This is a genomic window from Nocardiopsis sp. NPDC006139 (assembly GCF_040614155.1).
GTDB lineage: Bacteria > Actinomycetota > Actinomycetes > Streptosporangiales > Streptosporangiaceae > Nocardiopsis > Nocardiopsis changdeensis.
Window position 1 is genome coordinate 360,560 of record NZ_JBEXTT010000001.1, and the last position, 55,206, is coordinate 415,765.

Sequence of the window (55,206 nt, forward strand, 5' to 3'; positions counted from 1 at the left end):
TTTTTCAACGTCGTGCCCTTGCCACCATCCAGGGGTGCGGGCGACCTCGCGCAGTTGCATGAGACGGGCTGCTTCCTCGTCTCCGACCTCGTAGACCCTGAGGAGACCTTCCAGGCGGGCCACACCCGGCACCTGCCCTCCGGGGCCGCCGTCCTCCCAACGGGCAAGGCTGGTCTGCTGGGCACGGAGAGGACGAACTACGTCGGCGGGCTTCCTGTCACCGCGAAGCCTTCGCAGCTCGCGGGCGAGCACCCATCGCGCCACCGTGGGTGCCTGCGGCTTGCTGGTCATGGCCCCATCGTGCCATAGAGCGGACACCACGGGACGTACGGACAGAATCATTAAGCAGACCTAGAAAGCATATTGCTTTTTAAGGCCGCTGGGCGCACACTGAGGTCTGTAACCGCTCCATGACGTTGGGAGACCTTCATCGTGATGCCCTCCGGAACGCCTACTTCTGATCCCGAAGGCGCGGTACTGGCTCTGCACTCGGCGCTGCGGCGCCGAGGAATCGCCGTAATGGACGGAGACCTACCCGGAGCGGTGCAGGCGGAGTACGCGGGACGCCGCGTGACTGTCCGTTACATAGCCGGTCAGTGGTGGCGGCCGATGCGCGGGGAACCGCACGTCACCGTCCCGATCGCTCCGTCCGGCCATGAGGACGTACTGGCGCGCGACCTGGTCGCCGAACTCCTGGGACGACTGTGAACCCTCTGAGCTTCGACGAGTTCGTCCGCCTCACTGCGCCCCGCAGTCGCCCGGCACCGGCACCGCGCCCGACCGGACACCGTCCGCTTCCACGCCGTTCCAGCACACATCGACCACTCGCAACCCCAGGAAAGGAAGACGGTATGACCCGGACCGAACCCGACACCGTCCGCCGTGAACAGCCAACCCCCGCCCAACAGGAATACGCCGACCAACTGTTCGATAACCTCTCGTCCGCCCTGCGTGACATCAAGGAGCCCGGCGCAGACCCGGTCGTTGCCCTAAGTGGCGCGGACCGTGCATTCGACATCCTCCACCGCCACCTGTGCAGGGGCGGTACGCTGCCCACCCCTTGGCGTAATACCGACCGTCACTAATAGAGCGGGTCCCGGCGATGACAATCGGGGCCGCAGCGCTGGACCCGTCCCCGCGTGCGTGGGGAGCACCCAGGGCCTGAGGGAGGCCGGCGGATGATGCCGGGACCATCCCCGCGTGCGCGGGGAGCACGACCCGGACGAAACCGCGTGGGAGTTCCACGCGGGACCATCCCCGCGGGTGCGGGGAGCACGGACGACCGGGTCGGGCGGGCGCAGCCGGGTGGGGACCATCCCCGCGTGCGCAGGGAACACCACCACAAGCGCAACCGGGTCAAGGGCGCCGAGGGACCATCCCCGCGTGCGCGGGGAGCACTAGTTGGCCTCCCACCGCTCCGCGGAGGCGAAGGGACCATCCCCGCGTGCGCGGGGAGCACTTCGAGTCCCTCGGCGCATCTGGGCAGGCCCAGGGACCATCCCCGCGTGCGCGGGGAGCACATCAGCGCCCTCAAGGCGAACACCACCTACAAGGGACCATCCCCGCGTGCGCGGGGAGCACTCCCTGGCCATCACCGCCCTCGAGGAGACGATGGGACCATCCCCGCGTGCGCGGGGAGCACGAGTGCACCTGTTCGGTTCACAGCCGCTGGGCGGGACCATCCCCGCGTGCGCGGGGAGCACCTCCGCGGCGTCCGGACGCCCGGCGCTCTCCAGGGACCATCCCCGCGTGCGCGGGGAGCACAGCATCGAGCAGGACGCCGACATCGTGCTGCTGGGACCATCCCCGCGTGCGCGGGGAGCACTTGCGGGCCAGGCGCAGACCTTCGGCGGTGCCGGGACCATCCCCGCGTGCGCGGGGAGCACAAGATGGTCCAGGTCGCCGCGAGGAAGGACACGGGACCATCCCCGCGTGCGCGGGGAGCACCCCACGGCCTGGGCCAGGTCGGTGGCGTCCATGGGACCATCCCCGCGTGCGCGGGGAGCACCTCGGGGTCGTCCTCGTCCAGGACGAAGCGCAGGGACCATCCCCGCGTGCGCGGGGAGCACGACCGCGCCCACCTGGCCACCGGGGAGGAGATGGGACCATCCCCGCGTGCGCGGGGAGCACATCTCGTGAGCCATGGTGTTTCCCTCTCTACGGGGACCATCCCCGCGTGCGCGGGGAGCACGCCCGGGAGCGGTTCATCAACTCCTGGAAGCGGGACCATCCCCGCGTGCGCGGGGAGCACACGGAGGGGGCGACGTGGCTGGTGCCGTCGGTGGGACCATCCCCGCGTGCGCGGGGAGCACCCGGGACACCATCGACACCTGGAAGCGCCGCGGGGACCATCCCCGCGTGCGCGGGGAGCACTCGGCGAACACCAACTGGGCCTGGGTGGTGGGGGGACCATCCCCGCGTGCGCGGGGAGCACTCCCGGCCGTCGCGGTCGCGCACCACCAGCTCGGGACCATCCCCGCGTGCGCGGGGAGCACCGCCGTGACGCTGACCCCTGGGTGGTTGCGGTGGGACCATCCCCGCGTGCGCGGGGAGCACAGTAAATGACCTGGGAAGATGCCACCGGATGCTAAGCGATTTTCAAACTTCTGGAGATCCGGACACTGATCTCGAAGCGTCACTTTATACGCGCGGTGGAGAGAGAACCCGGGAACGCAGAACCCCGGGGGTGCGAGCACCCCCGGGGTCTGTCGGTGCGTGAAAGTTCCAGGAAGGGAACACCGACAGATTCATTGTGCACCACACCGGGACTCTCCGTACACGAACGATTGCACTCCCGTCGCTTTCCGGTCGACCCGAGGGCGGCGGTACGGCCGGGGGTGGGTGGAATGTCCGCACTCGGGGCCGGGTCTCCCGGGCGATCGGCAATGAAAACGTGACCATAGGTCCCGTCTGCAACCCGGGGCTAGCACGCCTCGTAAAGGTGCCCCTCGGCGCCCTCGGGCACCAGGTCGAGGTCGCGCAGGATGGTGCGCGGCGGGGTGTCCGGGTCGGCGCACACCTCGGCGAAGGTCGTCCCCCGCTCTTCGAGCGTGTCCGGGTACTCGATGTCGAGCACACCCTCGGCGCCGTAGGCGGCGGCGTAGACGTCGCACTCGTCCCAGGCGCCGCACGACTCGGTGACGGCGAAGTCGAACCCCGCCTCCAGGCCCCGGTCGGTCTCCTCCGCCGTGTTCTTCTGGGCGGCGAGCATCCCGTGCTCGTGGACGACCGCGACGAGCGCCTCGGCCAGGGCGAAGTTGTCCTCGGCGGTGAGCGCCCCGTCCGAGCGCGTGAAGGAGTCCAGGTTGTCGAACTCCACGGCGGCGAACCCCGCGTCGGCGCACCCCCCGATCGTCCCGGCGAGCAGCTCCGTGATGCGCTCGCGCCCGGCCGGGTCGGAGGTGTCCAGCAGGAGCTCGTCCGGCCAGCCCGGGTCGGCCACCGGCTCCCCCACGCCGTCGAGGAGGACCAGCCCCTCGTCGAGCCACCGGTCCGCCTCGCCGGGCTGGGTCTGGAACCCGTTGACGTAGCAGACCGAGTACAGGCCCGGCTCCGGCTCGTCCGTGGAGTCCCGGATCACGACCCCCACCCCGTCGGGCGGCCCGTACCCCCCGCCCAGCTGGTAGTCGAACCCGCCCTGCGGCAGGCCCACCGGTTCCGCGTGGGAGGACGGGTCCGCGGCCGGCGCGCACGCCGTCGCGAGGACGGCCAGCGCGGCGACGGCGGCGAGCGGTGTCGGCCGGGAGCTCATGGTCGGAGCCTAGCGGCGGGCCGGGCGGTGCCCCCACCCGGCCCGCCCCGGGTCACGGCGCCAGGGCCGCGAACCAGCGGTCGGCGATCTTGCGGTCGCCGCTCTCCGACGGGTGGACCCCGTCATAGGTGTCGGCGTCGGTGTCGAACCCCGTCCACTGGTCGACGACGGTGACCGGCGACTCGGCGGTCGTGTTGGCCGCCGCCCAGGCCGGGATGGCCGCGTTCAGGTCCCGCACCCCCTGTCCGCAGGTCGCGCAGCTGCGGTCGGGGTCCATCGGGATGATCTGGGCGACCAGCACCCGCATGTGCGGGTCGTGCGCCCGCATCTGCGCCAGCAGCGTGTCGTAGGCCGCCAGGATGTCGGCCGTGGGGATCCCGCTCCAGACGTCGTTGGTGCCGAAGTGCATGAGCACCGTGTCCGGGTCGCTCCGCTCCAGCCACCCGGCGAGCAGCCCCTGCCGGGCCACGTTGGTGACCAGGTAGCCCCCGTGCCCCTCGTGTTCGCCGTCGTAGGCGAACCCGCAGCCGTCGCCCGGCAGGGTGCCGACGAAGTCCACCTCCTGCCCCGCGTCCACGAGGTCCCGCCACAGCAGCGCCCGCCAGCACCCCGGCGAGCCCGTGATGGAGTCCCCCAACGGCATGATCCGCACCGCGTCCCCCTCTTCTCCTCCGTTGTCCCCGTCCCCGAACGCACAGCTCAGCCCGGTGAACTCGGCCTGCCCGCCGGTGGTGGTGCCCTGTACCCCGAACTCGGCGGAGGCGCCCGGAACGAGGTCGGAGTTCCATGCGGCGCCGCGGGCGGTGACCGTGCCCCCGTCGTGCTCGAACCCGGCGTTCCACCCCGCGGTGGTGGCCTGCCCCGCCGGGTGCGTCCAGGTGGCGGACCAGCCCGAGACCGGCTCGTCCCCGGTGTTGGTCACCGTGATCGAGGCGGTGAAGCCGCTCCCCCACGAGGAGGTGACGACGGCTCGGGCCGCGCATGTCTCGGCGGCCGCCGCCGGAACCGGGGCGAGGGCGGCCGCGGCGAGCACGGCCGCGAGGGCCGTGTTCAGGAGGGTGCGTAACACGGTCACATCCTTTCGGTCGGGTCTGGGAGCGCTCCCAGACGACCGAACGGTATCCCGCCGGCGCCGCCGCGCAAACCCCCCTTTGTCCCCGGGCGCCGGGCGATCCGGCCGCCGCCGGGGGGCAGCGGGGCGCCGGCGGGCGGGCCGCGGCGGGCCGCGGGTCCCGGCAACGCGGCCTAGCGGTCCGCGAGCGCGAGGGTGGCGCGGGCGCGGTCGAGCATCGCCCGGTCCAGGAAGGTGCCGTCCGGGAGCGCGATCGCGCCCACGCCCGCGTCGGCCGCCTCGCCGACCCGGGCGAGCACGGTGCGGGCCCGGTCGACCTCGTCCGGGGTGGGCAGGAACGCGGCGCGGATGACCGGCAGCTGCGCCGGGTGGATCGCCGCCCGCCCGCAGAACCCCAGGGCCCGCCCCGCCGCGCAGGACGCCGCCAGCCCCTCCGGGTCCCCGACCCGCGGGTACACCGACATGGCCGGCGGCGGCAGCCCCGCCGCGCGTGCGGCGACCACCGTGCGCCCCCGGGCCCAGGCCAGCGCGGCGTCGCCGTCGGCCCGCAGGTCCGAGGACAGGTCGGCCTCGCCCAGGCCCAGGGACGCCACGGCCGGGGAGGCCGCCGCGATCTCGAAGGCCCGCTCCACGCCCAGCGCCGACTCCAGCAGCGGGTGCAGGGGGCGGCCCGGCAGGCGGGCGGCCAGGTCCCGTACCTGGTCCGGGGACTCCACCTTGGGCAGGCGGGCCCCGACGGCGGCGGGCAGGCCGGCGAGGGCCGCGAGGTCCCCGGCGTGCCAGGGGGTGTCCGGGTGGTTGATCCGCAGCTGCGCCGGCCGGTCGGCGCCGGCCAGCAGCCGCGCGGCCGCGGCCCGCGCCTCGTCCTTGCGGGCCGGGGCGACCGCGTCCTCCAGGTCGACGATCACCACGTCCGCGTCCGAGTCCAGCGCCCGCGCCACCCGGTCGGGCCGGTCGGCGGGCACGTACAGCCAGGTCAGCGGCGGTCTCATACCTGTCCCTTCGCCCGCAGTCCGGCGATCCGCTCCGGCGTGAAGCCGAGCTCGGCCAGCACCTCGTCGGTGTCGGCCCCGTGCGCCCGCCCGGTGAACCGGATGACGCCGTCGTTGCCCGACAGCCGGAACAGCGGCCCCTGCATGAGCATCGGCCCGAGTTCGGGGTCCTCGATCCGGTGGATCGTCCCCAGTTCCCGGAACTGGGGGTCGTCCACGATGTCGGACGCGTCGTACACCGGGGCGACCGCCGCCTGCGCCTCCTCGAAGGCCGCGACCACCTCGTCCCGGGTGCGGGCGGCGATCCAGCCGCCCACCGCCGCGTCGAGCACGTCGGCGTGCCGGGCCCGCTCGGCGCCGCTGCCGAACCAGGGCTCGTCGGCCAGCTCGGGCCGCCCCACCAGGCGGACCACGCGTTCGGCGATGGACTGCGCGGAGGTGGACACGGCCACCCACTTGCCGTCGCCGGTGCGGTAGGTGTTGCGCGGCGCGTTGTTGACCGACCGGTTCCCGGTGCGCGGCTGCACGGTGCCGAGCCGGTCCCAGCGGGTGATCTGCGGTCCCAGCATGGCGAGGATCGGCTCGATGATGGCCGTGTCCACGACCTGCCCGCGCCCGGTGCCCGCGCGGGCGGACAGCGCCACCATGACCGCGAACGCCGTGGCCAGGGACGCGATGCCGTCGGCCAGCCCGAAGGGCGGCAGGGTGGGCGGCCCGTCGGGCTCGCCGGTCATCGCCGCGAACCCGCTCATGGCCTCGGCGAGGGTGCCGAAGCCCGGCCTGGTCCGGTAGGGCCCGACCTGCCCGAACCCGCTGACCCGGGCGAGCACCAGCCCGGGGTTGCGGGCGGACAGCTCCTCGTACCCCAGCCCCCAGCGTTCGAGGGTGCCCGGGCGGAAGTTCTCGATGACGACGTCGGAGCGCTCGGCCAGGGCCAGCAGCACCTCCCGGCCGCCCTCGGTGGACAGGTCGGCGGTGGCGGTCCGCTTGTTGCGCCCCAGGGTCTTCCACCACAGGTTCACCCCGTTCTCGGAGGCCCCGTGGGTGCGCGCCGGGTCCGGCCGCTCCGGGTGTTCGAGTTTGACCACGTCGGCGCCCATGTCCCCCAGGTGCAGCGCCGCCATCGGTCCGGCGAACAGGGTGGCGGCGTCGACGACGCGCAGCCCGGCGAGGGCCCCGCGTGCCGGGTCGCGTGAGACGGTCACCGCGCACCTCCCGGCAGGTCCCAGGCACAGCGGAAGCCGACGGTGGCCGAGCGCGCCTGCCCCAGGCCCGGCAGCAGCAGCTTGACGCTGTACTCCGGCCCGCGGCGCCCGCCCTCCACGTACCACTCCGACCCCTCGGCGGTGTGGTCGCTGCCGCCCTTGAGCATCACGAACCGGGTGCGCCCGTCGCTGTGCTCGCTCTCGGTCCAGTTCCACACGGCGGGCTCGCCGCGCAGCAGCGCCCCGGTCTCCCCGGCGAGCTGCCACTCGTCCTCGGTGGGCAGGCGGCCGCCCCGCCAGGCGCAGTAGGCCCGGGCGTCGTCGAGGTCGACGAAGGTCACCGGCCGGTCCAGCGTGCCGGGGGCGGGCCGGCCGTCCCGCCAGTGCGCGAGGAACCGGTGCGGCAGGGCCGGGGTGTAGCCGGTGGCGTCCAGGAACTCGGCGAACTGCGCCTGGGTCACCTCCGTGGCGGCCACCGCTACGGGGGCGTCCAGCACCCCGTCGCGCTGGAGGACGCGGGCGTCGTGCAGGCGCGGGGGCAGCGGCTTCCACTCGTCGACGTAGGGCGCGCCCTGGTACATGCCGGTCTCGCGGGCCCGGTAGCGGACGGTCAGCGCGTAGGGGCCGGCCGGGACGACGGCGACGGCGCCGTCGGGGCCGCTCCCTCCGGCGGGGACCGCGGGCGCCGCCGGGGCGAGCCGGCGGGCGAGGCGGTGCCGGAACCGGGCGTCGGGGTCGTGCGGCCGCCGCCCCAGCTCGGCCAGCAGGCCGGGGAGCCATTCGGGGACGGGGGTGCCCTCGGCCACGTGCAGCAGGGCCGCGATCCCCCGGGCGGGCACGGCGGCGCGCCCGTCGGCCGACCGGCCGCCGCCGGTGAGGTCGAACAGCCTTCCGTCCGCGGGCGCCCCGGGGAGCACGGGCCCCTCGTGGTCGCGGTCGGAGGCGTTGGCCAGGGTCCACAGGGTGAGCCCGTCCCGCTCCCAGCGGGAGGCGTACACCCCGGCCCGCTCGGCCGCGGGGTCCAGTTCCGCCAGCGGGGTCCACTCCCCCTCCAGCAGCAGGTCGCCGGCGGCGCGCTGGACGGCCGTCATGCGGGCGACGGTGGCCGCGTCGCGGCGGGACCAGCCGACCCACACCCCGAAGACCACCTCCCAGACCATGACGCCGACCCCGTTGAGCCAGGCCGACCGCAGCTCCTCGGTGTGATCGCGGTGCCAGCGGCGCACGTGGTGCTGCATGTGGCGGCGCTCGTACCAGTGGGCCCGCAGCACACCGGGCACCTGGGAGTCCGCGAAGAACTGCGCCCAGGAGGCGGAGTGGTCCTCGATCCGCTCCACCGCGAGCTTGGACTCGCCCTCCAGGACCACCCCGGGGCGGGCGGCCTCCAGCCGCTCCACCAGTTCGGGCTCGGCCTTCTTGAGCGTGTCCAGGAAGACGCCGTCGGCGTCCAGGTCGGCCACCAGCGTGGCCAGTTCGGTGACGTCGTCCGCGCCGCGTCGGGTGCCCACGTCCCAGGGGTTGTAGTCGACGAACACCCGCACCCCGGCGGCGTGCAGGTCGTCCACCAGGTCCCGCAGCCCGGGCACCTGCCGGTAGTGGTCCCACTGGTTGCGGTCGTCCAGGCCGATGACGGGGTAGGCGTGCCACAGGACGACGGCGTCCAGCCCGCCGAACCGCTCGCGCGCGTCGGCCAGGAACCGCCGGGGGGTGAACCGGCCCTCCTCGAAGGAGTACAGCAGCTCGTCCCACAGCCACACCTGCGCCACCGTGTGGCAGCGGGCCGCCCAGGCCGCCTCCGGGCGCGCGTACGCCGAGCCGTCGTAGGCGTGGCGGGCGCGCGCGTCCTCGCGCCAGGCGTGCAGGCGGGCCCGCCAGGCGGGGCGGTCGGCGGCCCGTTCGGGGGCGGCGAAGATCTTGGCGTCGTCCAGCGCGACGAGCCGTTCGGGGGTGAGCTCGGCCGGGACCTCGGTGGGGCGGTCGATGGGGCGCGGGACGAGCGGGTCGAAGGTGTAGGTCATGCGGTCCTCGTGTCGTTCGTCGGACCCGGCGCGGGCCGGGCCGCGGCCAGGGCCGCCGTGCGTGCGGCCAGTTCGTCGATGCGCCGCTCCCCGCCGGGCAGCGAGGTGGCGATGCGGCCGTCCAGGGGGCGGGTCCACTGTCCGCCGATGCCGTCGACCCCGGCCAGGGCGCCGACCACCCCGCCGACCGTGGCGGCGGCGGAGTCGGTGTCCCAGCCGGCGGTGACGGCGATCGACACGCTGGGGCCGAACTCCCCGCCCCCGCGGGCCAGGGCGTAGGAGATGACGGCGGCGTTGTTGAGCACGTGGACCCAGTGCAGGTCGCCGTAGGCGGCGTGCAGCCGGTCCAGGCCCGAGCGCACGTCGCCCTCGGCGGCGGCCTCCCGGCCCAGGCCCACCGCGGCGGCGATCCGGCTGCGCGGCGGCAGCACGGTCTGTGCGGCGTCCAGGACCTCCTCGACCGAGCCGGCGGTCATCGCCGCCGCGCCCAGCGCCGCCGCCCACATCGCCCCGTACACGCCGTTGCGGGTGTGGCTCAGCCGGGCGTCGGTCCAGGCCAGGCGGGCGGCCGTGCGCACGTCGCCGGGGTGCGTCCAGCCGTACAGGTCGGTGCGGATGAGGGCGCCGATCCACTCGCGGAACGGGTTGTGGTGCGTGGCGGTCTCGGGGACGGGCCGGGCGTCGAGGATGTTGCGGTAGGCGGCCCGCTCGGCGGTGAACACCCGGCCCGCGGGCATGAGGTCGAGCCAGAGCGCGGCGACGTCGTCGGTGGTGAACCCGGGGCCGTGCCGCTCCAGGAGCTCCAGCGCGAGCATCGGGTAGTTGAGGTCGTCGTCCTCGGGCGTCCCGTCGATGTTCTCCTCCAGGGAGGTGCCCGCGCTGCGCCGGTTCCACGGCCACCGGGCGGCCACGTCGGCGGGCAGGCCGACGGCGGTGAACCAGCGGTCCAGGGGCCAGCGGCCGGTGGCGCGCAGGATCTCCTCGATGCCCTCGCGTGGGATCTTCTCCACCGGTTTGCCCAGCAGGCAGCCCGCGGCGCGCCCGGTCCAGGCGCCGCGCACCCGTTCGGCGAGGCCGTCCCCGGGCGCGGGGAGCGCCGGGGGCGGGGGCAGCAGTTCCTCGATCCGCTCCCACGGGTCGGGCTCGTGGTCGGCGGCGGGGGCCGGCAGCGCGTCCAGCTCGTCGAGCAGGGTGCGGGCCAGGGCCCGCAGCGGGGCGGGGGCCGGGGTCGGCCCGGCCCCGCTGACGACGGGGACGGGGTCGCCGCCCGCCGCGGTCCAGCGGGCGAGGACCTCGCCGGTGTCGCGCCCCTCGGCCCGGGACTGGACGAGTTCGTGGGCGACCAGGTCCTCGGGCTGCGCCCAGGTGAGCCTCATGCCGCACCGTCCCCGGAGCCGTCGGCCGCGGCGGCCCCCGCCGCCGCGGCCGGGCCGGCGGGGTCCCCGCCGATCAGGGCGTCCATCCCGCGCAGCCGCGCCAGGGCGCGCTCGCGGTCGGCGCGCAGGATGTCGGCGGCGGCCGAGGCCATGAGGCGGCCGGTCGCACGGATGTCCATGCGGCTGGCCGCCTCGACCGCGTCGATCCACTCCGCGGGGACGGCGGCGGACCCGCCCAGCCCCGCGCAGACCGCACCGGCCATGACGGCGATCGAGTCGGCGTCCCTGCCGTAGTTGACCGCGGCGAGGACGGCGCCGCGGTAGTCGCCCCCGTGCCCGAGAAGCAGGCCCAGGGCGGCGGGGAGCTCTTCGATCGCCTTGGTCCGGGAGGGCCGCCGGGCGTCCCGGGACATCTGCCGGTAGTGCGGGCCCACCGAGTCGAAGGGCTCGACCGCGGCGCGCACCAGCCGGGCCAGTTCGCGCTCGCCCTCGTCGTCGGCGGGCGGACCGGCCCAGCCGTCCAGGGCCCGGACCACCGATTCCAGGGCGTCCCGGGTCCCGTCGTGGGCGACCTCCAGGGCGGCGGCGACCACGTCGTCCGCCGTCGCCCCGGGCGCCACCGCGGCGGCGACCATCGCGGCGAACACCCCGGCCGCCTCCCGCCCGTAGCTGGACTGGTGGGCGCCGGTGAGGTCGATCGCCTCGGCGTAGGCGCCGTGCGGGTCCCCGGCGTTGGCCAGCCCCACCGGGGGCATGTACATGGCCGCGCCGCAGTTGACCACGTTGCCGACGCCCGCCTCCCGGGGGTCGACGTGCCCGTAGTGCAGCCGCGCCACGATCCACTTCTCGGCCAGGAACACCCGCTGGAGCAGCAGCGCCGTCGACTCCAGCTCGGGGATCCAGCGCGGTTCCCCGATCATCAGCGGGACGAGGTCCTCGGCCATCGCGTACGCGTCCAGGTGCGCGCGCCGCTCGGCGTAGACCTCCACGAGCGCCCGGGTCATCAGGGTGTCGTCGGTGATGTGCCCGTCGCCCTTGTGGTACGGCGCGATCGGGCGCGCCTCGCGCCAGTTCGGGTACCAGGGGCCGACGATGCCGGTGACCCGGCCGCCGTGGCGCTCCTCGATCTGCTCGGGGGTCCACCCCTCGGTGGCACCGCCCAGCGCGTCACCCACCGCGGCTCCGGTGATCACGGCCACCGCCCGGTCCTGCAGCCAGTCCACGACTTCTCGCCCTTCGTCCTCGGCTCTCGACTCTCCGTCCCCGCCCGACCGCTATCCGGTGATCTCCTCCCACCCCTCCTGGAGTTCGGCGCGCATCTGGTCGGAGTCCGTCTCCTGGGCGAGGAAGCGCTGGTAGGCGGGGGTGGCCACGGTGTCCTTCCACTGTGCGTAGGAGTCCACGAACAGGAACGGGGAGGACTCCAGGTAGTCGGCCGAGGCGAGGATCTGCTCCCAGCCGGGCTGGTCGTCCAGGGAGGAGGCCATGGCCTCGCGCGCGGACACGGTGGCCGGGATGAGGGAGTCTGCCTCGTTCAGCACCGCGAGGTTCTCGGTCGAGGTGAAGAACTCCAGGAACCGCGCGGCCTCCTCGACGTGCTCGGAGTCGACGTTGACCGACAGCGTCTGCGGGTTGGCCGTCTGCCAGGGGCCCGCGGGGCCCTCCAGCGGGGGCAGCACCACCCAGTCGAGGTCCTCGGGGGCGTCGGCGGCGATGTTGGTCGCCTGGAAGGAGCCCTGGACCGTCATGGCCACCTCGCCGGCGTAGAAGGAGGCGAGCACCTCGGAGCCGGACTGGGAGAGGCCGACCGGGAGCATGGTCCTGTCCTCGTGCGCCATGGTCCCGACCAGTTCGGGCAGGGCCATCTCGCCCTCCCCCAGCACCAGTTCGGCGTCGGCGCCGGTGCCGTCGAAGAACGTGCCGCCGAACGACGGGGCCATGGACATGAACACGGCGGTGGGGCTGCCCAGCCCCCAGCCCAGGCCGTACCGGTCGCCGGAGGTCGTCTTCTGCGCGATCTCGCGCAGCTCGTCCCAGGTCATGGTCTCCCCCTCGGGGACCTCCACCCCGGCCTCCTCCAGGATGCCGCGGTTGGCGAAGACCACGTAGGACTGCATCTCGGTCGGGTAGGCGACGACCTGCCCGTCGACCGTCACCGCGTCCAGGACGCCGGCGGGGATGTCCACGCGGGTCGCGTCGGACATGTGGTCCGACAGGTCGGCGAGGTAGCCGTCCACCGCGAAGGGGACGATCCCGGCGGCCTCGTAGTGGATGATGTCCGGCGCGGCGCCGCCGTTGAACTGGGTGATCAGCTTGTCGTAGATCCCGTCCCAGCCCGCGGGGACGATCTCGACCTGGACGTCGGGGTTCGCCTCGTTCCATTCCCGGACGATGTTCTCGGTGGCCTCGATGGCGGCGGGCTGGTCGGAGAGCGACTGGAACTGGAGCGTCACCGGCCCGCCGTCGCCCCCGTCCCCTCCTCCGCAGGCGGTGAGGAGCAGCATCGCGGCCGGGACGGCGGCGATGGACGCGGCTCGGGTGTTCATTCGGGGGTTCCTTTCCTCGGGGGTGGGTGCGGCGGAATCCGCGCGGGGTCAGCCCTTGACGGCGCCGGCCATCAGCCCGCCGGTGAGTTTCCGCTGCATGAGGGAGAAGAAGACGATGCTCGGGACGGCGGCCAGCACCGATCCCGCGGCCAGCGGCCCCAGCGCCACCTTGCCCTCGCCGCCGATGAACATCTTCAGCGTGATGGGCAGGGTGTAGTTCTCCGGCGACTGGAGCAGCACGAGGGCGAAGAAGAACTCGTTCCAGGAGGACACGAACGCGAACATGGCCGTGGCGGCGACCCCCGGGACCAGCAGGGGCAGGACGACCAGCCGCAGCACGTCCAGGCGTCCGGCCCCGTCCACGGAGCCCGCCTCCTCCAGGTCGACGGGGATCGCGGACACGTACCCCTGGAGCATCCACAGCGCGAACGGCAGCGTGTAGGTCGTGTGGACCAGGATCAGGCCGCCCAGGCTGTCGGTGAGGCCCAGGGTCCGCAGGATCAGGAACAGCGGCAGGATGATGAGGATGACCGGGAAGACCTGGCTGACCAGGATCCAGCCCACCCCCGCGCCGCGGACCGCGCCCTTGAGCCGGGCCAGGACGTAGGACGCGGGCAGGGCGATGAGGACGACCAGGCCCGTGGAGGCCAGGGCGACCAGCAGGCTGTTGCCCGCGGAGCGGACCAGCCCCTGGCGTTCCAGGGCCCGGGCGTAGTTGTCCCAGCGCCATTCGCCGGGCAGCAGGGACACGGTGAGCGAGTTGAGCTCGGCGGACGACTTCAGCGACGCGGAGATCAGCCACAGCAGCGGGAAGCCCAGGAAGACGATGTACGCGGCCAGGGCGAGGTACTGGGCGGGACGGACGAGGGGTCGCACGGGTCAGCCCACCTTGCCTTCGCGGTCTTCGCGGAACTGCGACCACAGGTAGAGGGCCAGCAGCAGGACCACCACGACGACGAGCACCACGCCCATGGCCGCGGCGTAGCCGATGTTGCGGTTCTTGAACGCCTCCAGGTACGTGAACAGCATCGGCAGCATGGTCCGGCCGCCGGGCCCGCCCTCGGTGAGCACGTACACCAGCGAGAACGAGTTGAAGTTCCAGATGAAGTTCAGCGAGGTGATGGAGGCGATGATGGGGCGCAGGCTCGGCAGGGTCACCCCGGTGAAGCGGCGCCAGGGGCCGGCGCCGTCCATGGCGGCGGCCTCGTACAGCTCGCCCGGGATCTGCTGGAGCCCGGCGAGCAGGGTGACGGTGGTCTGCGGCATGCCGACCCAGACCCCGACGACGATGACGGCGGGCAGCGCCGTGGAGAAGTCCGCCAGCCAGTTGATGTCGTCGGGCAGTCCGATCGCGCCCAGGGCCGCGTTGAGGGGGCCGGCGTTGGGCGAGTAGATCATCTGCCACATGATCGCCACGACGACCGGCGGCATCGCCCAGGGGATGAGCGCCAGGACCCGGGTGAGCCCCTGGAGGCGCAGCCCGGAGTCGAGCAGCAGGGCCAGGCCCATCCCGGCGGCGAGCTGGAGCAGGGTCACCGACACGGCCCACACCATGCCGATGCGGAACGACTCCCAGAAGAAGCCGTTGTCCAGCAGGCGCACGAAGTTGTCGAAGCCGACCGGGTCGTAGTCGGGCCTGCGCACGAGGCGGGCGTCGGTGAAGGCCAGGCCGAGGCCGACGACCAGCGGGGCGACGCTGAGCACGAGGATCGGCAGCAGCGAGGGCATGACCAGGGCGGCCGCCTCGCGGCGGCGGGCGCGGGCCATGCCGCCGGGGCGCGGCGCCGGGCGGCGCCCGGCCGGGCCGGGCCGGGTGCGGGTGCCGCCGGAGGCGGTCGGTGCGGGGGTCCTCACGAGTCCCCCTCGGTGTCGGCGGTCCCGCGGTTCCCGGCGGTCCCGGGGGCTTCGGCGGCACCGGTGCCGGTGACGGAGGTCGACTCGCGGACGATGAGCCGGGGGCCCACCCGGATCTGCCGGGTGCCCTCCTCGCGGCCCTCGGCCAGGTCGAGCATGATCCGGGCGGCGGAGCGGCCGCGTTCGGCCGAGCCCAGGGAGACGCTGGTCAGGGTCGGCTGGAAGACCCGTCCGAACTCCGTGTCGTCCATGCCGGTCACGGCGAGGTCCTCGGGGACCGACAGGCCCCGCTCCCGGGCGGCGCGGATGGCGGCGATCGCCAGCAGGTCGTTGGCGGCGACCACCGCGTCGAGGGGGTCCCCGGCCTCGGCGGCGCCGTCCAGCAGGCGCCGGGCCGCGACCACGCCCGCGGCGACGGTGAAGTCCCCGGCCACCTCGACGGCGGGGCGCGGGGCGTCCTCGTCGTCGGCGGTGGCCATGTCGAAGCCGCGCTGGCGGGCCTCGCCGGGGGTGGTGTCCAGGGGGCCGTTGAGGAAGCCGATGCGGCGGCGGCCGATCCTGCGCAGGTGCAGGACCGCCTGGCCGATACCGGCGGCGGAGTCTGTGGAGACCGAGTCGATGCCGTGGGCGTCGAGCTGGCGGCCGACGACGACCACGGGCACGTCGCGCTGCTGGAGGGCGTCGATGAGCCGGTCGTCGGTGCGCAGGGGCACGAGGATCATCCCGTCGACGAACCCGCCGCTGAGGCTGCGGACCAGCTCGGTGGTGGACTCCGTGGTGCCGCCGGTGGACATGACGACCACGCGGTACCCGTGCGGGGCGAGCACCTCGTGGATCGCGGTCATCATCTCGACGTAGACCGGGTTGCCGATGTCGGCGACGGCGAAGGCGATCTGGAAGGTCTTCTTCATGCGCAGCGAGCGCCCGATCGCGTCGGGGCTGTAGCCGAGCTCCTCGGCCGCCGCGCGCACCCGTTCGACCATGGCGGCGCTGGCGCCGCTCCCGTGCAGCGCACGGGAGGTGGAGGCCAGGGAGACCCCCGCCCGTTCCGCCACCTGGATCAGGGTGGCCCGTGAAGAGGTCATCGAAGCTCCAGTCACGATCCGCCGAGGAGAGTGAAAACGTTTCCAGGCGGGCCGCAGGGAGACGCAGGCCACACTGGAAACGTTTCCAGGAAGCTACATCCGCCGCCTTCGCCACGTCAAGTCCGATATGCGCACAGAACGGTCCCGGATCCGGGGCGGCCGGGAGGCCCCGGGCTCAGAGGTGTTCGGGCAGGCCGAAGCGCCGGAAGAGCGAGGTGTCGAAGAACATCGCCGCGTGCCGCACGCCGCCGGGCGCCAGGTCCAGCACCTTGAGCCCGAACGCCCGGTGCACGCCCTCCCCGTCGCGCATGTACAGCCCGAACCCGGCCTGCCCGTTGGCCTCGACCGGCACCAGCACCATGTCGCCCGCGGCCGAGGCCGGGCAGTGCACGGAGATCAGCTCCGCGATGTGCGCGGCCCCCTGGACCCAGGTGCGGAACGGCGGCATCTCGAACACCGCGTCCTCGGTGAACACGGCGGTGATGGCCGATACGTCGTAGGTCTCGAACGCCGCCACGTAGCGGGCCAGGATCGCCTTGGCCTCGGCCGGCTCGACGATCTCCTCCTCCACCGGGGCGTTGCGCGACAGCTGCGCCCGGGCCCGCTGGAGCAGGCTGTTGACCGCCGGGACGGAGGTCTCCAGGATGTCGGCGACCTCGGCGGCGGACAGCCGCAGCACGTCGCGCAGGACCAGCACGGCGCGCTGGCGCGGCTGGAGGTACTGGAGCGCGGCCACCAGGGCCAGGCGCACCCCGGTGCGGGCGGCGACCACGCTGCCCGGGTCGTCGGCGCCGACCAGGGAGTCGGGCACCGGCTCCAGCCAGGGCACCTCGGGGCCGTCGGCCAGCTCGGCCGACGGGTCGGCGGCGGGCCCGCCCAGCCCGGTGGGCAGGGGCCGCCGCCGACGGCGCTCCAGTGCGGTGAGGCAGGCCGTGGTGGCGATGCGGTGCAGCCAGGTGCGCAGGCTCGACCGGCCCTCGAAGCCGTCGTAGGCCTTCCACGCGCGCAGGTACGTCTCCTGCACCAGGTCCTCGGCGTCGTGCACCGAGCCGAGCATCCGGTAGCAGTGGGCGTACAGCTCGCGCCGGTAGGGGTCGGCGAGCCTGGCGAAGTCCTGGTCGGTCGTCTGTTCCACCACGACCGACACGCTACGCCTCCTGTATGACAGAAACCACGTTCCCGGCCGGGTCGGTGAACCACGCGACCGAGGGCGTGCCGTGCGCGATCCCCTTCTCGTCCTGGTCGAACCCCTCGTAGCGCAGGGTCCGCACACCGCGGCGGGCCAGTTCGTCCACCGCGGCCCCGATGTCGTCCACGACCAGGTTGAGGACCGTGTAGGTGGCGGGCACGTGGTCGGGCTTGGGGTAGACGAGGATCGCCCGCCCGTCGCCCAGGCCGATCCGGACGAGCCCCTCCTCCTCCATGCCCTCGACCGGCCGCACGTCCAGTCCCAGGGTCCCGCCGTAGAACTCGCGCGCCTTTGCGGTGTCCGGCACCGCGAAGGACCCGAAGGCCCGGCTGCCGTCGAACATGTCCCCTCCTAGGAATCGATCTCGGTCGCGGCCATGGCCGCGCGGTCCGCTTCGCCGAGCTGGATGATCTGGACGTAGTTGCCGTCGGGGTCGGCGGCGGTGGCGAACAGGCTGCCGCCGCGGTCCTCCAGCGGCGCGATCCACGAGGTGCCCAGCCCGTCCATGCGTGCGGCGACGGCGCGGGCGTCGTCCACGTCGAAGTTGATGATCATGCGGGCGGCGTCGGCGGCCTCGGGGCCGACGTCGTCGCGGCGGTCGATGAGCAGGTGGAAGTGGCCGAACCGCAGCACCCGGTAGGAGTCGACGTCGTCGTCGGAGTCGGGCTCCAGGGCGGCGGCGTACCAGTCGTGCAGGCGGTCGGGGTCGGTGCTGGCGAGCAGCATGCTGTCGAGGTTGGCCATGGTCTCTCCCGGGAAGTGTGCGAGCGGGTCCTAGTCGTTCACCCGTACCGACCCGTCCGGGGCCCGGGACTCATCGGGTGCGGCGGGTTTCTCCGGGATGCGCAGCAGGACCAGGGCGGCCGCGCCGAAGACGGCCATGGCGGCGGCGCCGATGCCCCCGGCCAGGTTGAGCCCGGCGGTGAACGCCTCGCGGGCCGGGCCGAGCAGGGCCGCGGCGAGGCCGTCGGGCAGGGTGCGGGCGATGTCGACGGCCTGGGCCAGGGAGCCCGCGGCCGCGTCGGGCACCCCCTCGGGCAGGGTGACCCCGGCGCGGTAGACGGCGGCGGAGAGGCTGCCGATGAGCGCGATGCCCAGGGCGATGCCGAGTTCGCCGCTGGTCTCGGACATGGAGGCGGCGGCTCCGGCGCGTTCGGCGGGGGCCGAGCCGATGACGATGTCGGCGACCAGGGCGGCGCCGGGGCCCAGCCCGACCGAGGCGAGCAGCAGCCCGGCCATGACGGGGAGCGCCCCGTCCTGGGCGGGCGCCAGGGCCAGCACGGCGAACCCGGCCGCGGTGACGAACATGCCGCCGCCGATCACGGTGGCGCGGCCGATCCGGGCGGCCAGGGGCGGGGCCGCCAGGGTGGCGGCGATCATCGCCAGCGACGGGGGCACCAGCCACAGTCCGGCGGTGAGCGGCGGGTACCCGGCGACGAGCTGGAAGTACTGGCTGATGAGCAGGAAGGTCCCGCCCATGGCCAGGGCCCCGGCCGCCATCACGGCCAGGGCGGCGCCGAAGGCGGGCGCGCGGAACAGGCGCAGGTCCAGCAGCGGGTCGTCCAGGCGGAGCTGGCGGCGGACGAACAGCGTCCCCGCGGCCAGTCCGGCGGCGACGGTGAGCAGGGGGACGGCCGGGGCGTGGCCGTCGGCGAGCGTCTTGAGGCCGTGGACCACGGGCAGCACGGCGGCCAGGGACAGGGCGACGCTGGTGAGGTCGAGGCGGCCGGGGTGGTCGGCGCGCTGTTCGGGCAGCAGCAGCGGCCCGCACACCAGGAGCAGCACCATCACGGGCACCCCGAGCAGGAACACCGACCCCCACCAGAACCAGTGCAGGAGCACCCCGCCGACCATGGGGCCGATGGCGGTGCCGCCCATGAAGCAGGCGCTCCAGACGGCGATGGCGGCGGCCCGGTGGCGCGGGTCGGGGAACATGCCGCCGATGAGGCCGAGGGTGGAGGGCATGAGGGTGGCCCCGGCGACGCCCATGAGGGCGCGGGTGGCGATGAGGACCTCGATGGTGGGCGCGAACGCGGCGACGGCGGAGGCCGCGCCGAAGGCGGCGGCGCCGATGAGCAGGAGCCGGCGGCGGCCGATGCGGTCGCCCAGGGTGCCCATGGTGACGAGGAACCCGGCGACCATGAAGCCGTAGGCGTCCACCGCCCACAGCAGCTGCGGCCCGGTGGGGGCCAGGTCGGCGGCCAGGTGGGGCAGCGCCAGGTACAGGACGCTCATGTCGATCGAGAGCAGCAGGGTGGGCAGGGCCAGTACGGCCAGGCCGAACAGGGCCCGCCGGTCGGGGCGGGCCGCGGGTGCGGGAGCGGCGGGTTCGGGTTCGGTCACGGGGTCCTCCGGTCCGGACGGGATCGTTCACACGTACGGACCCGGGAGGGCCGGGGAACTCATCGCGCCGCACCGGCGGATCTCCGCCCGCACCCGCGGGGGCCGGTCAGGCCGGGCGGTCCGCCCGGGCCCGGGCCTGGTGGCGGGCGGCCTTGGCGCGGTTGCCGCACCCCGCCATGGAGCACCAGCGGCGGGTGCCGTTCTTGGAGGTGTCGAAGAAGTACAGAACACAGTCGGGGTGGCCGCAGCGGCGGATGCGGTCGGGGGCCCGGAGCAGGTCGAGGTAGTCGGCCGCCGCGGCCCAGGCGGGCCCCCAGGAGGGGTCGTCGAGGTCGACGGCGGTGTCGGGGCCCTGAGGGCCCAGGAGCCGGCGCACGCTGCCGTGGGCCAGGGCCTCGTTGAGCCCGGCGGCCGCCGCGGGGGATCCGGGTTCGGCCACGAGCTCGGCGAGAACGGCCCGGACGCGCAGGAGGGGCGGCAGGAAGGCCTCGTCGGCGGGGAAGCGGTCGGTGAGGCCGTTGTCGGCGAGCCACCGCTCCAGGCCGCCGGGGGCCCGGAGGAGGTCGTGGTCGACCCCGCCCGCGATCCACCGGGTGTTGAGCAGGTCCATGGCGAGCGGTTCGCCCCGGAGCGGTCGGTCGAGCACCGGTCCCGCACCCCCTTCCTCCGTCGGCGGGCCCGTGGCGGGAGCCCGCGGTGGCCGGATGCTACCAGCCACCTGCGATAACCACCTAAATGGATTTTACAGGTTGACTCCGGCGGCGACTAACCCTTAAATTCGCTTTCGACGGTTAGACCGGCGAACCAAGGAGAACCGACATGGCACCGACCGCCCTCACCACCGGGCATGTGGGCCTGAACGTCACCGACCTCGGCCGCTCCCGCGACTTCTACGTGCGGGTCTTCGGCTTCGAGGTCCTGGGAGAGGGCGATGAGAAGGGGCGCGAGTTCGCCTTCCTCGGACGGGAGGGGAAGCTGCTCCTCACCCTGTGGCGGCAGGCGGACGGGCCCTTCGACCGCGCCTCCTCCGGCCTGCACCACCTGTCCTTCCAGGTGGAGGACATCGAGGAGGTCCGGGCCGCCGAGGGCGTGCTGCTGGACCTGGCCGTGGAGTTCGCCTACGACGGCGTGGTCCCCCACGGCGAGGGCGCCGCCTCCGGCGGGATCTTCTTCCATGACCCGGACGGGATCCGCCTGGAGATCTACGCCCCCTCCGGGGCCGGGGCCGCCCCCGCCCCCTCCGGTGCCGCGCCCACCTGCGGCTTCTTCTAGAGGACACCCGTCGGCGGGCGCCCCGGGGCGCCCGCCGCACCGGCCGCGCCCCCATCACTCGGACCACAGGAGGGACCATGGGAACCCGCTACCACCCCGGCGAGCGCGCCGTCCAGGAACGGGCGGGGCTGGCCGACCAGGCCGCCTTCTCCGACGGGGCGATCCGCACGGAGATCCCCGACGTCGCCGCCGCGTTCCTCGCCGAGCGGACCTGGCTGGCGGTCGGAGCCGTCGACGGCGGCGGGGACCCCTGGTGCACGCTGCTCGGCGGACCCCCCGGATTCCTGCGCGCCTCCGGCCCCCGCACCCTGGAGGTGGACGCCCTGCCCGGGGCGGGCGACCCCCTGGACGGGCCGCTCGGGCGCTCCCCCGCCCGTATCGGGATCCTGGCCATCGATCCCGCGACCCGGCGGCGGATGCGGATCAACGGGGTCGCGCACCCGCGCCCGGGGGGACTGCGCGTCACGACCGACCAGGTCTACTCCAACTGCCCCAAGTACATCCAGAAGCGCGTCCCGCACCCGGTGCCGGCCGACCGCCGGGGCACGCCCGCCGCCGGGGACCGCCTGACCCCGGCGCAGAGGGACCTGGTGGGCTCCGCCGACACCTTCTTCATCGCCACCGCGGCCCCCGGGGGCGACGCCGACGCCAACCACCGCGGCGGCTCCCCGGGGTTCGTGCGGGTCCACTCCCCCGGCCGGCTCTCCTGGCCCGACTACGCCGGCAACGCCATGTTCAACACCCTGGGCAACCTGTGGGAGCGGCCGCGGGCGGGTCTGCTGTTCCCGGACTGGGGGACGGGCACGGTCCTCCAGCTCACCGGCACCGCGCGCATCCACTGGGACGGCACCGACCGCGAGGTCGAGTTCGAGGTCGAGCGCACCGTGTCCACTCCCGGCGCGGGCCTGCTGTCCCCCGGAGCGCCCCTGTACTCCAAGTTCAACCCGCCGGTCACCCCGGCCGCCCCGAACGGAGACCCCCGATGAGGATCCACGTCGACCGCGCCGCCTGTGACGACAACGGCCGCTGCGTCTTCGCCGCCCCCGACGTCTTCTCCTTCGACGACGACGAGAACCTCGTGTACGACCCCGCCCCTCCCCCAGGGCGGTCCGCCGCCGTCCTGCGGGCGGCCGCGGACTGCCCGCTCCGGGCCATCACGGTCGAGGGGGCCGGGGAATGAGCGGCGGCCCCGACCCGGTCGTGGTCGTCGGGGCCGGCCTGGCCGGGCTGCGGGCCGCGACCGCCCTGCGCGACCTGGGGTACGCGGGCGGCCTGACCCTCGTCGGCGACGAGCCCCATCCCCCCTACGACCGTCCGCCGCTGTCCAAGGAAGTGCTGACCGGGCGGCTGCCGGCGGACGCCGCCGAACTCCCGCTCCCCGCCGGCTTGGACGCGCGCCTGGTCCTGGGGCGTGCCGCCGTCCGGCTGGACCGGGCCGCCCGCACCGTCGTGCTGGACGACGGGACCCCGCTGCGGTACGGCGGGCTGGTGATCGCCACCGGCGCCTCGGCCGCCCCGTGGCCCGGCCCGGGCGTCCCCCCGGAGCGGGGCGTGCACCTGCTGCGCGGGCGCCGCGACGCGGTCGCGCTGCGCGGGGCCCTGCTCGCGGGAGGGCCCGTGCTGGTGGCCGGCGGGGGCTTCCTGGGCTGCGAGGTCGCCTCGGCGGCCCGGTCGATGGGGCTCCCGGTCACTCTGGTGGACCCGGCCGGGTCCCCCCTCGAAGCGGCCGTCGGCCCGGCGGCCGGGTCCTTCATGGCCGCCGTGCAGGCCGACGCGGGGGTCGACCTGCGTATGGGCGCCACCATGGCGGAACTCCCGGACCACCGGGGGACCGCCCTGCTGTCGGACGGGACCCGGGTGGCGGCCCGCACCGTCGTGCTCGCCCTGGGCGCCCGCCCCAACACGGCGTGGCTGCGCGGCTCCGGGCTCGGCCTGGACCCGGGCAGCGGAGCGCTGCTGTGCGACGGCCGCAGGAGGGTGCTGGACCACCGCGGTTCGCCCGTTCCGGGGATCGTGGCCCTCGGGGACGCGGCGGCCGCACCGCACCCCTTCCCCGGCCCGGGGGCGCCCGCGCACCTCGCGCTCGGACACTGGAGCGAGGCGGTCGACCACGCCGCCACGGCCGCGGCGGCCCTGCTGGGCGGGGCACCGCCGCGGGAGCCGGGGGTCCCGTCCTTCTGGTCCGACCAGTTCGGGCTGCGCATCCGGTCGGTGGGGGTGCCCCGGGCCGCGGACCTGGCCGAGGTCCTCGAACACGACCTCCCGAACCGGCGCCTGGAGGTCGTCTACCGCCGGGGAGGCCGGACGGTCGGCGCGCTGACCGTCGGCCGGACCTCCCGGCTGGCCGCCCACCGTCGGCGGATCGCCCGGGGCCTCGCGGGTCAAGAAGTGTCGACCGATTCCGGGATCGCCGTTGACAGACAGGCGTGACCTGCGTTGATAGCGTCGAGCGGTCGGCCGGCCACCGGACGTGTCCAACGGTGCGCCCGGCCCCGCCGAACCGCCGACAGGCAGGAGAACACCCGATGCGAGCCGTGGTCTTCGAGAACTACGAGCAGTTCCCGTCGCTGACCGACGTCCCGAGGCCGAAGCCGGGCCCGGGCGAGGTGCTGCTGCGGGTGGCGGGCGCGGGCGCCTGCCACTCCGACGTGAGCGTCTACCGGCACTTCAAGGAGGGCTCCCCCGGCGCGCAGAAGCCGCCGTTCGTGCTGGGGCACGAGAACTCGGGCTGGGTGGAGGAGCTCGGCGAGGGCGTGAGCGACCGCGTCAGGACCGGCGACGCCTACCTCGTGTACGGGCCGATCGGCTGCGGCCACTGCCGCAAGTGCGCGCGCGGCCAGGACACCTACTGCGAGAACGCCGCGACCATGCCCTATCTGGCCACGGGCCTGGGCCGCGACGGCGGCATGGCCGAGTTCCTGACGGTCCCCGAGCACCACCTGGTGCCGCTGGGCGACGCCGACCCGGTGGACGCGGCCCCGCTGTCGGACGCCGGGCTCACGCCCTACCACGCGATCAAGCAGGCGCTGCCGCACCTGGCGGGCGGCGGCCGGCACGCCCTGGTGATCGGCCTGGGCGGGCTGGGGCAGATCGGCGTGCAGATCCTCAAGGCGCTGACCGGGGCGACGGTGATCGCCACCGACGTCAAACCCCAGGCCCTGGCCCGGGCGGAGGAGAACGGCGCGGTGACCGTCGCGGGCGGCGACCGGCAGGTGGAGCAGATCCGCGAGATCACCGGCGGCCGGGGCGTGGACGCGGCGTTCGACTTCGTCGGCATCACCCCGACGATCGCGACGGCGACGGCGACCGTCGCCCAGGGCGGGCGGGTGACGGTGGTCGGCATCGCGGGCGGCACCCACGAGTTCTCGTTCTTCACCAACCCCTACGAGTCCTACGTCACCAACACCTACTGGGGGACGGTGGAGGACCTGTGGGAGGTCGTGGACATGTACCGGGCCGGGCAGATCCGCCCGGAGGTGGAGCGGTTCGGCATGGAGGACGCCCTGGAGGCGTACCGGCGGCTGGAGGCCGGGGAGATCTCCGGCCGCGCCGTGGTGGTGCCCCACGAGGGGTGACCCGCGCGTCGGACGCCCGGACCCGTGGGGGTCCGGGCGTTTTCGTACGCGCACCGGTCTCGGTAGAGTGCGCCCGACCGATACCGGGCCGGGAAGGCGGAACAGGTGGATCTGGGAATCGCGGGCAAGACCGCGCTGGTGACGGCGGCGAGTTCGGGGCTGGGGCGGGCGATCGCCGTGGCCCTGGCGGCCGAGGGCGTGAACGTGGCGGTGACCGGGCGCGACAAGGAACGGCTGACCAGGACCGTGGAGGACTGCGACGCCCACGGGACGTCGGCCCTGTCGGTGGAGTGGGACCTGGCCGACCACGGCCGCGCCGAGGAGGTGGCCGCGTACGTGGGCGACCGGCTGGGGCCGGTGGACATCCTGGTCAACAACACCGGCGGCCCGCCGCCCACCCCGGCGCTGGGCCAGGAGCCCGGCCTGTGGGAGGACATGTACGGGGCGATGGTGCTGCCGGTGATCCGGCTGACGGACGCCGTGATCGGCGGGATGCGCGAACGCGGCTGGGGCCGGGTCATCACGAGCACCTCGGCCGGGCCGATCGCGCCCATCCCGAACCTGGGGGTGTCCAACACGCTGCGGGCGTCGCTGCACTCCTGGTCCAAGACGGTGTCGGGCGAGGTGGCCGCGGACGGGGTGACGGTGAACGTCATCGTCCCGGGCCGGATCACCACCGCCCGCACGGACTCCCTGGACCGTGCGCGCGCCGAGCGGGAGGGGCGCACCGTGGAGGAGGTCGAGCGCGAGGCCGCGGCGACGATCCCCGTGGGCCGGTACGGCCGGGCCGAGGAGTACGGGGCGGTGGCGGCGTTCCTGGCGAGCGCGCAGGCGGCCTACGTGACCGGGTCGGTCATCCGGGTGGACGGCGGGGCGATCCCCACCGTCTGACCCGGGAGCGGCCGCCCCGGCGGGGCCGGGGCGGCCGCGCCGCTCTTCCCGTCACCGCCTCCCCCTCCGGGACCGGTGCCTCGCGGGGTCCGCGGGTCCGGGCGGTTCAGGGACGGCGGGGAGGGCGGGGCACGAAGGCGCTGGTGCGGGCCTCGTACTCGGCCCAGCCGGGGCGCCCGCGCATGTGCTCGTCCAGCAGGCGCTGCCCCGAGCCGCGGGTGAGGAGGTAGGTCATCACCAGCGGGGCGGGCAGGGCGAGCAGGGTCCAGGGACCGCCCGAGGCCGCGACGAGGAACAGCCCCCACCACACGCAGGCGTCGCCGAAGTAGTTGGGGTGGCGGGTCCACGCCCACAGGCCCCGGTCCATGACCCTGCCCCGGTTGGCCGGGTCGCGGCGGAAGGCGGCCAGCTGGGCGTCGCCCGCCGTCTCGAAGGCGAATCCGAGCAGCCACAGGGCGGCGCCCGCCGCCGCCCACCAGCCGAGCGGTCCCGGGGCGTGCGCGGCGAGCTGGAGCGGAAGCGAGACCAGCCAGACCAGCGCGCCCTGGAGCAGGTACACGACACGCAGCGCGTACAGGTCACGATTCCCAGGGGCGCGGGAGAGCAGGCGCTCGTAGCGCGGGTCCTCGCCCGAGCCCCGGGAGCGCAGGCCGATGTGGACGGCCAGCCGGGTGCCCCACACCGCCGTCAGGGCGAGCAGCAGCACGGGGCGCAGCAGGTCCCCGGTGGCGGTGGCCAGGCAGACCGCCGCCACGAGGACGAACGCCGGCCCCCAGGCGACGTCGACGACGCTGTGCCGGCCCAGCCGCCGCCCGGCGGCGAAGGCCGCGAGCATGAGCAGGAGCACCGCCGCCGCGGACAGGGCCGAGGTCAGGGCCAGGGCGGCGGGGTTCACGCCGCCCCCTCTCCTGGGCCGGACCGGCGCGCGGAGATCTGGTGGACGCCCATCCGCCCCTCCTCGAACGCCAGAGCGCCGCCCGCCAGGTACAGCCGCCAGGTCCGCGCGGCCTCCTCCCCCGCCAGCGCCACCAGGTCGTCGTAGCGCCGCTCCAGCTCCGCCGACCACGCGCGGGCGGTGCGCACGTAGTGCTCGCGCATCGAGCGCACCCCGGTCACCTCCAGGCCGGCGTCCTCGATGAGGCCCACCGTCTCGCCCAGGGGGCGCATGTACATGTCGGGGGCGATGTAGCGCTCGATGAACGGGCCGCCGCCGGGGTGGTCGCCCCCGCGGGACATCTGCTGGACCAGCAGCCGGCCCCCCGGCCGCAGCAGGGACCGCAGCCGCCGGGCGAACGGCGCGTACTCGTCCCGGCCCACGTGCTCGCCCATCTCGATGGCCGCCACGGCGTCGAACCCGCCCCGGTCGATGTCGCGGTAGTGGCGCAGCCCCACCTCGACCCGGTCGTGGAGGCCCTCGTCGCGGACCCGTGCGGCGACGTGGTCGCGCTGGGCCGCCGACAGGGTCACCGCGGTCACGTGCGCGCCGAAGCGGCGGGCGGCGTGCAGGGTGAGCGAGCCCCACCCGCAGCCGACGTCGAGCAGGCGCGCGCCCTCCCGCAGCCCCAGCTCCCGGCAGACCAGGTCGAGCTTGGCGCGCTGGGCGTCGGCGAGGGTGGCGTGGGGGTCGTCGTCGGGCCAGTAGGCGCAGGAGTAGGCCATGGTCTCGTCCAGCAGCAGGGAGTAGACGGCGTTGCCCGCGTCGTAGTGGTGCGAGATGGCGGCCGCGTCGCGCTCGCGGGAGTGCGTGCGCCCCCGGAGCCGGGCCTCGCCGCGCGGGCGCGGCGGCGGGGCGCCGACGGCGCCCACGGCCAGCAGGGCACGGGCCGCCCCCGCCCACTCGCCGGGTCCGGGCGGGGAGGCGCCGTGGCGGCGGACCGCGGCGCCGACCCGGCGCAGTGCGTCGGTGAGGTCGCCCTCCACGTCCAGGGCGCCGCTGACGTAGGCGCGGGCCAGGCCGAGCTCGCCGGGGCGGGTCACCGCGTACCGCAGGGCGTCGCGGTCGCGCAGGACGGCGACGGGCGCGTCGGCCGGACCGGCCTCGCTGCCGTCCCAGGCGCGCAGGCGCACCGGCGGGCGGCCGTCGAAGAACGCGGCGAGCACCGGGGCGAGGAAGTGGGCGACACCGCGCGGCCGGCCGCGGCGGGCGGCGGGGGCGCTCATCCGGCACGCTCCATGACGATCTGCTCCACGTCGATGATCCCGGAGCGGAACCCGGCCTCGCAGTAGGCGAGGTAGAAGTCCCACATGCGCTGGAAGACGGGGTCGAAGCCGAGCCCGGCCACCCGGTCCGCGGCGGCGTCGAAGGAGCGCCTCCAGACCAGGAGGGTGTCGGCGTAGTCCGCGCCGAACGCGTGCCGGTCGACCACTCGTAGGGACGTGCGGTCGCGCACCTGCCGCTCGATGGCGGCCACGGAGGGGATGAGCCCGCCGGGGAAGACGTACTTGTGCATCCAGGTGTAGGAGTGCCGGGAGGCCCGCATCAGCCGGTGGTCCATGGTGATGGACTGGATGCCGACCCGGCCTCCGGGGCGCACCAGCCGGTTCAGGGCGGAGAAGTAGGCCGGCCAGTAGTGCTCGCCGACGGCCTCGATCATCTCCACGCTGACCACGGCGTCGTACTCGCCGTCCACGTCGCGGTAGTCGAGCAGCAGGACGTCGGCGGCGCCGTCCGCCCCGGCCTCGGCCAGCCGCCGCACGGCCAGGTCCCGCTGCTCGGCGGAGAGGGTGACGGTGGTGACGCGGGCCCCGCGCCGGGCCGCCCTCAGCGCCAGGGACCCCCACCCGGTGCCGATCTCCAGCAGGGTGGTGCCGGGACCGGCTCCCACGGCGTCAAGGAGGCGGTCGATCTTGCGCTCCTGGGCGGCCGCCAGGGTGTCGGGGTCGCGCGGGCCGGGTCCGTCGAACAGCGCCGCGGAGTACGTCATGGTGCGGTCCAGGAACAGCGCGAAGAGGTCGTTGGACAGGTCGTAGTGGTGGCCGATGTTGCGGCGGGCCGCCTCCCGGGTGTTGCGCTCGCCCCGGCCCCGGCGCGGCAGGGTGATGTGGCGCAGGGGGCGCAGGGGGCGCGGGACCAGGTCCGTGTAGTGCTCGGCCAGCCGGGTGAGCAGGGCCACCGGGTCCGGGGAGTCCCACTCGCCCGCCATATAGGACTCGCCCAGCCCGATGAGCCCGCCCGCGCCCAGTCTGCGGTGGAACGCCTCGGGGTCGCGCAGGCACAGGACGGGGGCGCCGGTTCCCGGGTCCCGGACGGCGGCGGGGTCCTCGGTGATCCGCACCCCCGCGCGGCGCGCGGCGTGGCGGGCCAGGACGCGTGCGGCGGCGGCGCGCAGGCGGGAACGGGGCACCCGGGCGACGTCGGGCCAGCGGCGTGCGTCGACGGCGGCGGGCGGCGCCGGGGGCGGGGTCGTGGTGGTCATGGTCGTGCACCTGTCTTCTCGTGTGCGGTGGTGTCGTGTTGGTCCGGCCTCGGGTGGACCGGGACTCCGCGCAGGTAGAGGCCGATGCCCCGGGTGCGGATGCGGGCCGCGCCCACAAGGGGGGCGAGCGGGCGGCGCAGGGCCAGGCGGAGCAGGGAGGCGGGGGTGGCCGGGACGCGGCGGCCCCGCACCGAGGCGGCGAAGGGCGGCGCCCCGCCGGTGTGGAGGGTGACGGTGAGGGAGAGCCGCTCCCCCGGCTCGGGCAGGGCCAGGCGGTAGGTCCCCTCGACCCCGTGGAACGGGGAGACGTACATGGCCTTGGCGGTCTCCGCCCGCCCGCGCGCGTCCACGTCGAGGAGGTAGCGGTGGCGGTCGCCGTAGGTGTTGTGCACCTCGGCGACGACGCGGGCGAGGGTGCCGTCGCGGCGGTGGCACCAGTAGACGGTCAGCGGGTCGAAGGCGTACCCGAGCACCCGGGCGTGGCCGAGGACGAGGACCGGCCCTCCGTCCAGGTGGGCGCCCGCCCCGGCCAGGTACCTCTCCAGGTCCGCTCGGGAGGCCCGGTGGCCGAAGCCCGCCAGGGGGCGCAGCGGCCACGGGAGCCGCGGCGGGTGGTCGAGGTCGGTCAGCCAGTAGTAGGTCCGGTGCGCGAAGGCTGAGCGGACCGGGGCCGCGCGGACGTGCCGGACGACGGCCTCGTAGAGGGCGGGCGCCGCGGGGGCGCTCACCAGGACACCCCCAGGCTCTCGGCGGCGCGGACCCCGGAGGCGCAGCCGTCCTCGTGGAAGCCCCAGCCGTGGTGGGCGCCGGCGAAGGCGACGGTCCCGTCGTTCAGGTCGGGCAGGCGGCGCTGCGCGGCCAGTGCCGCGGGTGTGTACACCGGGTGCTCGTAGTCCATCTCGGCCAGGACCAGACGGGGGTCGACGCGCCCGTCGTCGTTGAGGGTGACCAGGTGGCGGCGCCGGCCGGGCAGGCGCTGGAGCCGGTTCATGTCGTAGCTGACGCGGACGGCCCCGGCGTCGGGGTCGCAGGAGGGCAGCCGGTGGTTCCAGCTCGCCCGTACCACGGGGTCGCGGGGCAGCACGGAGGTGTCGGTGTGCAGCAGGGTCCGGTTGCGGGAGTAGCGGAACGCGCCCAGCACCGCGCGCTCGTCGGGGGTGGGCCGCTCCAGCAGGGACAGCGCCCGGTCGGCGTGGACCGCGACGACGGCCGCGTCGAATTCCAGGACGTCGCCGCCCGCCCGCAGGCGGACCCCGCCCGGGCGGCGCTCCAGAGAACGGACGGGTGCCCCGGTGCGGACCGCGTCGAGGTTCTTGGCGATCCGCTCCACGTAGGAACGCGAGCCGCCGGCGACCGTCCGCCACCGGGGGGAGCCCCAGACGCCGAGCATCCCGTGGTTCGCCAGGAAGGCGAACAGGTACCGGGCGGGGTAGTCCAGTGCGGTGCCGGGAGGGCAGGACCACACCGCCGACACCAGGGGCACCAGGAAGTGCGCCACGGTGTGGCGGCTCAGGGAGCCGTCGGCGGCGAACTCCCCCAGGGTGGGTCCCGGGCCGTGGTCCGGGGCGGCCAGCAGGGCGCGGGCGGCGCGGTGGAAGCGGGGGATCTCGACGAGCATCCGCAGGTGGGCGGCGCCGGCGCGGGAGCCGGTGGGCAGCAGGGCGCGGGCTCCGCGCGAACCCGCGTACTCCAGGCCGCAGCCGTCGCAGGACACCGAGAGGCTCATCTCGGCGGGCCGGGTCTCCACGCCCAGCTCGTCGAAGAGCCGGACCAGGTGGGGGTAGGTGCGGCGGTTGTGGACGATGAAGCCGCTGTCCACGGAGAGCTCGCCGCCGTCCTCCCCGGTGAGCCGGTGGGTGTGGGCGTGGCCGCCCAGGCGGTCGTCGGCCTCCAGCAGGGTGACCTCGGCCCGCTCGCGCAGGATGTGCGCGGCGGTCAGTCCGGAGACCCCGGAGCCGATCACGGCGATACGCCGGCGGTGGGTGTGCCTGTCCTGGACCACACGTGTCCCTTCGGTGGGGGCTGGTACCGGGTATTCGGGGCCGGCCCGGCCGCGGATGGGTGGCGGCGCCGAAAAGGACTGTGACCTGAGCCACAGGGCCGCGAGAGCACCGGAACAGGAGCGGTTCTGGACAGCGAGGGGGTCTCGGCGGCACCGTGGACGAATGCGCGCACTACGAGCGATCGACCGCCTGGACCGCAGGATCCACCGCTTCGTGACCGGCCTGGGGCCGCCCGCACTGGACCCCTACACCCCGAAGTTCGTGCAGGCCACGGACAACATGGCCCCGTGGTTCCTGATCTCGGCGACGCTGGCCGCCACCGGCGGCCCCCGGCTGCGGCGCACCGCCCTGCGCGCCATGGCCGCGGCCGCGGCCGCCAACGCGCTCTCCGCCGGGGTCAAGCACCTGACCGACCGCGGCCGCCCGGACCTGTCGCGGGTGCCGCGGGCCCGGATCCCCTACCGCGACTACCGCAGCTCCTCCTTCCCGTCCGGGCACACGGCGGCGGCCGTCGGCTACGCGGCGGGGATCGGCGCCGACGCCCCGCGCCCGCTGACGGCGCTGGTGGCGGCGCTGGCCGGAGTGGTGGCGGTGTCCAGGGTGCACAGCGGGGTCCACTACCCCGGCGACGTGCTGGGCGGGGCGGCCATCGGGCTGGCCGCCGGGCTGGCGGCGCGCGCGGTGGTGCCGCCCCGGCCGGAGCTGGTCCACGGCGCCGAGACTCTTCCCGCGGGCGTGCACAGCGAGCCGGCCCCGGCCGAGGACGCCCTGTCCACCGGGACGCTGCCCGGGACCGGTGTGACGGTGGTGGTCAACCCCCGCTCGGCCGACCTGCTCCCGACGGCGGTCGCCGAGGGGCTGCCCGGGCCGGCGACCGGCGGGACGCCCTCGAAGATCGCGCGGGCGCTGCCGGGAGCCACGATCGTCGCCCTGTCCGAGGACGACGACATCGCCATGGTCATGGACAAGGCGGCGGAGGCCGGCTCGGTGCTGGCGGTGGCGGGCGGCGACGGCACCGTCAACGCGGGGGCGCGCGCCGCGATGGACCACGACCGGCCGCTGCTGGTGATCCCCGACGGCACGCTCAACAACTTCGCCCGGACCCTGGGTCTGACCTCGGTGGACATCGCGCTGCGCGCCTACGCCGGCGGCCGCCTCGCCCGGGTGGACGTGGGCGAGGTGGACGGGCGCCTGTTCCTCAACACCGCGTCGTTCGGCTCCTACCCGCGCATGGTGGAGCGGCGCGACCGGTGGGCGCCGCGGATCGGCAAGTGGCCCGCGTTCGCCCTGGCCCTGTGGCACGACCTCCGCGAGGTCTCGCCCGTTCCGGCGGTGGTGGACGGGCGCGAGACGAAGGTGTGGTGGGCGTTCGTGGGCAACGGCCGCTACCGCACGCACGGCCGGGTCCCGGCACTGCGCGAGAGCCTGGTGGACGGCCGCCTGGACGTGCGGGTGCTGGGCGCCCGCTCCCCGTTCCCCCGCCTGCGGGCGGCCGTGGACGTGCTGCTGGGCCGCCACTGGCAGGGCGAGGGCTACCGGGAGAGGACCGCCCGGGCTCTGGAGCTGGTCCTGCCCGAGGAGCCGCGGCTGCTGGCCGTGGACGGGGAGGTCGTCGAGGGCTCCCGGACCGTGCGGTTCACCAAGCGGCCGGCGGCGCTGCGGGTGTTCGTCCCGGCCTCGGGAGCCTGAGGAACGTCAGCAGCGGCGGTCGCCGCCGCAGTCGCCGATGAGCAGCGCCAGCCCGGCGCCGACCAGCCAGGAGTCCTTGGCGATGGGCGTGCCCTCCTGGGTGGGCAGCAGGGTGCCCGGGCGGCGCAGGCCCGGGGTGCGCAGGTACAGCCCGACCAGTCCGGCGCCGAAGGCGGCGAGCCCCGCCCCCGCGATCCTGCTCGGCACCAGCGGCACCAGCAGGGCGGTGCCCAGGGCGATCTCCCCGGCGGACAGGGCCTTGACGAACGTGGTGGGGTCGACGTCCTTGAGGAAGGGGTAGGTGCCGGCGGCCATGCCGTGCATGCCCCGTGCGGTCTCCTCGTCGGCGCCGCGCTTGGACAGGCCGGAGTTGAGGATGAACGCGCCGGTGGCCAGGCGCAGAGGGATGTCGCTGATTCTCGTCGGAAGTCGCATGTCGTCTCCGTGGAACGGGCGCTGATGACGCGGGGCGATCAGAATGCTACCCAGCGCAGCGCCCGGGGGCGGGGAGACCCGCCGCCGACCTCCCGACCAGGGGTCAGAGGCCGGTGACGGTCTCCTCCAGTGCCTGCCACGCCAGTTCGGTGTCGCGGTCGCGCGTGTGCGGGCGGGAGAAGGCGTCGGCGAACTCGGCGATGTCCTGGAGCGTCCAGCGCAGCCGGTACAGGTCCAGGCGGTCGGGGTCCACGGGGTGGCCGGAGGCGTCGCTGTAGCGCTCCAGGTCGGCGGCGTCCTCCGCGACCAGCCACAGGTCGCGTTCGGGGGCGGCGGCCCCCACGGTGTCCCAGTCCACCAGCAGCGGCCGGGGGCCGCGCCAGACCACGTTGCCGGGGTGGGGCTCGCCGTGGGTGACGACCAGCGGGGCGTCGGCGAGCCGGGCGGCCCGGCGGTCGTACTCCTCCAACCGCGTGCGCACCCGCTTGGTGTGCTCGGCCAGCAGCCGGGCGGCGGGGCCGGAGTAGGGGCCGTGCGCCCCGATCAGGGAGGGGTCCTCCAGGACGGCGTCCAAGTGGGCCCGGTGCCCGATCTCCTCGGGCGCGGCGGGCACCCCGCGCACCGGGGCGACGCGGTGCAGCCGGGCCAGGGCGTCCAGCAGCAGTCCGCGCAGGTACGGGGTCAGGGGGCGGCCGAACTCGCCGGAGGCGCCCTCCACGTACGGGAAGAGGCTGAGCACCCGGTCGCGGCCCACCGCCCGGACGGTCCGCCCCTCGGGGGTGCGCAGCGGTGCCACGACGAACCCCAGGCCGGAGTCGTCGTGCAGCCGGGCCGCGGTGTCCATGGCCGCGGCCAGCCGCTCCCGGGCCTGTACCGGGGTCGGCCCCAGGTAGGCCTTGCGGGACAGGTCGGCGACGGTCGCGAACCAGCGCCGCCCCGAGGTGTCGGTGACCCGCCAGTGGTGGTCGGCGAAGCCGACGGGCAGGTGGGTGAGCGCGACCGGGCGGATGCCCCACGCGCCCAGGGCTTGTGCGATCCGGTCCTCGTGGAGGTCTGGCAACTCCCGCATGCCGCGAAGCTACCAGTGCTCTCCCCGCGGTGCAGGGGTTTTCCCGGGGTTGCCCGGGCTCCGCCCGCCCGCGTCAGGCCACCAGTCCGTACAGCCGGACCGTGTCGGCGCCGCGGACCACGGTGACCAGCGCGCCGGGGACGGCCACCGCCCGGTGGTCGCCCGCGTCCGGGCCCGGCGGTTCCGGCCGGGCCCCGTCGGGCGGGTCCAGGACCAGGAGCCGGGGGTCGCCGTCGAAGGGGACCGACCACAGCGCCGGGGCGCCGCTCCCCTCCCCCGCGCCGGCCCGGTCCCCGCCGGAGGGCACCGCGACCGCGCCGGGCAGCCCCACGGCCGGGCCCGGACCGTGCTCGGACACCTCGTCACCGGGCAGGGCGGCGGTCTCGACGATCTCCCCGGCCGGGTCGACCCGGTGGAACAGCACACGGTCGGCGGCCGTCTCCGCGACGACCGCGCCGGAGGTGTCGGCGCCCACCAGCACGGACCGGCCGTCGGTCCAGGACTCGTCGGTGATCCGCACCGCGTGCGACCCGTCGCGCGGGTCCAGGGCCGCCGGGGCGCCCCCGCCCGCGAGGGGGCCGGCCACCACCGCGGGGCGTGCCTCGGGGTCCGCGGCCGGGCCGCCGGTGCGCAGCGCGGGGAAGTCCCCCAGCCCGGGCAGCTCGCGGGTCCAGCGCTCCCCGCCGTCCCGCGGGTCCAGGGCGGTGACCACTCCGGTCAGGTGCGTTGCGGGGGTGTCGGCGGGCCCCATCGAGGAGGCGCCGGACGGCGAATCGCGGGGGGCGCAGGCGTAGGCGACCAGGAACACGTCGGGGGTGCGCAGGGTGTTGTCGGCGTCCCACTCCCGCCGGGGCCCGCAGACGCGGCCGGGCCGCTCCGGGACGGTGAACGACCACGCCTCCCGGAAGCCGGAGGTGTCGCGGGCGCTGATCCGCGGCGGCCCGTCCCCCTCCTGCCAGGAGTACACCAGGGTGCCGGGTCCGGCGGCCAGGACCCGCGCGTCCGCGCCGTCCGGCGGGGGCGGGGTGGTGAACGCCTCCACCGTGGCGCCGCGGGCGGTGTCCAGCTCCACCCAGGCCAGGGCGCCGGTGCGCCCGGGGTCGTCGGGGTCGCCGTGGGCGACGTGCACGCGGGTGCCGCCGCCGTGGACGGAGGCGCGGGCGTCGGCGCCGCGCAGCCGGTAGCGCCACAGCTCCCCGCCGGTGGTCCCGTCCAGGGCGACCACCCCGTCGTCCAGGACGACGACCGGGCCCAGGGTGCCGGGCAGCACGTCCACCACGGCGCCGTCCCCGGGCGGCGTCCAGGACCAGGCGACCTCCGCCGCCCGCGCGGGGACCGGCGGGGCGGTCCCGGGGACGGTGGCGGCGACGGTGTGGTCGACCATCAGGGACAGGGTCAGGGCGCGCACCCCGAACCCGGCGACCAGGGCCAGCACCAGCCCGGCCGCGGCCGGGGGCAGGGAGCGCCGCCACGGGCGCGCCCGCATCCGGCGCCGCCCGGCCGCCACCATCAGCAGTCCCGTCCCCGCCGCGGAGAGCGCGGCCCACCAGGGGACCTCGGGGGCGAACGCCAGCGCCGCCCCGCCCAGGCACAGCCCGGCGCCGCACCAGCCCAGCGGGCCGCGCGGGGAGGTGTCCTCGGTGTCCCGGCCGACCGTCGGGTCCTCGACCACGCACGCCTCCCCTCGCACCGGCGCACGCGCGCCGACCATACGACGCGCGGGTGGTGCGTTCGGTTTTCCGGCGGGCGCCGCGCCCGCCGACCGCAACGGATGATCCCCCCGAATCCGGACGGTATTCCCGTGGCCGCCCCGCCGCGGCCCCGCCGTCGGTAGCCTGGCGGACCGCGCACCGGCGACGAGGAGGATCGGCAATGGCAGGGAACACCGCGACCGGGCCCGCGGCGGCCGCGCTCACGGAGGTCGCCGAGGGGGTGCACGCCTGGGTCCAGCCCGACGGCACCTGGTGGGTCAACAACGCCGGGGCGGTCGTCGGCCGGGACGGGGTGCTGGTCGTGGACACCTGCGCCACGCACGAGCGCACGCGCCGGTTCCTGGCAGCCCTGGACGCGGCCACGGGGGGCGCGCCCGTGCGCTGGGCGGTCAACACCCACCAGCACGGCGACCACGCCTACGGCAACTCGCTGCTGCCCGACACCGCCGCGCTCATCGGCCAGGCCGCCATGCGCGAGGCGCTGCTGCACGACCCGATCTTCGAGGACTGCCCGCCCGTCTGGGATCCGCACCCCGACTGGGGCCCGGTCGCCCGCCGGCTCCCCTCCATCACTCTGGACCGGGAGCTGACCGTGCACGTGGGCGGGCGCCGGGTGGAGCTGCGCCACCCCGGGTACACCGCGCACACCCCCGGCGACGTGGTGGCCTGGCTGCCCGAGGAGGAGGTGCTGTTCACCGGTGACCTGATCTTCCACGGGCTGACCCCGCTGGTGTTCATGGGCTCGGTGCAGGGGGCGCTGCGGTCGCTGGCGTGGCTGCGCTCCTTCGAGCCCGCGCACGTGGTGCCCGGCCACGGGCCGGTGTTCGGCGCCGCCGACCTGGACTCGGTGCTGGCCGCCCACGAGCGGTACTACCGGTTCGTGCTCGCCGCTGCCAGGGAGGGGGCCGCCGCCGGGCTGAGCCCGCTGGAGAACGCGCGCGCCCTGGACCTGGGCGAGTTCGCCGGCTGGGGCGACGCCGAGCGCATCGTGCTCAACCTGCACCGCGCCCGGGCGGACCTGGCCGGGGAGCCGATGGACCTGCGCGCCGCCCTGGACGACGCCGTCGCCTGGAACGGCGGCCCGCTGCCCACCACCCTGTAGGCCGCGGGGCCGGGACGTGCGGAATGTCGGGAGCGTGCGGTTCACTGGGCCGCACACCCCCGTCCCCCACCCCCGGAGCCCCGCGTGGACACCCTCGAACTCGACACCCGGGCGGTGCGCCGCCTGGCCGTGCGCCGCCAGCACCTGTCCGGGCCCCGCCTCCGCCCCGGCCCCGACGGCCTGCGCGAGGTGCTGCGCGACCTGCGCTGCCTCCAGATCGACCCGATCGGTGTGGTCGCCCGCAGCCACGAGCTGGTGCTGTGGAGCAGGCTGGGCGGGTACCGGCACGCCGACCTGGACGCGCTGCTGTGGGAGGAGCGCTGGCTGTTCGAGTACTGGGCGCACGCGGCGTCGATGGTGCTCACCGAGGACCTGCCGCTGCACCGGCGGCTGATGCGCCGCCACCCGGGCGAGGGCTCCCGCCTGGGGGCGTGGGCCGAGGCCAACGGGGAGCTGCGCGAGCACGTCCTGGACCGGCTGCGCGAGGCCGGGCCGCTGCCCACCGACGGGTTCGAGGACCGGGCGGCGGTGCCCTGGGAGTCCACCGGGTGGACGGCCGGGCGCAACGTGGAGCGGATGCTGGAGCTGCTGTGGTTCCAGGGGCGGATCATGGTGGCCGGGCGGCGCGGGCGCACCCGGCTGTGGGACCTGGCGGAGCGGTGTCTGCCCGCGTGGGCGGACCGGTCGGAGCGGACCGACGCCGAGATCGAGGAGCGGTCGGCCGAGCACGCGCTGCGGGCCCTGGGCGCCGGGCGGGCCCGGGACGTGCGCCGGCACTTCGTGCGCGAGCGGTACGGGGACACGGACCGGACACTGGAGCGGTTGGTGGCCCGGGGGCGGGCGGTGCGGGCCCGGGTGGAGGGGAGCGCCGAGCCGTGGTTCGTGCACGCCGACGTGCTGCCGCTGGTGGAGGAGGCCGCGGGCGCCGGGTGGGAGGGGCGGACGACGCTGCTCTCGCCGTTCGACAACCTGCTGTGCGACCGGGAGCGGACGTCCCTGCTGTGGGGGTTCGACTACGTCAACGAGATGTACACGCCCCGGGCGAAGCGGCGGTTCGGGTACTACGTGCTGCCGGTGCTGCACGGGGACCGGCTGGTGGGGCGGGTGGCGGCCCGCGCGGACCGGCGGCGCGGGGTGCTGGAACTGGAGGGCGTGTACGCCGAGGCGTGGGTGGACGACGAGGAGGCGGCACCGGGGCTGGCGGAGGCGGTCGCGGGCCTGGCCGGGCTGGCCGCGGTGGGGTCGGTGGCCTGCACCGGCCCGGTGCCGCCGGTGTGGCGGTCGGCGCTGGCCGCCCTCGGCTAGAGGTCGAAGACCAGGCAGGTGGAGGAGGCGGTGGCCACGACCTTGCCCGACTCGTCGCGGACGTCGCCCTCGGCGAAGGCGACGCGGCGCCCCGGCTTGGGCACCCACCCGCGGGCGGTCAGGGTCGTCCCGGCCGTGACCGGGCGCAGGTAGTTGACCTTGATCTCGATCGAGGTGTACCCGGACCCGGCGGGCAGGGTGGTCTGGACGGCGCAGCCCGCCACCGTGTCGAGCAGGGTGCAGACGTAGCCGCCGTGGACGATGCCCAGGGGGTTGTAGACGGAGTCGTCGGGGGTGCCGGTGAAGACGATCTCGCCCTCGCCGACCGACACGAGGTCGAACCCCATGAGGGCGGCGATGGGCGGCGGGGGCAGCTCGCCGCCGGCCATGGCGCGCAGGTGCGCGGCACCGGTGAGGCCCTCGCGTCCGGCGGCGACGACCTTGGGGTCGTACCAGGTCACGGTCTTCTCGCGCGGCTCTCCCCAGGCGGCGGGGGCCGGTGTGCTGTCGGTCATGGACGCACCCTAACAGGTCGGTTTGTTTTTCCAACTCGATGGGGTGTGCCATCCTGGGGGCATGGCGCAGACGGAGACGACGAAGCCCAACCCCACCGTCCCGGGACGCCCCTGTCCGGCGGCCGGCGCGCTGAGCCTCGTCGGCGAGAAGTGGTCCCTGCTGGTCGTGCGCGAGCTCCTCCTCGGCGTGCACCGGTTCGACGCCATCGCCCGCAACACCGGCGCCCCGCGCGACCGGCTCACCGCCCGCCTGCGCGCCCTGGAGGAGGCGGGCGTCGTCGAGCGCCGCGCCTACAGCGAGCGCCCGCCGCGCCACGAGTACCACCTGACCGACGCCGGCCGCGACCTCGCACCGGTCGTCACCGCCCTCGCCCACTGGGGCTCCACCTGGCTCTACGACGAGCCCCCGGTGGTCTTCCACCACCGCGACCACGTCGCCGTCCTGGACACCACCCCCACCTGCACCGCCTGCGGCTCCCCCGCCGACCACCTCACCCTCCGCCCCTGAGCCTCACCCCCAGGCCGCCACCACGTCCCGGGCGACCACGAGGATCCGCCCGCCGAGCAGGCCGACCTCGTGCGAGCAGCCCCGCTCGTGCGGCAGCACCTCGTCGAGGGTGACGTCGCCCAGCCCCGGGAGCGATCCGCCGTCGGTGCGCGCCCGCTCCCCGTCGGCCTCCACGGCGAAGGAGGAGGCATCGGTGTACGCCAACGACAGGCCCGCGTCGTGCTTGAAGGGGTTGGGCTCGAAGGTCAGCGTCAGGTCGAACAACCCCGCCCCGCCCGGCGCCATCGCGATCCCGGCCGGCCGCAGGTCCTTCACACAGCGGGGCCCGTAGAAGTCGTAGTGGCCGGGGTCGGCGGCGAAGGCCCGGGCACCGGGCGGCAGGCGGGCGGCGAGCCCGGGCAGCGCCTCCAGGTAGGCGTTCGGGTCCAGGAACCGCACGCGGCGGCCGCACTCCTCGCGGTGAAGGGACACCAGGCGCATCGGCCTCTCCTGCTCTTTCGGTGACAGCGGCCAGGGGAAGTGTTTACACGGAGAGGCGGGGAGGCAGGGGGGCGGGGTGGGGAGATAAGGGGGCAGGAGCGGCGGAAGGGGGCCGGATGCGGGCGCTGCGATTGCACGGGCCCCGGGACCTGCGGGTGGACGAGGTGCCCGAGCCCCGGGTCGTGCCCGGGACGGTGAAGATCCGGGTCGGGTGGAACGGCATCTGCGAGTTCGACGTGCGCAACTACCTCGACCCCGTCCTGCCCGACGAGTACCTCCACCCCGTGCTGCGCACCCACGGCCCGCACGTGCAGGGCCACGAGTTCTCCGGGCGGGTCGTCGAGGCCGCCGCCGACGTGCGCGGAGCGCCCCAGGGCGCAGTGGTGGCGGTGGAGCCCCTGGTGTTCGACGGCAGCTGCGCCGCCTGCCGCCGGGGCGAGTACAACCTGTGCGAGAACTCCGGGTTCATCGGCCTCATGGGCGGGGGCGGCGGCATGTCCGAGTACGTGGTCGTGCCCGCCGACCGGGTGCACGTGATGCCCGAGGACGTCTCCCCCACGGTGGCCGCCCTGGTGGAGCCCCTCGCGGTGGCCTGGCACGCGGTGGGCCGCGCCTGCCTGTGCGAGGGCGACACCGTGCTGGTCGTCGGCGCCGGGGCGGTGGGCCTGGGGGTGCTGATGGCCGCGCGGGCGCGCGGCGCCGCGCACGTGACGGTGAGCGAGGCGTCCCCTCTGCGCCGCCGGATCGCCGAGGAGCTGGGCGCCGACCTGGTGCTCGACCCCGCGGAGACGGACGTGGTCGCCGCCGTCCGCGGGTCCGCGCCCCTGGGGGCCGACGTCTCCTTCGAGACCTCCGGCACCGGGACGGAGGCGGTGGCGACGCTCATCGGCGCCCTGCGCAAGGGCGGCCGGGCGGTGACCGTGTCCGAGGGGCGGCCGGTGGTGCTGGACGCCGCGGTGCTGGCCTCCACCGAGATCGGCCTGGTGGGCAGTTTCGGCTACGGGCCCCTCGACTTCCCCGAGGTGATCGATGCGGTCGGCCGCGGCGTCCTCCAGCCCAAGGAGCTGATCACCGGCCGGCTCTCGCTGGAGGAGGCGCGCGAGAAGGGCTACGAGGAGCTGATCGCGCACGGCGACGACCACGTGAAGATCCTCGTGCACCCCTGAGGTCCGACACCGCTCAGGGAACGGTGAAATCCCCGTCAAAATGTGCCAAGTTCCCACTTTCCCGGCAGTACGCCCGGTCGTGGATGCTTCCCTTGTCCGGACAGATCATCACCATGAGTGACGAAAGGTGCGCCATGGCACAGCCGAGTGGTACTGCGCCGGGGACGAGCCGCAACCACTGGATCCCGCTGGGCGTCGCCACGGCCGTGGCGGTCCTCCTGGTGGTCGTCTGGTCGCTGCTCGACTCCCTGCTGCCGGGGGCCCAGCGGGTCCGCGCCGGGGACGAGATCACGCTCGGCCAGGGCGGCGGGTACCGGGCCGCGCTGACCCTGCCCCAGGACGGGTGGCACCTCGACGTCGGGGCCAGCCAGGCCGGCCAGACCTACCGCTTCCACCGGGGGCCCGTGGACCTGACCGTCACCTCGGTCACGCCCGTCGGCGACCCGCTGCCCGACGCGGAGCGGCTGTGGGCGGGCATGGGCGACATCGTCCGCGCCGGGGACCCCACCGCGAGGCTGGGCGAGCCCGAGGCGATCACCACCGAGCAGGGCGTCGAGGGGCTGACCGGGGTCATGCGCAGCCGTTCCGAGGAGGGGGCCGCCGTGCTGTACCCCTCGCCCGACGGGGAGTTCGCCGTGGAGATGACCCTGGGCGGGGAGGACGCCACCACCGCCGACCTGAAGGCGGTCGCCGACGTCGCCCGCGCCGTCACGTTCACCGAGGAGGGCGGACGATGAGCCAGGCGCCCAACGACCCCCGGTCCCCCGACACCGCGGCCGGGACGGTGCCCGCCCAGCGCCGGCGGCGCAGGAACGGGCCCGGGCCGCAGCGGGTCCCGGCGCCCCGCGCCCCCGAGCAGACCGTGGCGGGGTACCGCCTGCCCGCCTTCGTCTCCATGGTCGTCATCGGCGTGCTGTGCCTGCTCGGGCTGGTCACGCTGGCGGTCCGGCTGGGCGGGACGGTGCGGGTGTTCTTCGCCGAGGCGGCGCTGGGGCTGGTCTTCGCCGCCGCGACCCTGCTGTTCGGGTTCTGGCTGTTCCGGCGCATCCGGCCGGTGCGCGCCCCCGATCCCGCCGCCTCGCTGGTGGCGGTGGCGTGGGGGCTGACCGCGGCGACCGGCGGCGCCCTGCTCGCCAACAGCGCGCTCACCGGGGTGTGGTCCAAGACCCTGGGGCTGGAGTTCTCCGCCGTCTGGGGCGCGGCCATGACGGCGCCGTTCAACGAGGAGCTGTTCAAGCTCGCCGGGATCGTCCTGGTGGCCGTGGCCTTCCCCCGCGCCGTGCGCGGGCCGGTCGACGGGTTCGTGATCGGCGCCCTGGTGGGCCTGGGCTTCGAGGTGACCGAGAACCTCATCTACGGGCTCAACACGGTGGTCGAGGCGGGCGGGGTGAACGGCGGCCTGGCCGTGGCGCAGACGGCCGTCCTGCGGGTGCTCCTCACCGGCCTGGGCTCGCACTGGGCGATGTCCGCGGTGGCGGGGGCCGGCGTCGGCCTGCTGGCGGCCGCGGGGTGGCTGCCGGGCGGCCGCCGGGTCCTCGGGGCGTCGGTCCTGGTCCTGACCGCGATGGCGATGCACTGGCTGTTCGACTCGCCGCTGCTGGACGGTTTCGCGGGCATCGTCTTCAAGGTGCTGCTGAACTTCGGGATCGCCATGGCGGTGTACTTCGCCGCCCGCCACACCTACCGGCGCCGGGTCCGCAGGGCCCTGGCGCTGGAGGCCGAGGAGGCGGGGCTGCGCCGCTCCGCCGCCGTCGCCCTGGCCCGGCGCCGCGCCCGCCGCAGGGCGCTGCACGAGGTGCCCGAGGCCGAACGCGCCGAGGCCCGGCGCGTCCAGGCCCTGATGGTGGAGTCCGCCGAGGACCGCGCCTTCGCGCACACCGTCTGACCGCACGGACCCGCCGAGGAGGGGCCGGGGCTCTCCCCGGCCCCTCCCGTGCGCCTCAACCGCTCGCGGCCAGAAGCTCCCGGGCGAGTTCCCGGAAGCGGGCGACCACGGCCCGCTCCCGTCCGGGGGCGGGCACCACACCGGCCCGGCGGTCCGCGTCCCACTCGTAGGCCAGGTCGAGGAAGGACCTGTAGTCGTGGTCGCCCTCGCCGTGGGCGGCGACCAGGCACAGGTGGTGGTACACGTCCTCGGCCGCCGCGGCCGCGCGGGCCGCGTCCGGCGCGCCCCCGAGGAGCCGGGAGCAGAGGTGCCGGGCCGCGTAGAGGTGGGCCTGCCCCGGGGTGGGCCAGGACAGGCCGAGTTCCGCCAGCGCCTCGGTGAAGAGCTCCTCCGCCGGGTCCGCGCGCCCCAGCCCGGCCACTTCCCGCAGCGCGGGCGAGTCCAGCCCGCGGGCCAGGGCCTGGGCTGCGACCATGGGCAGGTCGGCGGGCAGGGTGCCCAGGACCGCCTGGACCAGTTGTCCGCGCAGCACGTCCATCGGGGCTCCTAGGGCGTGGGTCGGACGAAGCGGTGCAGCAGGGTCCCCTCGGACTCCAGGATGAGGCGGGGGCACAGCTCCAGGTCCGACGGGACGCCGAAGGCGATCCGGCGGGCCTCGCCGCCCGCCAGCACCGGCACCGTGGTCAGGCACAGCTCGTCCAGCAGGCCCTGGGCGGCCACGTCGGCCAGCAGCGAGGGGCCGCCCTCGCACAGCACCCGGGACAGCCCGCGGCCGGCCAGGTCGGCCAGGGCCGCGCCCAGGTCCACCTCGATGCCGCCGTGCACCAGGACCCGGTCGGCGCCCAGCTGGGCGCGGGCGCGCTCCAGCGCGTCCTCCCCCGCGGCGGCCCGGGTGACCATCCACGCCCCGCCGCGGCCCCGGGCCGGGGCGGCCAGGCCCGGGGGCACCAGCGCGGAGCGGCTCACCACGGCGACGTCCGGGTGCGGCGTGCGGCCGGGCCGCACCCGCGGCCCCGGGCGGCGGTAGCCCTCGGCGCGGGCGGTCCCGGCGCCCACCAGGATCACGTCGGCCAGGTCCCGCAGCAGGCGGTAGACCTCGTTGTCGGGCGGGGTGTTGATGGACCCGGTCAGCCCGTCCCCGCCGGTGGACGCCCCGTCCAGGGTGGCGACCATGTTCGCGCGCGTCCACCGCTCCGGGTGGGCGTACAGCACCGCCAGCGCCTCTCCGGAGACCTCGTCCCCCGGGGCCGCCGTGCGCGGGGCGATCTCGTTGAGCAGGACCCTCATCGCCGGTCCCCGGGCCAGACGGCCACCAGGTACAGCACCCCGAAGGGGTCGTCGGCGTAGAGCAGGCGGGGCCCGGCGACCGGCGCCCCGGACCGGGCGTGCGCCATGGCCTGGAGGGCGGAGCGGCCGTTGATCATCAGGTCCGCGCACAGCGCGGGGTCCAGGTCCAGCAGCGCCGCCGCGTCCCCCTCCGCCAGGGCGGCGCGGATCGCCCCGTCCACCGGGAAGGTCCGCTCGTCCAGGTGGCCGGGGGCGCGCAGGCCGCGGCGGGCGCCCGCGTCGGCCATGACCAGCAGCCCGACCCGTTCGGGGCGGTCGGCGACCGCCCGGCCCCGCCGGGCCGTCTCCGCCGGGTCGGCGTCGGCGGCGATGGTGCCCATCTCCACGGGCACCCGGACACCCGTGTCGTCCAGCAGGCGGCGGGCCACGGCCAGGGAGGTCGGCAGCGCCTCGGCCGCGGGGACCCGCTCCCCCGGTCCGCCGAAGGCCGACACGGGGACGCGGCCCCGGACCCGTTCCGCCGAGCGCGCGTCGGCGCCCAGCACCACGATCACGTCCGGTGCGGCGGCGACCAGCGCGCCGACCGCCTCCTCGCACGCCTTGCGCAGGTCGGCGGCCACGTCCTGGCCGCCGGTCAGCTCCCGCAGGAGCAGAGGCGGCGACGGGCACACGGCGGTGGCGACGATCAACGGTTCCCCCTTCCGGAGCGGCGGCCCCTCACGCCAGCCCCCGCACGGTCCGCGCGGGGGGCCGCACCCCGCGGATCGAGGCGACCATGTCCAGGACCTGCCGGGTCTCGGCCACTTCGTGCACCCGGTACACACGGGCCCCGTGCCAGGCGCACACCGCGGTGGCGGCCAGCGTCCCGGTCAGGCGCTCCCCCACGGGCAGGTCCAGGGTCTCACCGACGAAGTCCTTGTTGGACAGCGACACGAGGACCGGCCACCCGGTGGCGGTCATCTCGTCCAGGCGGCGGGTCAGCTCCAGGGAGTGCCAGGTGTTCTTGGCGAAGTCGTGGGCCGGGTCGATGAGCACCGAAGCCGGGTCCACCCCCAGCGCCACCGCGCGCTCGGCGAGGGCGACGGTGGAGGACACCGCGTCGGCGACCACGTCCTCGTAGCGCACCCGGTGCGGCCGGGTGCGCGGGGTGACCCCGGCGGTGTGGGTGCACACCAGGGCGGCCCCGAACTCGGCGGCGACCTCCGCCAGCCCGGGGTCGTAGCCGCCCCAGGCGTCGTTGAGCAGGTCGGCTCCGGCCTCGCAGACCGCGCGGCCCACCGAGGCCCGCCAGGTGTCGACGCTGATGACGAGGTCGGGGAACTCGGCGCGGACGGCGGCGACGAAGTCGACGACGCGGCGCTTCTCCTCGTCCGCGCCGATCTCCTCACCGGGCGCGGCCTTGATCCCCCCGATGTCCACGATGTCGGCCCCCTCGGCGACGACCTTGCGCACCCGCTCGAAGGCGGGCCCGTCGTCCCAGGTGGCGCCCTTGTCGTAGAAGGAGTCGGGGGTCCGGTTGACGATCGCCATCACCAGCGACTCGTGCCCGCCGTACTCCCGGCCCCGCAGCCTCATCACCGACCGACAGCTCCTCCCAGCACCCGGGAGCGCTCCGGCCCGACCCCGGCGGCCGGCGGGCGCTCCACGGTACTGACCGTACCCGTGCGCGGGCGCCCGTGTCCGTCGGAGGTGTCGAACCAGCGGATCGCGACGTCGCCGCCGTGCTCGATCCCGCACCGCCGGTCGGCGATGGCGAGCAGCTCGGTGGCCATGGCGCCCAGGCCGCGCAGCGACTGGTGGCGGTGGGCGCGCCGCCCCAGGTCCACCTGGGCCACCGCGTGCACCCCGCACCGCAGGTGGGTATCGATGAGCACGGCCAGCTCGACGCCGTACCCGGTGGGCACCGACAGCTGCCCGAACAGGTCCCGGCGGATCGCCCACTCGCCCGACAGCGGCTGGACCACACCGGACAGCGCGGGCCAGCGCAGCGCCAGGGTGGGGCGGGCGACCAGCTCGGTGACGCGGCCGCCCTCGTGGCTGACCCGGGCGCCGCCGGGCAGGTCGAGCAGCCGGTCGTAGAACCCCTTGACCAGCCCCACCCCGGGCTCGGTGAGCAGCGGCCCCAGCAGGGCCGAGACGAAGTGGGTGTCCCACTCCACGAGGTCGGCGTCGAGGAAGACGATGATGTCGCCCGAGGTGACGAACTGCGACTTCCACATCGCCTCGCCCTTGCCGCGCCGGTGCCCCAGGTCGGGGCGGACGTCGACGGTCCGGTGGACGGTCGCCCCCGCCCGGGCCGCCGCCCGGCCGGTGCCGTCGGTGGAGTCGGAGTCCATGACGACGACCTCGTCGAGCAGGGGCGTGCGCTCCACCAGGGCGGCCCGCACCCGGGAGACGATGCCCCCGACGGTGGCCTCCTCGTTCCGGGCCGGAACGACCAGGCTGACGGTCAGGCCCCGCTGTCGTTTGAGGTCCAGGAGCCGCTCCGGCGTCCAGTCGGTGTGCCGGTAGGTGCGGTCCTCGAACCAGGTGTCGCTCACGAACTCTCCCCCAAGCCCTTCCACAAGCCCTCCCAGCGGCCAAGGTTACGACCCGCGGTGCGCGGCGGGCCCACGCGCGGGTCGGACCGCCGTGCGCGGGACCCACTGTGCACGGCGCGGGCCGGGTCCGTGTTCCGCGCATCCTGAATCCCGGTGAAAACCCCGTTACCACCGGTCACGCGGACGGACGCCCCGGGAGGATCCGGGAATCCCGTGCAAGCCCTAGGCTGAACCGCAGAGGCGGAACGCTCGTCCCAGAGCACCGACCAGTCCCCGCCCCGACGCCAGAAGGACCTCTGCCCGTGCAGCCCCTGGATCCGACAGACCCCGAACGCATCGGCCGCTACCGGCTGACCCACCGCCTGGGAGCGGGCGGCATGGGCCGGGTGTACCTGGGGCGCACCGCCGCGGGCCGCAAGGTCGTGGTGAAGGTGATCCTGCCCCAGTACGCGGGCGACGCCGAGTTCCGCGGCCGGTTCGCCCGGGAGGCGGCGGCCGCCGCGCGGGTGGGCGGGTTCCACACCGCGCCGGTGGTGGACGCCGACCCCGACGGGGACCCGCCGTGGATCGTCAGCGCGTTCATCCCCGGCCCGTCCCTGCACGAGGTGCTGGCCGGGCGGGGGCCGCTGCCGCACCCGACGCTGCGGGTGCTGGCGGTGGGCCTGGCCGAGGGGCTGGAGGCGATCCACGGCGCCGGGCTGACCCACCGCGACCTCAAGCCCGCGAACGTGCTCATGGCCTCCGACGGGCCGCGCATCATCGACTTCGGCATCGCCCGCCCCAGCGGGGACTCCTCCGGGCTGACCCGGACCGGGGCCACCCTGGGCACCCCGCTGTACATGTCGCCCGAGCAGGTGGACGCGCTGGAGGTCGGTCCGGCCTCGGACATGTTCTCGCTGGGCACGGTGCTGGCGCACGCGGCGGTGGGGCGCAACCCGTTCGACGCCCCCACCCTGGCCGGGATCGTGCGCAATCTCATCGGCCCCCCGCCGGAGCTCCCGGAGGGCGTCCCGGCGGACCTGCGGGACGTCATAACCCGCTGCTGGCGGCACGCCCCGGAGCAGCGGCCCACCCCGCAGGAGGTCGCCGAGACGGTCGGGGACGTCGATCCGGAGGTGGACTGGCCGGACTTCGGGGGCGGCCCGGCGGGCGGCCCCGCGACGGGGTCGGCCACGCCCCCGCCGGCGGACCGCCCGGCGCACGGCGGAGGTCCGGCACACGGCGGCGGTCCGGCGTGGACGGGCTCCGGCGGCTCCCCGTCGGAGCACGGCGGCGGGCGGGCGGCGACCCCCTCGGGCGGCATCCCGGCCTACGGCACCGGCGCGCCGGCGTACGGGGTGCCGACGGGCGCCCCGCGAACGGGCGTCCCCGCGGGGACGGCCTCCCGGGTGCCCGAGTCCGAGGAGTCCCTGCGCTCGGAGTCGGCGGTCTTCGACCGGCTGCGCGAGGGCGGCGACCACGCCGCGGCGCTGGCCGGCTACGAGCGCCTGCTGCCCCGGCTGCGGGAGTCACTGGGACCCGCCCACCCGCGGACCGTCAAGCTGCGGTCGCGGATCGCGGCCTGCAAGGAGGGCCTGGGCGACCACCGGGCCGCCCTGGAGGAGTACCGCTCCCTGCTGCCCGACCAGGCGGCGCTGCTGGGCGCCGACCACATCGACACCCTGGGCACCCGGTTCCAGATCGCCTACCAGCTGGGCGAGCTGAACGACCACGAGGCCGCGCTGGCCGCCTACCGCGCCGTCCTGCCTGACCTGGTCCGGGTGCTGGGCCCCGACCACGGCCACACCCTCACCGTCCGCGAGAACATCACCGACCACCTGTCGGCGGTGGGCGACCACCGGGGCGCCCTGGACGAGCACCAGCGCCTGCTGGGCGACCGCGTCCGGACGCTGGGGCCCGACCACCCCGACACCCTCGCGAGCCGACAGGCCGTCGCCAACACCCTGGGGGACCTGGGGGACGACGCGGCCTCGCTGGCCGAGCACCGCAGGCTGCTGCCCGACCGGACCAGGGTGCTGGGGCCGGACCACCCGGACACGCTCACCACCCGGTTCGAGATCGCCTACCGGCTGGGCGAGCTGGGCGACCACGGGGCGGCGCTGTGGGAGGCGCTGATGCTCCTGCCGGACCTGACCCGGGTCATGGGCGCCGACGACCCCCGCACGCTGGCGTTCCGCCTGGAGATCGCCCGGCTGCACCGGCTCCAGGGGAACCCGTCCGCCGCGGGCGCCACCCTGCGCTCGCTGGCGGCGGACCTGGACCGGCTGCCGCAGGGCCGGGGCACGGACTCGCTGCGGACCCGGGTGCGGGTGGAGTCGGAGGTCCTGCGGGAGTGGACGCTGCCGCGCGCCCCGCAGAGCGGTCCCCCGCCCTACACCGGCTGACCGTCCCGCTCGGCCCGGCCGCCGTCCGGCGCTCCGGGCCACCCGTCCGCCGCGGCGGCGGCCAGGCGGTCCAGGCCGGCGGAGTCGACGAACGCGGTGTGGGTCCCGGCGGTGGTGCAGGTGAAGGCACCCGCCACCGCCCCGGCCAGCACGCACTCCGAGACCGGGGCGCCGCCGAGGTACCGGTGCAGGAACCCGGAGATGAAGGCGTCGCCCGCCCCGTTGGCGTCCACGACCGGGCGCTCGGGGGCCACCGCGGGGAAGTGCCGCGGCCGGTCCCGGCCGCGCTCCAGCACCCGGCAGCCCGCGGCCCCGTCGGTGGCCACGGCCAGCACGGCCCGGCCGCGCTCCAGTATCCCGGCCAGGACCTCGTCGACCCGGCCGTGCACGGCGGCGGCGCTCATGAAGACCAGGTCCGAGTTCAGGGCGTAGTCGAGGTGGTGCGGGTTCTCGCCGTCCCAGTCGTGCAGGTCGGTGGAGACGGTGGCGTCCAGTCCGGCCAGGTCCCGGTACAGGTCGCGGTTGTGGTTGATGATCGACATGTGCACGTGGCGGGCGCGCTCCAGGAACGGCAGCGCGAACTCCCGGGGCAGGCGCAGGTCGGCGGGGTGGCGGCCGTCGTAGAAGGAGAACCGCCGGCCCTGGTCGTCGACGAGGTTGACGCCGCGGGGCGTGCCGTGCGGGGACACCAGGTGGGAGAAGGCCAGCCCCTCCTTCTCGTACCGCTCCAGGATCATGCGGCCCTGGAGGTCCTCGCCGAGGAAGTCGATGAACTCCACGGCCCGGCCCAGGTGGTGCAGGCCCAGGGCAACGCCGTTGCCGGTGTGCCCGACGTGGTCCAGCACCGGCGGCACCGACGCGGAGTCGCCCGCGGGAACGGCCAGGTCGGGGACGCGGACGATGGTGTCCACGCCGGTCCCGCCGACGACGAGGACGTCGGTCCGGGGGTGTGTCATGTGCGGTCTCCTTCGGGGGTGGCGCCCTCGGGGGCGTCGGGCACGCCCGTGGTCACGGGCGGCGGCCCGGGCGGGAGGCCCAGGGCGGTGTAGGCGGCGGCCAGGGCGGCGGCGCGCAGCTCGGCCGCGGGGCGGTCGCCCAGCAGGACCACGCAGTCGCCCAGGCCGCCCAGCACCAGGGTGACGCGGGCCAGCTCGGCCAGCTCCGCGCCGGGGCCGGCGAGCATCGCGGTGATGCGGCGGCGCCAGTCCAGGACCCGGCCGCCCAGGTCGAGCTCGGCCAGGGTGGCGGCGTCGCGGAACACCACCCGGTTGACCTCCCGGTGGCGCATGCTCACGTCGAAGTACCGGGCCAGCAGGACGCGCGGGTCGACGGCGCCCCCGGCCGCCTCGTCGGCGGCCACGGCGGCCTCGTAGTCGTCCAGCATCGGGCGGACCAGGGAGCGCAGCAGGTCCTCGCGCGAGGCGAAGTGGTAGTAGAGCGCGGGTTTGGTGATGCCGACCCGGTCCGCGATGTCGCGCATGCTGGTCTGCTGGACGCCCCGCTCCCGGAACAGCTCCAGGGACGCGGCCCGGATCCGGTCCTTGGTCTGGGTCGATCGCGCTCGGGGCACCCCTCACCTCACCTCTCGGCCACCGTGGTGTCACCAGTCTGGACCATGGGGGGCCTTGCCATCACCGGTGTTTTTTGTTTACCTTCCGGTAAGTCTACAAAAGGAGGGCGCCATGGCGACCGTGCTCGTCTCCGGCGCGGGGATCGCCGGCCCCGTCCTGGCCCACCGCCTCGTCCGGCTGGGGCACCGGCCCGTGCTCGTGGAGCGCGCGCCCGCGGGCGGCGGGGGCTTCGGGGTCGACCTGTTCGAGCCCGCCGTGGAGATCGCGACGCGCATGGGCCTCATCGACCGGATCCGCGAGGCCTCCACCGGCAACACCCGCATCCGCCTGGAGCGGCCCGGGCGCCGTCCGGTCGACGTCGACATGGGCGCCCTGGCGGAGGTCGCCACCGACGACCGGCACGTGGAGGTGCTGCGCGGCGACCTGGCCCGCATCCTGCACGAGGCCGTCCGCGACGACGTCGAGTACCTGTCCGGGGACTCCGTCGCCTCCCTGCACGACGACGGGGACGGGGTCGACGTGGCCTTCGAGCGCGCCGCCCCGCGCCGGTTCGACCTGGTGGTGGGCGCCGACGGGCTGCACTCGGCCGTCCGGCGCCTGGCCTTCGGCCCCGAGGAGCGGTACCGCAGGTTCCTGGGCGGGCACATCGCCGTGTTCGACCTGCCCGAACCGCGGGAGGCCGACGGCCGGGTGGTGCTCTACCAGTCCGTGGACCGGACGGCCGCGGTCTTCCCGGTGCCGGGCACCGGCCGGGCCCGCGGCGCGCTGCTGTCGCGGGACGCGCGGGAGTACGACGGGCACCACCGGGACCTGGACGCCCAGCGGCGGTTCCTGCGGGAGGCGTTCGCCGGGGAGGGCTGGAGGGTGCCCGAACTGCTGGAGGCCGCCGACCGGGATGGGAGCCTGTACTTCGACTCCATCAGCCGGATCGCCATGGACTCCTGGACGCGCGGCCGGGTGGCGCTGGTCGGCGACGCCGGGTACTGCCCGGGCGCCGCGGTCGGCGGCGGCACCACCCTGGCGGTGGTGGGCGCCTACACGCTCGCCCACCACCTCGGGGAGGACCCGCGGACCGGCCCCGCCGCGTACGAGTCGGCCCTGGCCTCCTACGTGCGGCGGGTGGGCGGGGTGGGGACGGCGTCGATGGACACGCTCATCCCGCGCTCCCGGCTCGGGGTGACGCTGCGGTCGGCGGCGCTGCGGGCCCTGCCGCGGCTGCCCCGGCCGCTGCTGCGCCGTGCGGCGAACTCGGACTCGCGGGCCGCCCGGGTGCTGTCGTCGGTCGCACTGCCGCCCGCCGCCTGAGCCGGCGGACGGGCGGCGGCCCGGACCGCACACGGCTGCTCTTTCTCCTCATTCTCCTCAGTGGTCACTCCGTCACCGACCCTCTTGCCTGAGACTCGATTACGGGTTACCTTTATCTTGATGTCAGATACCGAACACCCCAAGGTTCCGGACGATCTGGTGGGCGCGGCGATCCGCGCCGCCGAGCGGACGGGAAAGGACGTGGCCGACGTGCCTCTCATCGAGATAGCCCAGGAGGCGGGGGTCTCCCGCAGCACCCTCCTGCGCCGCCTCGGGGGCAGGCGCGGGGCCCTGGACACGGCGGTCCGCGAGGCGGGCGTCGACCCGGGCGGGCGCCCTCCCGTCCGGGAGCGGGCCGTCGAGGCGGGGGCGCGCCTCCTGGGCGAGACGGGCCTGGCGGCCACCACCCTGGAGGCCGTCGCGGCCGCCGCCGACTGCTCGGTGCACAGCGTGTACGCCGCCTTCGGGTCGCGCGACGCCCTGCTGGCCGCGGTCTTCGAGCGGTACGGCCCGCTGACCGAGCTGGAGCGGCACCTCGCCGACCCGGGCGAGGACCTGGCGGCCGCCGTCCTGGGCGTCCACCGGGCGCTGGCCCGGGCGTTCACCGACGAGCCCCGGGTGATGCCCGCGCTGCTGGCCGACGTGTTCGCCCGGCCCGGCGGCCCCGCCCGGAACCTCCTGACGAGCCGGTTCTTCCCGCGCATGCTGGCCGCCCTGGGCGGCTGGCTGCACCGGGAGATCGACGCCGGGCGGCTGCGGGACCTCCCGGTGCCCCTGCTGGCCCAGCAGCTCGTCGGCCCCGCCGTCATCCACTTCGCCCTGCGCCCCGCCCTGGCCGGGGTGCCCGGCATCGACTTCCCCGACGTGGAGGAGACCTGCGCCGTCCTCGGCGACGCCTTCCTCCGAGCGGCGGCGACCGACCCGCCGCGCTGAACCAGGGGCGACGGAGCCCCGGAACAGGAGTCCCCGATGACCGAGAAGACGACCTGCCTGATCGCCGGCGGCGGCCCCGCCGGGATGGTGCTCGGCCTGCTGCTCGCCCGCGCGGGCGTGGCGGTGACCGTGCTGGAGAAGCACGACGACTTCCTGCGCGACTTCCGGGGCGACACCGTCCACCCCTCGACCGTGCGCCTGCTCGACGAGCTCGGCCTGGGCGAGGAGTTCGCCGCCCTGCCGCAGAGCCCGCTGGACCGGGTCGCCTTCCCCCTCGGCGGGGACAGGATCGTGACCATCGCGGACTTCCGCCGCCTGCCCCACCCCTACCGGAGCGTCGCCATAGTGCCCCAGTGGGACCTGTTGAACCTGCTGGCCGGGGCCGCGAACGAGGAGCCCTCCTTCACCCTGCGGATGGGCACCGAGGCCACCGGGCTGGTCCGCGAGGGCGGCCGCGTCGTCGGCGCCCGGTACCGGGGCCCCGGCGGCGAGGGGGAGATCCGCGCCGACCTCACCGTGGGCTGCGACGGCCGCTGGTCGCTGGTCCGCCGCGAGGCGGGGCTGGTCCCCGCGGAGTTCCCGGTGGGCATCGACGCCTGGTGGTTCCGGCTGCCCGGCTCGCCGGAGGACGCCATGGCGCTCACCCCCCGGGCCGGACGGGGCCGGTTCCTCATCGTCATCCCCCGCGAGGGGTACCTCCAGGTCGCCTACATCGGCCGCAAGGGCACCGACCCCGACCTGCGCGCCCGGGGCGTGGAGGCGTTCCGCGCCGACGTCGCCGAACTGCTCCCGGAGCTGGCCGACCGGGTGGACTCCATCGGGTCCATGGACGACGTCAAGCACCTGGACATCCGGCTGAACCGGCTGCACCGCTGGCACGCCGAGGGCGTGCTGTGCATCGGCGACGCCGCGCACGCCATGTCCCCGCTGGGCGGGGTCGGCATCAACCTCGCCGTGCAGGACGCGGTGGCCGCGGCGACCCTGCTGGCCGAACCGCTCCGGAGGGGGACCGCCGACAGGCGCGCCCTGGCGCGGGTGCGCGCGCGCAGGCTGGCGCCGACCGCCGTCGTCCAGCGCCTCCAGCGGACCATGGAGAAGATCCTGGTCGAGCCGATCCTCCAGGGCCGCAGGATGGGGCCGCCCGCACCGGTGCTCTGGGTGCTGGAGCACCTGCCGTTCATGACCGCGGTGCCCGCCCGCCTCATCGGTCTGGGGCTGCGCTCGGAACACGCCCCGGAGTTCGCCCGCCGCTGACGCCCTCCTCCGGACCGTTCCCCCGTTCCTCCCCCGGGTCCCGGCCCCCGGCCCGGGAGCGCCCGCCGCCCAGGGCGGTGAGCGCGACCCCGCCCACCAGCAGCACCGCGGCCAGCAGGTTGAGCGGTGTGACCTCCTCCCCCAGGAACACCCACGCCGAGAGCATCCCGAACACCGGCACGAGCAGCGTGAACGGGGCGACCGCCGAGGCGTCGTGCTCGCGCAGCAGGAACCCCCACACGCCGAACCCGAACACGGTCGCCACCCAGGCGATGAACAGCAGTGCGCCGATCCCGGTGAGGTCGAGGCCGCGCAGCGCGGCCAGGCCCGCCTCCGGCCCCTCCACGAGCAGGGACAGCGCGAACAGCGGCAGCGGCGGGACCAGGCTCACCCACACCATCCAGGACAGGGTGTCGGGCGGGGCCGCCTTACGGGTGGCCACGTTGGCCAGGCCCCAGAACGCGGCCGCCGCGATGATCATCGAGAACGCCGCCAGCGGCCCCGATCCGCCCTGGGCCCAGGCCGCGACACCGATCCCGCCCAGCGCCACGACCATGCCCGCATAGCGCAGCGGGCGCAGCCGCTCGCCCAGGAACACCACCGCGAAGACCGCAGTGAACACCGCCTGGACCTGGAGCACCAGCGATGTGAGCCCGGCGGGCATGCCCAGGTGCATGCCGGTGAAGACCAGCCCGAACTTGGCCACCCCCAGGGTCAGCCCGACCACGAGGATCCACCCCAGGGCGACCCGGGGCCGCTTGACGAGGAAGACCGCGGGCACGGCCGCGACGAGGAAGCGCAGGGCGGTGAAGAGCAGGGGCGGGAAGTGGTCGAGGCCGACCTCGATCACGACGAAGTTGACACCCCAGACGGCCGCGACGAGCACGGCCAGGAACAGGTGGAAGGGACGCATGGGTCCGATCATGGCCGCCCGGCGGATTAAGCACCAGCGAAGATTCCTACACCGTCGGATTCACGTCTGCTACATAATGGTGGTGTCCTCCCGGAAGGAGCGCCCCGTGCTCGACCTCTCCCGGCTGCGCGCCCTGCACGCCGTCCACGTCCACGGATCGGTGGCGGCCGCCGCCAAGGCCCTGGGCTACACCCCGTCGGCGGTCTCCCAGCAGGTCGGCAAGCTCGAACGCGAAACCGGCACCCCGCTGCTGGAGCGGCGCGGGCGCGGCGTGGTGCTCACCGACGCCGCCGCGATGCTCGTGGGCACCGCCGGGCGGGTGCTGGCGCTGGTCGAGGAGGCCGAGGTGTCCCTGGAGGAGCGGCGCGGCCGCCCGCACGGGCGGCTGACCGTCGCGTCCTTCGCCACGGCCGCGCGCGGGCTGCTGCCGGGGGTGCTCGCCGAGCTGGCCGCCGCCCACCCCGCGCTGGACGTGCGGCTGTTCGAGGAGGATCCGCACGCCACCCCGCACATGGTCGCCCAGGGCACCGTGGACCTGGCCGTGGTGCACGACTGGGACATCGCC

At 75.4% G+C, this 55,206-nt stretch carries 54 protein-coding genes and 1 CRISPR repeat array (2 of these 55 only partly in view); of the genes, 19 read left to right on the forward strand and 35 right to left on the reverse strand.

Features of this window, described 5'->3' with window-relative positions; genetic code table 11:
• A protein-coding gene (locus tag ABZ249_RS01450; RefSeq protein WP_355255653.1) for a DUF5753 domain-containing protein crosses the window boundary here: on the reverse strand, positions 1-291 show its 5' end (the start). Its footprint begins 579 nt before the window's first position; 291 of the gene's 870 nt are visible here — the first part of the coding sequence; its start codon is at positions 289-291; its stop codon lies off the left edge, out of view.
• Between the two features lie 560 nt (positions 292-851).
• Here ABZ249_RS01450 and ABZ249_RS01455 point away from each other — a divergent pair.
• Positions 852-1,085, forward strand: a complete 234-nt coding sequence (locus tag ABZ249_RS01455) for a hypothetical protein (RefSeq protein ID WP_355255656.1) — start codon at positions 852-854, stop codon at positions 1,083-1,085.
• 40 nt (positions 1,086-1,125) lie between these two features.
• Positions 1,126-2,556: direct repeats of the CRISPR family, unit length 29 nt; unit sequence GGGACCATCCCCGCGTGCGCGGGGAGCAC.
• A 367-nt stretch (positions 2,557-2,923) separates the two neighbouring features.
• Here ABZ249_RS01455 and ABZ249_RS01460 read toward each other — a convergent pair.
• The 16 genes from ABZ249_RS01460 to ABZ249_RS01535 all read right to left on the reverse strand — a co-directional run bounded on the left by ABZ249_RS01460 (position 2,924) and on the right by ABZ249_RS01535 (position 20,077).
• Positions 2,924-3,751 carry an endo alpha-1,4 polygalactosaminidase gene (locus tag ABZ249_RS01460; RefSeq protein WP_355255659.1) on the reverse strand — a complete coding sequence of 276 codons (828 nt, stop codon included), beginning with the start codon at positions 3,749-3,751 and terminating at the stop codon, positions 2,924-2,926.
• 52 nt (positions 3,752-3,803) lie between these two features.
• Positions 3,804-4,820, reverse strand: a complete 1,017-nt coding sequence (locus tag ABZ249_RS01465) for a cellulose binding domain-containing protein (RefSeq protein ID WP_355255662.1) — start codon at positions 4,818-4,820, stop codon at positions 3,804-3,806.
• Positions 4,821-4,996: 176 nt separating this feature from the next.
• Positions 4,997-5,815 carry a CoA ester lyase gene (locus ABZ249_RS01470; RefSeq protein WP_355255665.1) on the reverse strand — a complete coding sequence of 273 codons (819 nt, stop codon included), beginning with the start codon at positions 5,813-5,815 and terminating at the stop codon, positions 4,997-4,999.
• On the reverse strand, positions 5,812-7,020 hold the full coding sequence (locus ABZ249_RS01475) for a CoA transferase (protein WP_260697146.1): 1,209 nt from the start codon (positions 7,018-7,020) through the stop codon (positions 5,812-5,814). Before ABZ249_RS01475 ends, ABZ249_RS01470 begins: the two co-directional genes overlap by 4 nt.
• Positions 7,017-9,038 carry an SUMF1/EgtB/PvdO family nonheme iron enzyme gene (locus tag ABZ249_RS01480; RefSeq protein ID WP_355255669.1) on the reverse strand — a complete coding sequence of 674 codons (2,022 nt, stop codon included), beginning with the start codon at positions 9,036-9,038 and terminating at the stop codon, positions 7,017-7,019. Before ABZ249_RS01480 ends, ABZ249_RS01475 begins: the two co-directional genes overlap by 4 nt.
• Positions 9,035-10,414, reverse strand: a complete 1,380-nt coding sequence (locus tag ABZ249_RS01485; RefSeq protein ID WP_355255672.1) for an ADP-ribosylglycohydrolase family protein — start codon at positions 10,412-10,414, stop codon at positions 9,035-9,037. The genes ABZ249_RS01480 and ABZ249_RS01485 overlap by 4 nt, the downstream gene beginning before the upstream one ends.
• A complete protein-coding gene (locus ABZ249_RS01490) occupies positions 10,411-11,637 on the reverse strand; it encodes an ADP-ribosylglycohydrolase family protein (protein WP_355255675.1) in 1,227 nt (408 codons plus the stop codon). Before ABZ249_RS01490 ends, ABZ249_RS01485 begins: the two co-directional genes overlap by 4 nt.
• 51 nt (positions 11,638-11,688) lie before the next feature.
• Complete coding sequence (locus ABZ249_RS01495; protein WP_355255678.1) at positions 11,689-12,960, reverse strand: sugar ABC transporter substrate-binding protein; 1,272 nt, start codon at positions 12,958-12,960, stop codon at positions 11,689-11,691.
• Positions 12,961-13,008: 48 nt separating this feature from the next.
• Positions 13,009-13,836, reverse strand: coding sequence for a carbohydrate ABC transporter permease (locus ABZ249_RS01500; RefSeq protein WP_355255681.1), 828 nt, complete (start codon positions 13,834-13,836; stop codon positions 13,009-13,011).
• Positions 13,837-13,839: 3 nt separating this feature from the next.
• Positions 13,840-14,814: a sugar ABC transporter permease gene (locus ABZ249_RS01505; protein ID WP_355255684.1), complete on the reverse strand. Its 975-nt coding sequence runs from the start codon at positions 14,812-14,814 to the stop codon at positions 13,840-13,842.
• A complete protein-coding gene (locus ABZ249_RS01510; protein WP_355255687.1) occupies positions 14,811-15,899 on the reverse strand; it encodes a LacI family DNA-binding transcriptional regulator in 1,089 nt (362 codons plus the stop codon). The genes ABZ249_RS01505 and ABZ249_RS01510 overlap by 4 nt, the downstream gene beginning before the upstream one ends.
• Before the next feature lie 175 nt (positions 15,900-16,074).
• Positions 16,075-17,046 carry a sigma-70 family RNA polymerase sigma factor gene (locus tag ABZ249_RS01515; RefSeq protein ID WP_355255690.1) on the reverse strand — a complete coding sequence of 324 codons (972 nt, stop codon included), beginning with the start codon at positions 17,044-17,046 and terminating at the stop codon, positions 16,075-16,077.
• Position 17,047: 1 nt separating this feature from the next.
• The gene (locus tag ABZ249_RS01520) at positions 17,048-17,431 is read right to left on the reverse strand and encodes a VOC family protein (protein ID WP_355255693.1); all 384 of its coding nucleotides are present in this window, start codon (positions 17,429-17,431) and stop codon (positions 17,048-17,050) included.
• Between the two features lie 8 nt (positions 17,432-17,439).
• The gene (locus ABZ249_RS01525) at positions 17,440-17,832 is read right to left on the reverse strand and encodes a VOC family protein (protein WP_355255696.1); all 393 of its coding nucleotides are present in this window, start codon (positions 17,830-17,832) and stop codon (positions 17,440-17,442) included.
• A gap of 30 nt (positions 17,833-17,862) precedes the next feature.
• Positions 17,863-19,374 (reverse strand): MFS transporter, encoded by a 1,512-nt coding sequence (locus tag ABZ249_RS01530; protein WP_355256037.1) that lies wholly within the window; start codon positions 19,372-19,374, stop codon positions 17,863-17,865.
• 163 nt (positions 19,375-19,537) lie between these two features.
• Positions 19,538-20,077, reverse strand: a complete 540-nt coding sequence (locus tag ABZ249_RS01535; protein WP_355255699.1) for a CGNR zinc finger domain-containing protein — start codon at positions 20,075-20,077, stop codon at positions 19,538-19,540.
• Positions 20,078-20,250: 173 nt separating this feature from the next.
• Here ABZ249_RS01535 and ABZ249_RS01540 point away from each other — a divergent pair, with 173 nt between their 5' ends.
• The 6 genes from ABZ249_RS01540 to ABZ249_RS01565 all read left to right on the forward strand — a co-directional run bounded on the left by ABZ249_RS01540 (position 20,251) and on the right by ABZ249_RS01565 (position 25,169).
• Positions 20,251-20,703, forward strand: a complete 453-nt coding sequence (locus ABZ249_RS01540) for a VOC family protein (RefSeq protein ID WP_355255702.1) — start codon at positions 20,251-20,253, stop codon at positions 20,701-20,703.
• Positions 20,704-20,780: 77 nt separating this feature from the next.
• The gene (locus ABZ249_RS01545; protein ID WP_355255705.1) at positions 20,781-21,689 is read left to right on the forward strand and encodes a pyridoxamine 5'-phosphate oxidase family protein; all 909 of its coding nucleotides are present in this window, start codon (positions 20,781-20,783) and stop codon (positions 21,687-21,689) included.
• The gene (locus ABZ249_RS01550) at positions 21,686-21,883 is read left to right on the forward strand and encodes a ferredoxin (RefSeq protein WP_355255708.1); all 198 of its coding nucleotides are present in this window, start codon (positions 21,686-21,688) and stop codon (positions 21,881-21,883) included. Before ABZ249_RS01545 ends, ABZ249_RS01550 begins: the two co-directional genes overlap by 4 nt.
• The gene (locus tag ABZ249_RS01555; RefSeq protein ID WP_355255711.1) at positions 21,880-23,133 is read left to right on the forward strand and encodes an FAD-dependent oxidoreductase; all 1,254 of its coding nucleotides are present in this window, start codon (positions 21,880-21,882) and stop codon (positions 23,131-23,133) included. Before ABZ249_RS01550 ends, ABZ249_RS01555 begins: the two co-directional genes overlap by 4 nt.
• Positions 23,134-23,228: 95 nt before the next feature.
• On the forward strand, positions 23,229-24,278 hold the full coding sequence (locus tag ABZ249_RS01560; protein ID WP_355255714.1) for an NAD(P)-dependent alcohol dehydrogenase: 1,050 nt from the start codon (positions 23,229-23,231) through the stop codon (positions 24,276-24,278).
• A gap of 105 nt (positions 24,279-24,383) precedes the next feature.
• Positions 24,384-25,169 (forward strand): SDR family oxidoreductase, encoded by a 786-nt coding sequence (locus tag ABZ249_RS01565; RefSeq protein ID WP_355255717.1) that lies wholly within the window; start codon positions 24,384-24,386, stop codon positions 25,167-25,169.
• A gap of 106 nt (positions 25,170-25,275) precedes the next feature.
• On the opposite strand, the gene ABZ249_RS01570 is transcribed toward ABZ249_RS01565, so the two are convergent.
• The 5 genes from ABZ249_RS01570 to ABZ249_RS01590 are packed head-to-tail and all read right to left on the reverse strand — an operon-like array spanning position 25,276 to position 30,587.
• Entirely contained in the window at positions 25,276-26,064 is a 789-nt protein-coding gene (locus ABZ249_RS01570; protein ID WP_355255720.1) for a DUF1295 domain-containing protein, read from the reverse strand.
• Positions 26,061-27,329, reverse strand: a complete 1,269-nt coding sequence (locus ABZ249_RS01575; RefSeq protein ID WP_355255723.1) for a cyclopropane-fatty-acyl-phospholipid synthase family protein — start codon at positions 27,327-27,329, stop codon at positions 26,061-26,063. The genes ABZ249_RS01570 and ABZ249_RS01575 overlap by 4 nt, the downstream gene beginning before the upstream one ends.
• Entirely contained in the window at positions 27,326-28,585 is a 1,260-nt protein-coding gene (locus ABZ249_RS01580; RefSeq protein WP_355255725.1) for a cyclopropane-fatty-acyl-phospholipid synthase family protein, read from the reverse strand. Before ABZ249_RS01580 ends, ABZ249_RS01575 begins: the two co-directional genes overlap by 4 nt.
• Entirely contained in the window at positions 28,582-29,313 is a 732-nt protein-coding gene (locus ABZ249_RS01585; protein ID WP_355255727.1) for a DUF1365 domain-containing protein, read from the reverse strand. Before ABZ249_RS01585 ends, ABZ249_RS01580 begins: the two co-directional genes overlap by 4 nt.
• On the reverse strand, positions 29,310-30,587 hold the full coding sequence (locus tag ABZ249_RS01590; protein WP_355255730.1) for an FAD-dependent oxidoreductase: 1,278 nt from the start codon (positions 30,585-30,587) through the stop codon (positions 29,310-29,312). The genes ABZ249_RS01585 and ABZ249_RS01590 overlap by 4 nt, the downstream gene beginning before the upstream one ends.
• Positions 30,588-30,750: 163 nt before the next feature.
• Between ABZ249_RS01590 and ABZ249_RS01595 the strand changes: the two genes are divergently transcribed.
• The gene (locus ABZ249_RS01595) at positions 30,751-32,277 is read left to right on the forward strand and encodes a phosphatase PAP2 family protein (RefSeq protein WP_355255733.1); all 1,527 of its coding nucleotides are present in this window, start codon (positions 30,751-30,753) and stop codon (positions 32,275-32,277) included.
• A 6-nt stretch (positions 32,278-32,283) separates the two neighbouring features.
• Here the strand turns inward: ABZ249_RS01595 and ABZ249_RS01600 are convergent, their stop codons facing one another.
• The 3 genes from ABZ249_RS01600 to ABZ249_RS01610 form a co-directional block, all read right to left on the reverse strand.
• Positions 32,284-32,712: a hypothetical protein gene (locus ABZ249_RS01600; RefSeq protein ID WP_355255736.1), complete on the reverse strand. Its 429-nt coding sequence runs from the start codon at positions 32,710-32,712 to the stop codon at positions 32,284-32,286.
• Positions 32,713-32,815: 103 nt separating this feature from the next.
• A complete protein-coding gene (locus tag ABZ249_RS01605) occupies positions 32,816-33,781 on the reverse strand; it encodes a phosphotransferase (protein ID WP_355255739.1) in 966 nt (321 codons plus the stop codon).
• A gap of 73 nt (positions 33,782-33,854) precedes the next feature.
• Complete coding sequence (locus ABZ249_RS01610; protein ID WP_355255742.1) at positions 33,855-35,453, reverse strand: hypothetical protein; 1,599 nt, start codon at positions 35,451-35,453, stop codon at positions 33,855-33,857.
• Positions 35,454-35,653: 200 nt separating this feature from the next.
• Between ABZ249_RS01610 and ABZ249_RS01615 the strand changes: the two genes are divergently transcribed.
• Both ABZ249_RS01615 and ABZ249_RS01620 read left to right on the forward strand, forming a co-directional pair.
• Positions 35,654-36,595, forward strand: a complete 942-nt coding sequence (locus ABZ249_RS01615) for an MBL fold metallo-hydrolase (protein WP_355255745.1) — start codon at positions 35,654-35,656, stop codon at positions 36,593-36,595.
• Between the two features lie 84 nt (positions 36,596-36,679).
• Positions 36,680-37,900 (forward strand): crosslink repair DNA glycosylase YcaQ family protein, encoded by a 1,221-nt coding sequence (locus ABZ249_RS01620; protein ID WP_355255748.1) that lies wholly within the window; start codon positions 36,680-36,682, stop codon positions 37,898-37,900.
• Here the strand turns inward: ABZ249_RS01620 and ABZ249_RS01625 are convergent.
• Positions 37,897-38,415 carry a PaaI family thioesterase gene (locus tag ABZ249_RS01625; protein ID WP_355255752.1) on the reverse strand — a complete coding sequence of 173 codons (519 nt, stop codon included), beginning with the start codon at positions 38,413-38,415 and terminating at the stop codon, positions 37,897-37,899. The two genes, ABZ249_RS01620 and ABZ249_RS01625, sit on opposite strands and share 4 nt — an antisense overlap.
• Positions 38,416-38,476: 61 nt before the next feature.
• Here ABZ249_RS01625 and ABZ249_RS01630 point away from each other — a divergent pair, with 61 nt between their 5' ends.
• Positions 38,477-38,923 carry a helix-turn-helix domain-containing protein gene (locus tag ABZ249_RS01630; RefSeq protein WP_355255755.1) on the forward strand — a complete coding sequence of 149 codons (447 nt, stop codon included), beginning with the start codon at positions 38,477-38,479 and terminating at the stop codon, positions 38,921-38,923.
• Positions 38,924-38,926: 3 nt separating this feature from the next.
• On the opposite strand, the gene ABZ249_RS01635 is transcribed toward ABZ249_RS01630, so the two are convergent.
• Positions 38,927-39,403 (reverse strand): hypothetical protein, encoded by a 477-nt coding sequence (locus ABZ249_RS01635; RefSeq protein ID WP_355255758.1) that lies wholly within the window; start codon positions 39,401-39,403, stop codon positions 38,927-38,929.
• A gap of 116 nt (positions 39,404-39,519) precedes the next feature.
• Here ABZ249_RS01635 and ABZ249_RS01640 point away from each other — a divergent pair, with 116 nt between their 5' ends.
• From ABZ249_RS01640 to ABZ249_RS01650, 3 genes are all read left to right on the forward strand, one after another.
• On the forward strand, positions 39,520-40,569 hold the full coding sequence (locus ABZ249_RS01640; RefSeq protein ID WP_355255761.1) for an alcohol dehydrogenase catalytic domain-containing protein: 1,050 nt from the start codon (positions 39,520-39,522) through the stop codon (positions 40,567-40,569).
• 134 nt (positions 40,570-40,703) lie between these two features.
• On the forward strand, positions 40,704-41,306 hold the full coding sequence (locus tag ABZ249_RS01645; protein WP_355255763.1) for a hypothetical protein: 603 nt from the start codon (positions 40,704-40,706) through the stop codon (positions 41,304-41,306).
• On the forward strand, positions 41,303-42,454 hold the full coding sequence (locus ABZ249_RS01650; protein WP_355255766.1) for a PrsW family intramembrane metalloprotease: 1,152 nt from the start codon (positions 41,303-41,305) through the stop codon (positions 42,452-42,454). Before ABZ249_RS01645 ends, ABZ249_RS01650 begins: the two co-directional genes overlap by 4 nt.
• Before the next feature lie 55 nt (positions 42,455-42,509).
• Here the strand turns inward: ABZ249_RS01650 and ABZ249_RS01655 are convergent, their stop codons facing one another.
• From ABZ249_RS01655 to ABZ249_RS01675, 5 genes are read right to left on the reverse strand one after another with little or no spacing between them, the layout of a single operon-like run.
• The gene (locus ABZ249_RS01655; protein ID WP_355255769.1) at positions 42,510-42,992 is read right to left on the reverse strand and encodes a hypothetical protein; all 483 of its coding nucleotides are present in this window, start codon (positions 42,990-42,992) and stop codon (positions 42,510-42,512) included.
• A gap of 8 nt (positions 42,993-43,000) precedes the next feature.
• Complete coding sequence (locus tag ABZ249_RS01660; protein WP_355255772.1) at positions 43,001-43,741, reverse strand: dihydrofolate reductase family protein; 741 nt, start codon at positions 43,739-43,741, stop codon at positions 43,001-43,003.
• On the reverse strand, positions 43,738-44,430 hold the full coding sequence (locus ABZ249_RS01665; RefSeq protein WP_355255775.1) for a hypothetical protein: 693 nt from the start codon (positions 44,428-44,430) through the stop codon (positions 43,738-43,740). The genes ABZ249_RS01660 and ABZ249_RS01665 overlap by 4 nt, the downstream gene beginning before the upstream one ends.
• 28 nt (positions 44,431-44,458) lie before the next feature.
• Complete coding sequence (gene folP, locus ABZ249_RS01670) at positions 44,459-45,319, reverse strand: dihydropteroate synthase (RefSeq protein WP_220562347.1); 861 nt, start codon at positions 45,317-45,319, stop codon at positions 44,459-44,461.
• Entirely contained in the window at positions 45,316-46,281 is a 966-nt protein-coding gene (locus ABZ249_RS01675; RefSeq protein ID WP_355255778.1) for a glucosyl-3-phosphoglycerate synthase, read from the reverse strand. Before ABZ249_RS01675 ends, folP begins: the two co-directional genes overlap by 4 nt.
• 302 nt (positions 46,282-46,583) lie before the next feature.
• Here ABZ249_RS01675 and ABZ249_RS01680 point away from each other — a divergent pair, with 302 nt between their 5' ends.
• Positions 46,584-48,665, forward strand: a complete 2,082-nt coding sequence (locus tag ABZ249_RS01680) for a serine/threonine-protein kinase (protein ID WP_355255781.1) — start codon at positions 46,584-46,586, stop codon at positions 48,663-48,665.
• On the opposite strand, the gene ABZ249_RS01685 is transcribed toward ABZ249_RS01680, so the two are convergent.
• Together ABZ249_RS01685 and ABZ249_RS01690 are read right to left on the reverse strand one after the other, a co-directional pair.
• The gene (locus tag ABZ249_RS01685) at positions 48,653-49,621 is read right to left on the reverse strand and encodes a carbohydrate kinase family protein (protein ID WP_355255784.1); all 969 of its coding nucleotides are present in this window, start codon (positions 49,619-49,621) and stop codon (positions 48,653-48,655) included. The genes ABZ249_RS01680 and ABZ249_RS01685 overlap by 13 nt on opposite strands.
• A complete protein-coding gene (locus ABZ249_RS01690; RefSeq protein WP_355255787.1) occupies positions 49,618-50,235 on the reverse strand; it encodes a helix-turn-helix domain-containing protein in 618 nt (205 codons plus the stop codon). The genes ABZ249_RS01685 and ABZ249_RS01690 overlap by 4 nt, the downstream gene beginning before the upstream one ends.
• Before the next feature lie 112 nt (positions 50,236-50,347).
• On the opposite strand from ABZ249_RS01690, the gene ABZ249_RS01695 reads away from it, so the two are divergent.
• From ABZ249_RS01695 to ABZ249_RS01705, 3 genes are all read left to right on the forward strand, one after another.
• Positions 50,348-51,541: an FAD-dependent monooxygenase gene (locus ABZ249_RS01695; RefSeq protein ID WP_355255790.1), complete on the forward strand. Its 1,194-nt coding sequence runs from the start codon at positions 50,348-50,350 to the stop codon at positions 51,539-51,541.
• Positions 51,542-51,661: 120 nt separating this feature from the next.
• On the forward strand, positions 51,662-52,474 hold the full coding sequence (locus ABZ249_RS01700) for a TetR/AcrR family transcriptional regulator (RefSeq protein WP_355255793.1): 813 nt from the start codon (positions 51,662-51,664) through the stop codon (positions 52,472-52,474).
• Between the two features lie 36 nt (positions 52,475-52,510).
• Positions 52,511-53,728, forward strand: coding sequence for an FAD-dependent oxidoreductase (locus tag ABZ249_RS01705; RefSeq protein WP_355255796.1), 1,218 nt, complete (start codon positions 52,511-52,513; stop codon positions 53,726-53,728).
• On the opposite strand, the gene ABZ249_RS01710 is transcribed toward ABZ249_RS01705, so the two are convergent.
• Positions 53,676-54,641, reverse strand: coding sequence for an EamA family transporter (locus ABZ249_RS01710; protein WP_355255799.1), 966 nt, complete (start codon positions 54,639-54,641; stop codon positions 53,676-53,678). The two genes, ABZ249_RS01705 and ABZ249_RS01710, sit on opposite strands and share 53 nt — an antisense overlap.
• A 106-nt stretch (positions 54,642-54,747) precedes the next feature.
• On the opposite strand from ABZ249_RS01710, the gene ABZ249_RS01715 reads away from it, so the two are divergent.
• Positions 54,748-55,206 carry the 5' portion of a LysR family transcriptional regulator gene (locus ABZ249_RS01715; RefSeq protein ID WP_355255802.1) on the forward strand. 441 nt of this gene lie beyond the right edge of the window, so 459 of the gene's 900 nt are visible here — the first part of the coding sequence; it begins with the start codon at positions 54,748-54,750; the stop codon falls past the right edge of the window.

Coding starts and splice junctions, on each gene's coding strand:
- ABZ249_RS01455 (WP_355255656.1), top strand. CDS start 852: ATGACCCGGACCGAACCCGACACCGTCCGCCGTGAACAGCCAACCCCC.
- ABZ249_RS01460 (WP_355255659.1), bottom strand. CDS start 3,751: ATGAGCTCCCGGCCGACACCGCTCGCCGCCGTCGCCGCGCTGGCCGTC.
- ABZ249_RS01470 (WP_355255665.1), bottom strand. CDS start 5,815: ATGAGACCGCCGCTGACCTGGCTGTACGTGCCCGCCGACCGGCCCGAC.
- ABZ249_RS01480 (WP_355255669.1), bottom strand. CDS start 9,038: ATGACCTACACCTTCGACCCGCTCGTCCCGCGCCCCATCGACCGCCCC.
- ABZ249_RS01485 (WP_355255672.1), bottom strand. CDS start 10,414: ATGAGGCTCACCTGGGCGCAGCCCGAGGACCTGGTCGCCCACGAACTC.
- ABZ249_RS01495 (WP_355255678.1), bottom strand. CDS start 12,960: ATGAACACCCGAGCCGCGTCCATCGCCGCCGTCCCGGCCGCGATGCTG.
- ABZ249_RS01510 (WP_355255687.1), bottom strand. CDS start 15,899: ATGACCTCTTCACGGGCCACCCTGATCCAGGTGGCGGAACGGGCGGGG.
- ABZ249_RS01520 (WP_355255693.1), bottom strand. CDS start 17,431: ATGTTCGACGGCAGCCGGGCCTTCGGGTCCTTCGCGGTGCCGGACACC.
- ABZ249_RS01525 (WP_355255696.1), bottom strand. CDS start 17,832: ATGGCCAACCTCGACAGCATGCTGCTCGCCAGCACCGACCCCGACCGC.
- ABZ249_RS01540 (WP_355255702.1), top strand. CDS start 20,251: ATGGCACCGACCGCCCTCACCACCGGGCATGTGGGCCTGAACGTCACC.
- ABZ249_RS01545 (WP_355255705.1), top strand. CDS start 20,781: ATGGGAACCCGCTACCACCCCGGCGAGCGCGCCGTCCAGGAACGGGCG.
- ABZ249_RS01550 (WP_355255708.1), top strand. CDS start 21,686: ATGAGGATCCACGTCGACCGCGCCGCCTGTGACGACAACGGCCGCTGC.
- ABZ249_RS01555 (WP_355255711.1), top strand. CDS start 21,880: ATGAGCGGCGGCCCCGACCCGGTCGTGGTCGTCGGGGCCGGCCTGGCC.
- ABZ249_RS01560 (WP_355255714.1), top strand. CDS start 23,229: ATGCGAGCCGTGGTCTTCGAGAACTACGAGCAGTTCCCGTCGCTGACC.
- ABZ249_RS01575 (WP_355255723.1), bottom strand. CDS start 27,329: ATGAGCGCCCCCGCCGCCCGCCGCGGCCGGCCGCGCGGTGTCGCCCAC.
- ABZ249_RS01580 (WP_355255725.1), bottom strand. CDS start 28,585: ATGACCACCACGACCCCGCCCCCGGCGCCGCCCGCCGCCGTCGACGCA.
- ABZ249_RS01595 (WP_355255733.1), top strand. CDS start 30,751: ATGCGCGCACTACGAGCGATCGACCGCCTGGACCGCAGGATCCACCGC.
- ABZ249_RS01600 (WP_355255736.1), bottom strand. CDS start 32,712: ATGCGACTTCCGACGAGAATCAGCGACATCCCTCTGCGCCTGGCCACC.
- ABZ249_RS01605 (WP_355255739.1), bottom strand. CDS start 33,781: ATGCGGGAGTTGCCAGACCTCCACGAGGACCGGATCGCACAAGCCCTG.
- ABZ249_RS01615 (WP_355255745.1), top strand. CDS start 35,654: ATGGCAGGGAACACCGCGACCGGGCCCGCGGCGGCCGCGCTCACGGAG.
- ABZ249_RS01625 (WP_355255752.1), bottom strand. CDS start 38,415: ATGACCGACAGCACACCGGCCCCCGCCGCCTGGGGAGAGCCGCGCGAG.
- ABZ249_RS01630 (WP_355255755.1), top strand. CDS start 38,477: ATGGCGCAGACGGAGACGACGAAGCCCAACCCCACCGTCCCGGGACGC.
- ABZ249_RS01635 (WP_355255758.1), bottom strand. CDS start 39,403: ATGCGCCTGGTGTCCCTTCACCGCGAGGAGTGCGGCCGCCGCGTGCGG.
- ABZ249_RS01640 (WP_355255761.1), top strand. CDS start 39,520: ATGCGGGCGCTGCGATTGCACGGGCCCCGGGACCTGCGGGTGGACGAG.
- ABZ249_RS01645 (WP_355255763.1), top strand. CDS start 40,704: ATGGCACAGCCGAGTGGTACTGCGCCGGGGACGAGCCGCAACCACTGG.
- ABZ249_RS01650 (WP_355255766.1), top strand. CDS start 41,303: ATGAGCCAGGCGCCCAACGACCCCCGGTCCCCCGACACCGCGGCCGGG.
- ABZ249_RS01655 (WP_355255769.1), bottom strand. CDS start 42,992: ATGGACGTGCTGCGCGGACAACTGGTCCAGGCGGTCCTGGGCACCCTG.
- ABZ249_RS01660 (WP_355255772.1), bottom strand. CDS start 43,741: ATGAGGGTCCTGCTCAACGAGATCGCCCCGCGCACGGCGGCCCCGGGG.
- ABZ249_RS01685 (WP_355255784.1), bottom strand. CDS start 49,621: ATGACACACCCCCGGACCGACGTCCTCGTCGTCGGCGGGACCGGCGTG.
- ABZ249_RS01695 (WP_355255790.1), top strand. CDS start 50,348: ATGGCGACCGTGCTCGTCTCCGGCGCGGGGATCGCCGGCCCCGTCCTG.
- ABZ249_RS01700 (WP_355255793.1), top strand. CDS start 51,662: ATGTCAGATACCGAACACCCCAAGGTTCCGGACGATCTGGTGGGCGCG.
- ABZ249_RS01705 (WP_355255796.1), top strand. CDS start 52,511: ATGACCGAGAAGACGACCTGCCTGATCGCCGGCGGCGGCCCCGCCGGG.
- ABZ249_RS01710 (WP_355255799.1), bottom strand. CDS start 54,641: ATGCGTCCCTTCCACCTGTTCCTGGCCGTGCTCGTCGCGGCCGTCTGG.